This is a genomic window from Mycobacterium interjectum (assembly GCF_900078675.2).
GTDB classification, from domain to species: Bacteria; Actinomycetota; Actinomycetes; order Mycobacteriales; family Mycobacteriaceae; genus Mycobacterium; species Mycobacterium interjectum.
On the sequence record NZ_LT546237.1, the window covers coordinates 1,474,036 to 1,529,188 of the forward strand.

The following is a 55,153-nucleotide window of genomic DNA, read 5'->3' on the forward strand; positions in this document are numbered from 1 at the left end:
GGCCTCGGCGGCTACATTGGCGCCCCCGGCGCCAACGGAAAGCCGTAGCGGCACACCCGGCGGGCGGCGCGCCAATCCTTGATCCCCTCCGTCGCAACGGGGTAGCGTGGTCCCGGCAATTACGAACCTCCGAGTAGCGTAATTCGCCGCCCCCGTCTACCGGAAGGATCGGCTTGATGCGCAGCCGCTACGCCGGCCATCCCTTCACCACGCCGACCGCCGAGATCGAGGCCGCGCTCGAGGATGTCAGCATCCCGACCCTGCTGCTCTCCCTCGTCCACATCACCGGTGACCCGCGGTTCATCCGCGACTTCAAGCCCATGGGCATCTTCCTCAACGAGGTTCAGGGCTTCATGTCCGAGGAGGACAAGGCGCGGGCCCGCGCGGCGGCGCTACCGGTGCTCACCGAGTACCGGGACCGCGGTTGCCCCGAACCCGAGCCGCTGAGCCTCGAACTGATCCGGGAGATGATGGACTGGGCGGCCTGCGAGCACGTCACCGACGACTACCTGCCGCTGATCCTGGAAGAGATGGATCTCGACGGCGTCGACCCGCGGCGTCCGGCCCCCCTGCCGACGGAGTCCGCCGCCAAACTACCCGTCCTGGTGGTGGGGTGCGGGGAGTCCGGTCTGCTGGCCGGCATCCGGCTCAAACAGGCCAACATTCCCTTCACCATCGTCGAGAAAAACGCCGGACCCGGCGGAACATGGTGGGAGAACAGCTATCCCGGCGCCCGCGTCGACGTCGCAAACCATTTCTATTGCTACAGCTTCGAACCCAACAACGATTGGACGCACTTCTTCGCCGAGCAATACGAGCTGCGGGACTATTTCACGCAGGTGATGAACAAGCACGGGCTGGCCGAGCACATCCGGTGGAACACTGAGGTCGTCGAGGCCGAATGGAACGATGCCGACGGGTTGTGGAGCGTCTCGCTGCGCGGCCCGGACGGCCAGACGAGCACGATCACCACGCGGGCCGTCCTGACCGCGGTCGGTCAGCTGAACCGGCCCAATATCCCCGAATTCGACGGCGCCGACACCTTCGCGGGACCGTCATTTCACTCGGCGGCCTGGGACCACTCGGTCGATCTGACGGGCAAGCGGGTCGCGCTCATCGGCGCCGGCGCCAGCGGCTTCCAAATCGCACCAGCGATCGCCACCCAGGTCGAGAAGCTCACGGTTTTCCAGCGCACCGCCCAGTGGATGTTCCCGAACACCATGTATCACGACGAGGTCGGCGACGGGGTGCGCTGGGCGATGCGCCACCTGCCCTGCTACGGCCGGTGGTACCGGTTCCTGGTGCTCTGGCCGGGCGCCGACAAGGGACTCGACGCCGCCGAGGGCGACCCCAACTACGCGGATCAGGACTACGCCGTCAGCGAGATCAACGCCGCCGCCCGAATGATGTTCGCGCAGTGGATCACCAGCCAGGTCGGCGAAGGCTCGAACTCTCAAGAGTTGTTGGACAAGGTGTTACCCGACTATCCCGCGACCGGGAAACGGACACTGCAGGACAACGGCAGCTGGCTGCAGACGCTGCAACGCGACAACGTCGAGTTGGTGCGCACGCCGATCCAGAAGATCACGCCGCACGGCGTCGTCACGCAGGACGGTGTGACGCACCAGGCCGACGTCATCGTCTACGCGACCGGGTTTCGCCACACCGATGTGTTGTGGCCGCTGAAAGTGCTCGGCCGCAATGGGATTGACCTGCACCAGATGTGGGGGAGCCGACCCTACGCCTACCTCGGCATCACGGTGCCGGGATTCCCGAACTTCTTCATCATCTACGGGCCCGGAACTCATCTCGCCCACGGCGGCAGTTTGATCTTTCAGTCCGAACTCCAGATGCGCTATGTCGGCCAGTGCCTGCAGCGGCTGGCCCAGGAGAAGCTGCACTCGATGGAACCAACGCCGGACGCCGCCGCCGAGTGGCATCGACGGACACAGGACCAGATCACGAAGATGGTGTGGTCGCACCCCGCGGTCAAGCACTCCTACTTCAAGAACGCCGACGGCGAGATCCACACCGTCAGCCCGTGGCGCCTCAACGAGTACTGGGCCGCCGTGCGCCAGCCCGACTGGTCCCAATTCGTTCTGCGGCAAAGAAAGTGAGCACACCACCATGCGAACGGTAGTCCTCGACGGGCCACGCAATATCGAGGTCGACACGCGCCCCGATCCGGCACTCCCGGGTCCCGACGGAGCGATCGTTTCGGTCACCGCCGCCGGAATCTGCGGATCCGACCTGCACTTCTACGAGGGCGACTACCCGCTGGCCGCGCCGATGACGCTCGGGCACGAAGCGGTCGGCACCGTCGTCGAAGTCGGACCCGACGTGCGCACCGTCAAGGTCGGCGACCAGGTCATGGTGTCATCGGTGACCGGCTGCGGCGCCTGCCCCGGATGCGCCACCCGCGACCCGGTGCTGTGCTTCTCCGGGTTTCAGATCTTCGGTGGCGGCGTCCTTCCCGGCGCGCAGGCCGACCTGCTCGCCGTGCCCGCGGCCGACTTCCAGCTGCTCAAGACGCCCGACGGGATCAGCACCGAGCAAGCGCTGCTGCTCACCGACAACCTGGCCACCGGTTGGGCGGCGGCCCAGCGAGCCGACATTCCGCCCGGTGGCACGGTGGCGGTGATCGGCCTGGGGGCGGTGGGCCTGTGCGCCCTGCGGTGCGCATTTTTTCACGGCGCCGCAACGGTTTTCGCCGTCGACCGCGTCGACGGGCGGCTGGACCGCGCCGCCGCGTGGGGAGCGACGCCGGTCAAGCCGCCCGCCGTAGCGGCCATCCTGGCGGCCACCGGCGGACGCGGAGCCGACTCGGTGATCGACGCCGTGGCCACCGACGCATCCCTGACCGACGCGCTGAACGCGGTGCGGCCGGGAGGCACCGTCTCGGTTGTCGGTGTGCACGACATGAACCCGTTTCCGCTCAACGCGCTGGGCTGCCTGATTCGCAGCATCACGCTGCGGATGACCACGGCGCCGGTGCAGCGCACCTGGCCGGAATTGATCCCGCTGCTGCAAGCCGGCCGGCTCGACGTCGACGGCGTCTTCACCACGACGCTGTCATTGGACGAGGCTGCCAAGGGTTACGCGACCGCGGAGTCGCGCTCCGGCGACGAGGTGAAGGTCCTGCTGACGCCTTAACGCCGCATCCGCACTCGGCGACGGCCCGACGTGAGACACATCACCGGCCACCCGTGCGCGGCGGCCGCCGCGGCGAGCCCGGCGCGGGGATTCACCGGCCGCGGACACCCGACGACTGACATCGCCGCCGCATCCTCGTCACCGTCGGCGTAGAAGTAACTGCGCTGCGCCGCAACGCCGTTGACGGAACAGAATTGCTGTACCGCGGCGGCCTTGGTGGCCCCCCACACGATCGGTGTGACGATCCCGCCGGTCAGCCGCCCGTGCTCGTCGAGCTCGAAGTGGTTGCACTGCACGTCGGAAATGCCGAGGAAGCGCGCGACGGGCAAGGCCTGAATGGACAGCGCGGACGAGCTCAGCACGACGGCGTGCCCGCGGTCCTGATGCGCCTGCACGATGTCATGCATGTGCGAATACAGGCGCGCGGCAACGCGTTCGACGAACAGGCGATCGCCCAGCTCCTCGAGCTCGGTGAGCGATTCCCCACGCAGGTAACCGGCCGCCCGCACGATGAGTTGCTCGAACTCCAACCGACCGAAGCGGTATCGCAGCGCGGCTTCGAACACGCCGAGGAGCTCGCCGAGCCCGGCCTGGCGGCGACGGATCCGATCACCGACGTGGACGGCCGCGGTGAAGCCGTCGACCAACGTGCCGTCGAGGTCGAAGAAGGCAGCGATCCCGGGCCCCGGTGTGCTGGCGCGGATCTCCGCGATGGCGTCGGCGGGAGAGAGCCTCGTGAGCGGCACCATTTCGGCTCACCCGGACCGCGTCGCCGTGATGTATTGGGAGCGCATGAACGCGTCAATCTTGACGTCCACCTGCGGCGGGGTCATCCCGTAGCCGGCCTGCAGGTCGAGCGTGTTGCGGACGGGCTCGACGGCCCAGCCGTGCGCGGCGAGCCATTCCGCGGGGTCGCCCTTGGGCTCGTAGGTGAGGGCGGAGAAGTCCACATCGCCGGACATGTTGACCCCGGGGTGGTCCGTCTCCAGGGCGGCGAGCTGCTCGCGATCCAAGCGGGATCCCAGCGCGCCTATGGCGATTCGGCTGCCCGGCGCGCTGAGCCCGCTGATGCGGGTGAAGAGCGCGTTCTGGGCTTCGTCGGTCAGATAGGGCAACACGCCCTCCACCGACCAGGCGCTGGGGGTCTCGGTGTCGAAGCCTGCCGTTTCCAACCGCCGCGACCAGTCGGTGCGCAAATCGGCCCCGACCTCGACCCTGCGGGCTTTGGGCGTAGCGCCTTGCTCGCCGAGCACCCGTCCCTTGAATTCGAGGACCTTCGGCAGGTCAACCTCGAAAACGGTTGTGCCATCGGGCCAGTCAAGGCGGTACGCGCGAGAGTCCAATCCCGCGGCGACGATCACGGCCTGTTGGATGCCCACCTCGGCGGCGGAGACGAAGAAGTCGTCGAAGAACCGGGTCTGCACACCATAGAGGCGCGGGAATGCCGTCTCGTCCTCGGAGGTGCCCGGATTGGCAAGCACACCCGCCAGATACGGGTCCTGCGCGGCGGCGATGAAAACCTGCGCGTATTCGTCGCGGACCAGCGGCCGCGGGCTGATGGCGTGCAGCGCCCGCCATCCCGCCACCAGCAGCGCGGTGTAGCCCACGCCGCTGACGATGTCCCACTGGTCGTCGTCGGAGCGAAGCGACCCGAATTCGGGCGAAGTGCTCATGGTCGCCCCCTCACGTCAGAGTCAGCCACGGGCCGACATCAACCAAGGTACCTGCGGTGCCGTCGTCAAATCTCGAGAATCACCGTGACCGGTCCGTCGTTCACCAATTCGACCTGCATATTCGCGCCGAACACGCCCGTCTGCACGTCGGCGCCCAGCGCGTGCAGCGCCGCGGCGAACGCGTCGACCAGCGGTTCGGCCACCGCGCCGGGGGCGGCCGCGTTCCAGGACGGCCGCCGGCCCTTCGCGGTGTCGGCGTACAAAGTGAACTGGCTGACCACCAATATCGGCGCGTGGACATCGGCGGCGGACCGTTCATCGGCGAGAATGCGGAGATACCAGAGCTTTTCGGCCAGCCGTCGCGCCTTGCCGGGATCGTCGTCATGAGTGACACCGACGAAAGCCAACAAACCCTGGCCGGCCGGCCGCAGAGCGCTCACCACTTGGCCGTCGACCGACACCGATGCCGACGAGACCCGTTGCACCAGAACCCGCATGGCCCTCGATGCTGCCAGGCCGGGCTCGAAAATGGTGGGTAGGCTCGTGACGTGTCCGTGCTCGTCGCGTTTTCCGTCACCCCGCTGGGCGTGGGCGAGGGCGTCGGCGAGATCGTCGCCGAAGCGGTTCGGGTGGTCCGCGAATCCGGCCTGCCCAACAAGACGAGTTCGATGTTCACCGAGATCGAGGGCAACACCTGGGAGGAAGTGATGGCCGTCGTGCAGCGCGCAGTCGAGGCCGTGGCCGCCCGCGCGCCCCGGGTCAGCACGGTGATCAAGGTGGACTCCCGGGCAGGCGCCCAAGACGCGATGACGCAAAAGGTCGCGTCCGTCGAGCGCCGCCTGTCCGGCGGCTAAGCCTGCACCACGTCCCGGAACGCCCGCTCCGCCGCGTCACCGTGGACGGCGAATACCACCTTCTCCAGCGAGGTCGCGCGGTGTTCCCGGACGACGTCGACCATCAGCCGCGCCGCGTCGTCGAGCGGGAAACCGCCGACGCCCGTGCCGAAGGCCACCAGGGCCAGCGAGCGGCAGCCGAGTTCGTCGGCCTTGCGCAACGTGGCACCGGTCGCCCGGGCGATGATCTCGGCCGAGGTCGGGCCGCCGAGCTCCATGGTCGCCGCGTGGATGACGTAGCGCGCGGGCATGTCGCCAGCGGTGGTTTCCACCGCGTCCCCGAGCTCGATCGGCGCCTTCTCAGTCGATTCGCGCTGCACGTCGGGCCCGACGGCACGGGCAATCGCCGCGGCGACACCGCCACCGTGCCGCAGTTCGGTGTTGGCGGCGTTGGTGATCGCGTCGAGTTCGAGCTTGGTTATGTCGGCCTGCACTACCTCTAACTCGATCATTCGTTCATTGTCCGTCTGTTGCCGGGCGCCGGCGCACACCCTGCCCGGCCGCGCGGGGATTTCAACAACCCGGGCTTCTCAGCCACTCGTGCCTAGCTTCGCGCGAACTGCGAGGACTAGGCCGGCCTGGCTCCCAGCGAGGCAGGTGCGACCGGTACCACGAGCGAAACACCCCTGAGCGGCAGCGCCGGAGGAACCGGTGGCGCAGGTGGCGAGGGCGGAGCCGGGGCGCAGCGGCCAAGCCGGGCAAGCCGGGCCGCTAGCTCCTGACGGTAACGCGCGTCGGGCAGTTGCCTTCGAGGCCTCGCCGCGCCAGTAGGCTCGTGTCGGTGAGCGCACGCGCAGGCATCGTTGTCACCGGAACCGAAGTCCTCACCGGCCGAGTCCAGGACGCGAACGGCCCCTGGATCGCCGACCGCCTGCTGGAACTGGGCGTGGAACTGGCGCACATCACCATCTGCGGCGACCGGCCGGGCGACATCGAGGCGCAGCTGCGTTTCATGGCCGGGCAGGGCGTGGACCTCATCGTCACCAGCGGAGGCCTGGGGCCGACGGCCGACGACATGACCGTCGAGGTGGTGGCACGGTTCTGCGGCCGCGACCTCGTGCTCGACACCGAGGTCGAGCAGAAGATCGCGAACATCCTCAAAAAGCTGATGGCGCACTTCGATCAGGGAAATTTCGACGCGGTGCGCGCCGCCAACCGCAAGCAGGCCATGGTCCCCGCAGGTGCGCAGGTGCTCGACCCGGTGGGGACCGCGCCGGGCGTGGTGGTGCCCGGCCGACCGGCGGTGATCGTGCTTCCGGGACCGCCGCGCGAGCTGCAGCCGATGTGGCGCAGGGCCATCGAAACCCCCGCGGCGCAGGAAGCGATCGCCGGCCGGACCACGTACGAGCAAAAGACGATCCGGATGTTCGGGCTGCCCGAGTCGGGGCTCGCCGAAACTCTGCGTGACGCCGAGAAATCCGTCGCCGGCTTCGAGCGCCTGGAGATCACCACCTGCCTGCGGCGCGGCGAGGTCGAAATGGTCACGCGCTACGAGCCGGACGCCGCGGACGTCTACGCGCAACTGACCCGGTTGCTGCGCGACAAGCACGCACAGCAGATCTACTCCGAGGACGGCTCGAAGGTCGACGATGTGGTCGCCGGGTTGCTCAGCGGCCGCTGGATCGCCACGGCGGAGTCCTGCACCGCCGGCCTGTTGGCGGCGCGGCTGACCGACCAGCCGGGCTCGTCGGACTACGTGGCGGGCGGGGTGGTGTGCTATTCGAACGAGGCGAAGGAACAACTGCTCGGCGTTGACCCGGTGCTGATCGAGGCGCATGGCGCGGTGTCCGAGCCGGTGGCCGAGGCGATGGCGGCCGGTGCGCTGAAACGCTTCGGCGCCGATACCGCGGTCGCGATCACAGGGATCGCCGGCCCGGGTGGCGGCACGCCGGAAAAGCCGGTCGGCACGGTGTGTTTCACGGTGATGCTGGCGAACGGGCGCACAGACACCAGGACGCTGCGGCTACCCGGCAACCGGTCCGACGTCCGGGAACGGTCGACGACGGTGGCGATGCATCTGCTGCGGCGCATACTCCCCGACGGGGACTGAGTTCACGCCATTTCTGTTGGCAGAAAAGCGCTTTCAGCAGTGCCAAAGCGAATCCCCGTGGCATCCTTACCAATCAACGTCAAGAAAGCCACGGCGATCAGCACCGGCACGATCGTCGCCGCCAGCGCGAAGGGATAGCCGTGCGACTCGGCCAGGCGCTCCTGGATGGGCAGGTTGAACGCGGCCAGCAGGTTTCCCAGCTGATAGGTCACGCCGGGGTAGAGGCCCCGGATGGCGTCGGGTGACATCTCGGTCAGATGCGCGGGGATCACGCCCCACGCTCCCTGCACGCAGACCTGCATCAGAAACGACCCGAGACACAGCATCGCCGCGGTGTGCGAGTAGGCGAACAGGGGCACGATCGGCAGGCCTAACAACGCGCAAAAGATGATCGTGTGACGGCGGCCGAATCGCTGTGACAGCGAACCGAACACCAGCCCGCCGATGATGGCGCCGAGGTTGTAGACGATCACGATCCACTTGACGGTGACACTGGACAAACCGGCGCCGTGGTTGGCGGTCGCCCCCAAGAAGGTGGGGTAGACGTCCTGCGTTCCGTGGCTCATCCAGTTGAACGCCGTCATCAGCAGCACCAGGTAAATGAATCGACGGACGATCGCGCCGTCGCGCAGCACGTCGCGAATCCTGGTGCTGGTGAGGCGCATCCGGTCCTGTGCGGCCTCCCAGACCTCGGATTCCTCCACGCGATAGCGGATGATCAGGCTGACCAACGCCGGGATGATGCTCAGCCCGAACAGCCAGCGCCACGAGAAGCCCAGCCAATTCATCACCACCAGCGAGGCGACGCTCGCCAGCAGATAGCCGAAGGCGTAACCCTCCTGCAGCAGCCCGGAGAAGAACCCGCGCCGCTCCACGGGAACCTTCTCCATCGCGAGCGCCGCGCCCAGCCCCCACTCGCCGCCCATCCCGATGCCGTAGAGCAGACGCAGGATCACCAGCACGGTGAAGTTCGGCGCGAATGCGCACAGGAATCCGACGACGGAGTAGAAGATCACGTCGACCATCAGCGGAAGCCGCCGGCCGACGCGGTCGGCCCAGAGCCCGAATATCAGCGCGCCGACGGGGCGCATGAACAGGGTGGCGGTGGTGACGAACGCGACCTCAGCCTTGCTGATATGGAACGTCTTGGCGATGTCGGCGTAGACGAGCACGACGATGAAGTAATCGAAGGCGTCCATCGTCCAGCCCAACAACGCCGCGACGAATGAATTTCGCTGATCGGCGGTCAAGCGTTGTGAGGTCACTGGAGCATCGTGCAGTACCGGGCGGCGATGCGCGAGAGTAAGTTCCGGATACATGCGAATCATCGACGCCGATGGACACGTCGCCGAGAACTCCTCGCTGGCGATCGAGGCGATCAAGCGCTGGCCCGACCACGTCAAGCCCAGCAGCGACGGGCGGCTGCGGTTGACGCTGGAGGGCCGCAACTACCCGGAGGACCAAGGACCGGGAGCCGGCTGTCCGCCCGAGCACGGGATCAGCAAGGCGCCCGACATCAATTGCCGGTCACCCGAGGGCGTGCTGGGCGACGCCGACCGCGACCACATCGACACGATGGTGCTGTATCCGAGCATGGGGCTGTGCGCACCCAGCCTCGAGGACCCCGAATTCGCGGCGGGATTCTCGCGCCTCTACAACCAGTGGATCGCCGATTACTGCGCCTCGTCCGGTGGCCGCTTGCGCGGCGTCGCCGTGACCCCGATCGAACACGGCCAGGCGGCTGTCGACGTCATGACCGAGGCCAAGGAGCTCGGCCTCGTGGCTACCCTGGTCCCGCCGGCGCTCAAGACCCGCAACCTCGACCACCCGGACCTCGATCCGTTCTACGCCGCGGCCGTCGAGCTCGGGATGCCGCTGGGCGTTCACGGTGCCCCCGGCATTCACCTGCCGAAGATCGGCGTGGACCGGTTCACCAATTACATTCAGGTGCACTGCATCAGCTTTCCCTTCGACCAGATGACGGCGATGACCGCGATGGTCTCCGGCGGCGTCTTCGAGCGCCATCCCCAGTTGCGGGTCGCCTTCCTGGAGGCGGGCGCGGGCTGGGTCCCGTTCTTCATCGATCGCCTGCACGAGCATTACGAGAAGCGAGGCGACTGGGTCGAGCGCGGCTGGCGCCGCGATCCGCACGAATACCTGGCAGCGGGCAACATCTTTGTGACCTGCGAACCGGAGGAACCGATCCTGCCCGGCGTGATCGACGTGCTCGGCGCCGACTTCATCATGTTCGCCAGCGACTACCCGCACTGGGACGGCGAATGGCCGGAGAGCACCAAGCACCTGCGCACCCGCGCGGACATCAGCGAGGAGGCTCGCGCAAAGATCGGCGGGCTCAACGCGCAGCGCTTCTACAACCTGAACTGAATGGGCTGACTCCGGGCACACCCGGTGGCAGGATCTTGGGCCATGGGCCCTTTTCTGCTTCGTGCCGCGCTGACCGGCCTCGCCATGTGGATCGTCACCCTCTTCATGCACGGAATCAGATTCGTCGGCGGCAACACCACGCTGCAGACGGTCGCCATCATTTTCGTCGTCGCCGTGATCTTCGGCCTGGTCAACGCGTTCATCAAGCCGGTCGTCCAGATCTTGTCGATCCCGCTCTACATCCTGACGCTGGGGCTTGTTCATATCGTGATCAACGCCTTGATGTTGTGGATCACCGCATGGATCACCGCGCACACCACGCACTGGGGACTGCAGATCGACCATTTCTGGTGGACGGCGATCTGGGCCGCCATCCTGTTGTCGATCGTGAGTTGGGTCCTGTCGCTGGTGATCCGTGACGTCACTCGCGCCTGAGCGCACCTAAACCTTCAGCGGCCCCGCCAGCGCGGCGGCCGCTTCTCGGCGAAGGCGCGCGGTCCCTCCTTGGCGTCCTCGGTCTCGAAAACCCGGTCGCTGTGCCGTGTTTCGTTGTCGTAGGCCGACTTGAGGTCGAGCGCCAGGCCCTCGACGGCCGACTGTTTCGTCGCGAAGACCGCGAGTGGCGCGTTGGCCGCGATGCGCTCGGCGTAGCCATACGCGGTGTCCATCAGCCGGTCGGCGGGGACCACCCGGTTGATCAGCCCCATGGCCAGGGCCCGCTCCGCGTCCACCATGTCGGCGGTCAGCAGCAGCTCCATCGCGAGCGGGTACGGCATCTGACGGGGCAGCCGAACGGTGCTCCCACCGCCGGCGAACAGGCCGCGCTTGGGCTCCATCACCGCGAAGCGCGCCTCGGGCACGGCGACGCGGATGTCGGTGGAGGTCAGCATCTCGAAGCCGCCCGCGACGCAGGTGCCGTTGACGGCGGCAACGATCGGCTTGTACACCGGGAACCGATGCAAGACGGCGTGGATCGCGTCGTCCTTGTTCCAGCCCTCGGGCCTGGGCAGGTCCCCGGTGAGTTCCGGGATGAATTTCTTGAGGTCGGCCCCCGTGCAGAAGTCCCGGCCGGTGCCGGTGACCACGGCGACCCAGGCGCGATCGTCGTCGCGGAACGCCGCCCAGGCGTGGGCCAGATCGCGGAAGTGCTCCATGTCCAACGAGTTGCGTGTCTCGGGACGGTTGATCGTGATGTTCGCGACGTGGGCCTGCAGCGCGTAGTCGATGCTCATCGCCCCTCCGGGTGATTGACCAGGCGCACCACGTCGCGCGCGCAACCCCACGACAGCGTCACGCCGTTGCTGCCGTGCCCGTAGTTGTGAATGCACCGGGCCCGTCCGAGCGGCTCGGCCTGCACCCGCACTGCCGGCCGGTCAGGCCGCAGCCCGGTGATCGTCTCGATCACCTCGGCCTCGCGCAGTCGCGGCTCGACGCGGCGGCACCGCTGCAGGATGCGGTCGGTCACCTCGGGATCGGGGGTCGTGTCCCAGCGGCCGGGAATGCTGATGCCACCGCACACCACGCGCTGCGGGTGCGGGAAGAAGCAGGTCCATTCCCGGCCGTGGTTCAACTCGATAAACAGTTGCTGCACACCGGGATTCGCCAGGACGACGTGCTGGCCGAACAGCGGCCGCACGGAGTCGTCGCCGGTCAACGCTCCCGCGCCCAGCCCTGCGCAGTTGACGACGATGGCTGCGGCGTCGGCGGCCTCGGCCAGCGATCGGACGGGGCGCACCTCGATCTCGCAGCCGGCCGCGGCCAGCCGGCGGGTCAGGTAGTCGAGGTAGCGCGGCATGTCGATCATCGGCATGCTGGCGCGAAAGCCGGCGCCGAAGCCGTCCGGCACGTCGGCCGGATCGGCCCGCCGCAGGTCGGGGATCAGCTTGGCCGCGGGCGAGGCGGCCTCGGCCCCGATGAATTCCCCGACGGCCAGCGCCGGCGCCAGGACAACCCCGGTATCCGGGTCGTCGGCCAGTCCGCGAAACACCCGCAGGGAATGCGCGGTCCAATCCAAGGTCGCCGCGGCGCGTTCGGCAGGGCGCGGGGGCGCCCACACCGCCCCCGCCACCACCGAAGTCGTCTCTTGGGGTAGCGCGGCCGCCCACACCCGCACCGGCCGGCCCGCCTCGGCCAGGCAGATGGCCGACGTCAAGCCGCTGACGCCGGCACCGATGACGACAATCTGTTGCGGGTCGCCCGCCTCACTTGCCAATGGGCAGCGAGCTCCGTCAGGAATGGGGGGGTGGCGGGCCATTCTGGCCGCCGAGAAGCCCGTTGAGGATCCCGAGAGTGCCCTGCACACCCGCAGGTGGCGTAGTGGGCGGCGGAGTGGCGTCGGGCGTCAGCTGCCAGGGCTGGCAGCCCGATGTCTTGAACGATTTGTCCGTGGGGTCGATCTGCACCACCTGTGGCTTTTTGCTCAGGGCGTTGTCGACGAGGTTGCCGTCGGGGTTGCCCGTCCGCTTCCAGTAGCAGGTGCCGTCGCCGACGGGTCCCGCCGAGCTGTAGATGCCGGGCGCGATGTCGCTTCCGACCGCGAACGTGCCGTCGTGGTCCATCGTGGTCTTCGGCGCGGGTGGCGGCGTCGGCTCAGGATCGGCGCCGGCGACGGCCGCGGATGCCGCCCAGCCGGCAAGCAGCACTACTCCTGCGGCGGCAGCTCGTGCCGCCGCGGATGCTTTAACCTTGAACCCCACGACGCACCAGCCTACCGGTGCGAGCAACTCATTTCATATAGACGTTGACGGGCGTGAAACGGAAGGCTCGATGGGATGCTCGTTGCTAGCCACTGTGGCATCAGCGATGTCGTAGCGAGCCCAGCCGGCATTGGCTCCCAGCCCGCCTGTCCCAATTCCGGCCGCCTTCAACCCGGTAATGGGCGTGAGCGGGCCGGGAGCAAGCCATTCCCCCGGGCCCGGGGTTGGCGTTGGCGTCGGCAACGGTTGGCCATCGCTCGCTGGCAGGTTGCCGCTGTCGCCCGAGCTAAGCAGGCCGGGGGGGAGTTGTTCTGTGGGACTGTGGTCCCCGATGGCTTGAGGCACCTGTGATACCGAGCAGCCGGGACAGCGACCCCAGTAAATGACCTCCGCACCGTCGAGTTGGAAGCCGCTGGTGTCCGAAACGGTCAAGCAGGGTGACGCGCCGACGGCACAGTCGACATCGGCGATCGCCCCGCAACTCCGGCAGACCATGTGATGGTGGTTGTCGCCGACGCGAGTTTCGTAGCGCGCGACCGAGCCCGGGGGCTGTACCCGTCGCAAGAGACCGACGTCGGTCAGCGCGTGCAGGATGTCGTACACCGCCTGCCGGGACACGTCGGGCAGACAGGCGCGCACGGCTTCGATGATCGTTTCCGTGTCGGCGTGCGGGTTCAGGTGCACCGAATGGAGCACCGCGATCCGCGGGCGGGTAACGCGCAGATCGGCCGAACGAAGGCGCTCCGCATAACGCGCCACGGAGGGCACCTGAACGAGGCGGAGGTCTTTTCTGGAATTGATCAAGCTCTGACCTTTCCCTCGGACCGCGAAACCGCCCTGCCGTTGCGGCGCCTGCGTTATGAGACGGATTGTCGCGGCGCAGCCAAGGCTAGGGGCCCTTGGCACCTTATGGTGTGTTTTCGACAAATCGCACCACCTTCTTTGATCCTTCGCAATCCGAGCAGCAACCAAATCTTGGGTCCGCCCACGCGAAGCGTTTTCTTCGACGCAAACTAGCCCCCGTAAAGTACCGTCGGTTCAGTTCTTCGCGCGTTTGGACGCCCGTCGGGAGGGTTCCGCTGCGGCCGCGGGGCGCACCCAGCACCAGTTGTGTGCCTCGACCGCCGTCGAAGCTCGCCGACCACGACCAGCATCCCCGCCCGTCGGCCCACACGAGCTGAAGCCCCCGCAGCTCACGCCCGTACATTGCGATCGCGGCAGTCATGTCGTCGACGTGGGTCGGACCGGGGAGGGTGAGCCGGGCGCCGGGTTCGCGCGCATCGACGTCCCAGCCAGGCCGGTGCGTACTGGTAGGGAAGGTGCGTACTGGTAGGGAAAGCGATCGTCCTCGACGGATTACACCGTCCGGCCGCGGATCTTGCCGCGGATCACCCCGAGATAGTCGTCGACGGTGCGGCCCGGGTGGTCACACATCCGGCGCATGTTTGGCCGCACGCGATCCGCCGGGCGACGAAAAGCGTTGTCGGGGAAAAGGATTGTTACGTCAGCCGGCGCACTTTGCCGGCGTAGCCCAGCGCGTGCTCGTAGGTGTCGAGGTTGTCGCGGGAAATCCTCGCGTGCACCGGACGTTCGAGGAAGAAGCGCAGCACCGGATTGTAGGCGTGGTAGGTCTCGTGGAAGGTCAGCACGGTGGTGCCGTCGGGCTGCTCCTCGAGTTCGTGATAGCCCTCGGCGCGCGACCACAGCGGCGCGCCGACCGCGACGTATCGCGACAGCTTGTTCATCTCCGCCTCGGTCACGGTCTCCCACGACCGCGCCCTGCCGCCCGACAGCAGGTACTTGGGGACCGGGAAGACGCAGGTGCGGACCAGGCCCTCGCCGGCCTCGTTGCCTTCGTTGAGGATCTCCATGCTGCCCGTCGGCCAGGTGAGCACTCGCGGCCTCGGCGCGTTCGGCGGAACCGGCGGATGCAGCACCCGCCACACCTTCCTCGGCGGCGCGTCGACGTGGAATCGCACGGTGTAGGACTGCATCAGCGTTCTCCAACCGGATGTCCCCAGGCATCCCAATAGGTGATGGTCTCCGCGGGCGGCCGCTTGGCCGGCCGGAAGTCGGTGCCGATCGTGTAGGCGACGGGGAAAAGGGCGGCCTGGGTTGCCGTGTCCGGGATGCCGAGCAACTCGGCCACCTCGCGCTCCCTGGCCAGGTGCATCGTCGTCCACACCGAGCCCAGGCCGCGGGACCGCAGGGCGAGCAAAAAGCTCCAGCCGGCCGGGATGATCGACGCCCAGGCCGACGCGGCCGTCAACAGATTCGAGTTGTCGATGCGGTTGTCCAGGCAGGGGATGACATGCACGGGAACGCGGGCCAGCGTCTCGGTCAGGGCCTGCGCGCCGGCATACACGCGCCGGGTCTGCGGATCGGACGCCTCCTTGGCCGCGTACGCCAGATACTCGGCGCCGACGCTGTGGTAGATGTCGGCGATCGCGGCGCGCTTGCCGGCGTCGGTGATCACCAGCCAGCGCCAGTCCTGTGCGTTGCTCGCGGTGGGCGCCTGCATGGCGAGACGTATGCACTCGAGGATCACCTCGCGGCCGACGGGCCGGTCGAGGTCGAGACGGTTGCGCACGGCGCGCGTGGTGGTCAGCAACTCATCGACGGTCGCGATGTCCATCGGATCCTTACTTTTGTTGGTCGAAGGCCGCTCAAAGCTCGATGGCGCAGGACTGGTCGACACCGAGCACCGCCAGCGAGCGGCCCAGGCCGAGGAACACCGCGGCGCACAGCGTCAGATCGAGGACCTCCTCGTCGGAGAACACGGCGCGCAGCCGCTCGAAGAACCCGTCGTCCATCGATGCGTGGTTGTTGGCGAAGCGTTCGGCGAACTCGATGGCAAGGCGCTGACGCGGAGTGTAGCCGGGGTAGCTGGCGTAGGCGGCGACGTTGTCGTAGAGATCCGGGGCGACGCCGGCGTCCAGCACGGACTGGGCGCGGAAATCCGAGCAGGCGACGCAGTCGTTGATCTGGGCGATTCGCATCCGCGCCAGCTCCCGCTCCTCGACCGGCAGAATGCTTTGCTCGTACGCGCCCCGGATCATCCGCTCGACCATGCCGCCGAGCTGCGGCCGCAGCGTCCAGATCATGGCGGGTTCGCCGCCGGGACCATCCGGCACATCGAGTCGGGCCATCCGTGAACTCCTGCCCGGCGAAGGTCGTTACCGTATCGAAGCAAACCAGATTCTCGACTCGACTGTCTAGGTTGGCGAACGCGCCTCATTGTGCATATGTCGACCCGGCGCGGCGACCGAAGAGTGGCCGGGTTACCGTCCGTTAAACGTGGGCGTTTAAAGCAGAGCGCCCCGTGTTTGGAGGTCTCGGCGTGCTGTTCATGCACGAGGTACACAGGGTGCGCGGCCGCGCCGAGGACGACTTCGAGGCCGCGTTTCGGGAGGGCTGGATGCCCATGCTCGGCGCCGACGACGACGCGCGGCTGCTGTGGTATGCCGATCACGCCCAAGGCAGCGGGCCCGCCTACACCGTCGTCACCATCACCGCGGTGCGCGACGGGGCGGCGTGGGAACGGCTCGCTTTGCGGGTGCAGCAGGGCGACTTGCAGAAGTGGATCCGCGGCGTCGACGAACTCCGCCACGAGGTCGAGGCCAAGCTGTTGGTCCCGCTAACGTGGTCGCCCCTGCAGGAAGTGTCGTTCGGCCAAGTGCCGACCGACGGCCGGGAGCACGAACTGACGCTCTACATGGAAGACACCATGTGGCCCTACCAGGACAAGTTCGAGGAATACATCGACCGCTGCGGCGACGTCTACGCCCGCAGCCTGGAGCGGCCGGCCTCCATGCTGACGATCCAGGCGGCCTTCCAGCCCGCGCTGGGCAGCCACCTGCGCCGCGAGGTCATCCTGATGCAGCGCATCAAACGGCCGGAGCAACTGCTCGAGCTGCTCCGGACTCACATTCCGTCCGAATACCGCGCGCCGGGCACCTGGATGCACGACGCCCTGGATCTGCGCGACCAGTGGACCAGCCGGCTGCTGCGCAGCTCCGCGTGGTCACCGCTGTATTAGGTGTACTGACCACGGACGTTAGAGACGGCGTGGCGTGGTGACATAACGAAGACCTCCGAGTGAAGTGCGAGCTGTCGAGGAACGCACTAACTCACTCCGGAGGTCTTCGTGTCCCACCGTAATGCCCCTTTGTCTGAAACCGGGTGGCTGCGTCTTGCGCGTTGCATCGTGGAGGACGGCTGGCCGCTACGCCGGGCTGCCGAGCGGTTCCAGGTCTCGGTTGGCACCGCTGCTCGCTGGGCCGGGCGCTACCGTGAACTCGGTCCTGTCGGCATGGCCGACCGCAGTTCACGGCCTCACCACAGCCCCAACAGGACACCCGCACGCACCGAACGGCGCATCATCAAAGTCCGGGTGATCCGACGCTGGGGGCCAGCACGGATCGGTTATCTGCTGGGGTTGCATCCCTCGACCGTGCACCGGGTGCTGACTCGGTATGGCCTGGCCAAATTGCGTTGGCTCGATCGCCCCACGGGGCAGGTGATCCGCCGGATGGAATCGGCAGCGTGTGGCGATCTGGTTCACATCGATGTCAAGAAACTGGGCAAGATCCCCGCCGGGGGCGGTTGGCGGATGCTGGGCAGAACCGCCGGCAGACGCAACAGACAAGCCGACAAGAGTTCAGGGCAGATCAGCAAGTACCGCAATCCGGTGCGCGGATATCACTTTCTGCATACCGCGATCGACACCCACTCGCGACCGGCCTACAGCGAGCTGCTGGCCGACGAGCGCAAGGAAACCGCTGCGGCGTTCTGGTGTCGCGCTAACGCCTGGTTCAACGAATGCGGCTTTTCAGTGCGACATGTGTTGACCGACAACGGATCTTGCTACCGATCCCACGCCTTCGCCGACGCTCTCGGCGAGATCAAACACCGCCGGACTCGNCGCGGGGGAGCCGTACGTCGAGCGCCTCCGCGACGCGGGCGCGCCGACGGTATTGACGGTGTCCGACCTCGCCGACGAAAAGCCCGAGCCGGCACCGCCTGCCGACGACGCCGACCGGGACGCCCTGGTGCTGTTCACCAGCGGCACGACTGGGCTCCCCAAGGCCGTCGGCATCACGGGCCGGCGGCTCACCGCGCGGATCACGGGAGTGGCGGCTCCCTTCCGGGCGGGAGCCAAACCCGCGATCGGGATCATGTGCGTCCCCTTCTTTCATGTCGGCGGCGCGCTGGGCACGCTCGGCGCTTTGTACTCGGGTAACACCTCGGTGGTGCAGCCGCGGTTCGACGCCGGCGAATGGTTACGTCTGGTGTCGGAGCACCGGGTGGCGACCACCTTCCTGGTGCCGACGATGCTGCAGCGCATCCTCGACCACCCGGACTTCCCCAACACCGATCTGACGTCCTTGGTCGCCATCGCGTACGGGGCCGCCGCCGCGCCAATCACCTTGGTACGCAGGGCGATGGCCGCGCTGCCGCACGTCGCGTTCGCCAACGTGTTCGGCCAGACCGAGACGCTCGGGGCGTACACGAGCCTGCTGCCCGACGACCACCGCGACCCGTCCCGCACCGGCTCGGTCGGCCGCCCGCTACCCGGGGTCGAGGTGCGGGTGGTCGATCCCGCCACCGGCAACGACGTGGCGCCCGGAACGGTGGGGGAGCTGTGGGTGCACACCACCCAGAACGTGACCGAAGGCTGGCTTCGCACCGGTGATCTTGCCCGCCAAGATTCCGACGGCTACCTCTTCCCGTCCGGCCGGCTGAGCGACACCATCAACCGGGGTGGCGAGAAGTTCGGGCCGGTCGAGGTCGAGGAGGCGTTGCGTTCCCATCCCGCGGTGAGCGACGTCGCGGTCGCCGGGCTCGCCGACGAGGAGCTTGGCCAGCGGGTCGGGGCGGCCGTAGTGGTGTGCGCGCCAGTGACACTCGAGCAGTTGCGAGCGCATTGCCGCGAGTTGATCGCCTACTTCAAGCTGCCGGAGCGGCTGGCGATCGTCGACCAGATCCCCTACAACGCGACCGGCAAAGTCAGCCGCCGCCAGATCGCCGCGCTCATCGTGGGCGAGACCTGAGCCAACACCTGAAACCCCGGGAGTGCCAGTGCTGTTTCTTCACGAGACCCACAAGGTGGTCGGCGCGCGGCAGGACGAATTCGAAGCCGCCTACCGCGACGGCTGGATGCCCACCCTGGCCGGCGAGGACAACGCGCGGCTGCTCTGGTACGCCAACCAGGCCCACGGCAGCGGGGCGTCCTACACCGTCGTCACCATCACCGGGATCAGCGACGGCGCCGCCTGGGAAAGCCTGGCCCGCCGGGTCCGGACCGGGGACCTTCGGCACTGGATGCGCGAACTGGACAACCTGCGCCACGAGGTGACGGGCAAGCTGCTGCTGCCGGTCGCGTGGTCACCCCTGCAGACCGTCGATCTGGCCAACGTGCCCGCCACCGCCCAGACCCACCCGCTGACCATGTTCATGGAGGACACCGGCTGGCCCCACTCGCCGCTGGACGACTACATCCGCTCCTGGGACGAGATCTACTACCGGCCGCTGTCCCAGGCGCCCGCCAGGATGCGCATCCTCGACATCCAGGCGTGCTTCCAGGTGGCCCACGGCAGCTATCGCCGCCGAGAAGCCATGCTGTGGCAGAAGATTGACGACGCCAACAACTACGCCGCCCTCGTCCACCTGCTCACCAAGGAGATCCCGGCCGAGCACCGGGCGCCCGGCAGCTACATGTTCGAGGCCCTGAAGTTCCGCGATCAGTGGGAGAGCCGGCTGCTGCGGACGTCCGACTGGTCACCCCTGTACTGAGCTGGTCTCAGGATCCTGGCCGCCTCACCGACCATCTCGGCGACCACGTCGGCGGCGGGCTGGACCTGGCGGATGCGCCCGACTGCCTCGCCGATTATTATGGCCGCGGTGTCGAAATCCTGCTCAGCCGTTGCTGTTTCGAAGGCCTCCACCGCCTCGGCGACCGAACCTGACAGTTGTTCCTCGTTACCATGCCAGGTGTCGGGGAAAGAGTTGCTTAGGGCCCTCCAGCGGCACCACCAGCCCGTGGTCCTGGCCCGCGGGTGCGGGTCCGGAAACGATCGTCGAGACAACGAATTTCGACGAGTGGATCGAATTCGTTGCGGCCGATCGCGGCTTCGGCGCGATCCCCGACGTGGCGGTCAGGCGCAACATTCACCCCGGCGTGCGGCTCATCGCGCTGCGGGGAGCGCCCGAAAGCCCCGTCTCACTCGCGTTTCTGGCCCGCGCGCGCAACGCCGTGCTGCGCCGCTTCGTCAAGGCCGCCCTGCAGAGCGGTCAAGCGATCTGAGGGGCCAGCCACGGCCGGTTGCCGCGGCGTGTCGTCGCCGCGAGGGCAGCGGCTGCTGGGATCGGCCGACCTGGCCGGGATCTCGGGTTAGCAAGCGCCCGTCACGGCTTGCACGCGGGCTCCAGCGGAAGCACCGCCCCGCCGGATTGCAGGGACAGCAGGTACAGGTATGTCGCCAGCGAATGTTCGCATAGCACCGAATATTTCACCAGCACCTTCGGCGGAAGCGGCACCAGCCGAATCGGGTTCAGGTCGTAGCGGGTGAGCACGTGCTCATAGTCGACGGGAGGCGGCAACGCGGGGACGACGTCCAACCGGTTCGCGACGCGATAGGAGTTCTTGACCACCTGGTCAAAGGTGCTAGCAAACAGCGAATCCCCGGTGCGCGGACTGGCATAGGTGTAGACGGCCGGGGCGGTGAATGTCGTGTTCGCCGCCACGTCGAGGGCGAGCAGCGTCGCCAGGGCGCCGCCCAGGCTGTGCCCGCAGATGGTGACGGCGCCGACGGATTGTGAAAACGGAAGCGTCGCAAGCGCTTTGACGAGCGTCGGCGCACCCGGGTCGGTGCCGGTCCGCAGGGACTGGTACATCTCGGTGAAGCCGTCTTCGGTATGGCCCGCGCCGGCCAGGAACGGGCAGGGGACCTGCAGAAACTCGGCATCGTGAATCCATTCCAGCGTTCCCTCGGTGCCGCGGAGCGCGATCGCCACGTCGCCGGTCTTGTTCTCCTGGCAGATCACTCCGATGGACACCTCGACGTCGGCTCGGCCCGGGTTCATATCCGTTGCAAGGTCATTGGCGTAGACCGTCGTGACCACCGTGTAGTCGATGCCGCCGGCGCTCAGGGCCTGGCCGGCCTTGTTGGTCAGATCGCCCGGCGAGGTCGCATAGGTGGCGTTGACGAGTTGGCCGAATTCGATTGCCTTGGTTACGTCGAACGCCGGCAGTGTCGAAGGCATCAGCCCCCGAACGTTCCGGTGTACTGCGCGCGCCCGGACGCGGCCTGCGCTATCGCCTGCGCCGCTTGCGGCCCGGCGAGTCCCGGCGGGAGCTCGTACGTGGCGGGGAGCTGGTAGAGGGTGAACCGGTAGTGGTGCACGCCGGTGCCCGCGGGCGGGCAGGGCCCGCTGTAGCCGGCCTGGCCGGCCGAGTTCGGCAGGCCGCTCCCGCCGGCGGGCGTCCGACCATCCGCGGTGCTACCGGCGCCGGGAGGGATTCCGACGACAAGCCAGTGCACGTAGGGCCCGCGCGGGGCGTCGGGATCGTCGACAACGAGCGCCGCGCCCAACGGCGCCGACCACGTCAACGGCGGCGCGACGTCGGCCCCCTTGCAGGTGTACTGCGCGGGAATGGGCGCACCGTCGGCGAACGCCGGACTGCTGATGAGCAGCGGCCCGTCGGCGGGCGCCTGGGCGACGGTGCGACCGAGAGTGGTCACCTTAAGCGTCGACGAACCCGTCATGCGGCCGCCATCGCCGCCGCCGCACCCGGGCAGTGCCGCCAGCAGCGCCAGACCGGCGGTGACCGACGCGATGCGGTGAAATGTCGATTCCATAGAGGACAGTGTCGCTCCGGAAGCGTGGGTCCGGAAGCTACTTGTCACCCTTGACTTCGAGCACGCGCTTGCGCAGGCCCTCGGTCGCCGTCTCCATCAGTCCCTTGGCCCCCCGCCTGACCAGGAATCCCGGGACCGGCGCGGAAAGATCCACGGTGAGCTCGAAATGGACCCGCGTGGAATCGCCTTCGGGCGTCAGCGTGTAGCGGCCCTCCTGCGCGCGTTGCTGCTTGGCGCTCACCAACGACCAGCTGACCCCGTCGTCGTGGACGGAGTAGTCCAGCACCTGCTCGTCGCTGACGCCCACGAGTTTGACCGTTTGCCGGGATTTGCTCGGACGGCCCTGCTCGTCTCGCTCCAGGATTTCGACCTTTTGATGAACCGAGGACCACTGGGTCAACGACTCGAGGTCGAACAGCACGTCCATGATCTCGTCGGGCGTCGCGTCGATGACGACTTCGCGGGACTCGGTGATAGCCATGGGTGTTGGATAGCCCCCGTCGCAGTAACAAAAACTCAGGGCACCAGGACGACCTTGCCGATGTTCTCCCGGGCCGCCAGGATGCGGTGGGCTTCGGGCGCCTCGGCGAACGGCACCGCCGCGTGCACGACGGGGTCGATCCTGCCGTCGTCGAGCGCCTTTACCAGGGGAGTGATCCAGGGCTCCAGCGTGCCGCGGTCATCCCACAGCCGCAGCATGTTGAGGCCGATCACGGCCTTCGACTCCGAGAGCTGGTCCAGCAGGTTGAACCCGCGCAGCATGGCCAGCGCGTGCGGCGCGGCCGCGCGCAGCGAGCGCTTCTCCCCGTGCTGCATCGCCGAAACCCCGTAGCCCACCAGCCGTCCGCCCGGGCGCAGCAGGGCATACGACCGGCGCAGCGACGTGCCGCCCAGCGCGTCGAGCACCACGTCGTAGGGGCCGAGACCCTTCCACCAGCCGTCGCGACGGTAGTCGATGGCCCGGTTCACACCCAGTTCGGCCAGCTTCGCGTGCTTGGCGGGCGAGGCGGTGCCGTGCACTTCGGCCCCGGCGGCCTTCGCGAACTGCACCGCGGCGATGCCGACGCCGCCGGCGGCGGCGTGCACCAGGACCCGCTCGCCGGCGCGCAGCGACCCGTAGCCGTGCAGCGCGGCCCAGGCGGTCGCATAGTTGACGGGCACGGCCGCGCCCTGTTCGAAGCTCAGCGCGTCGGGGAGCCGCACGGAATCGTTCGCCGCGACGTTGACGACCTCGGCGTAGCCGCCGAATCGCGTGCCCGCCAGCACCCGTTCGCCGACGCGGCCGGCGTCGACACCGTCGCCGACCGCCTGCACCGTCCCGGCCACTTCGTAACCCACCACCGCGGGCAGTTTCGGCGCATCGGGATACATGCCGACGCGGGCGAGGTGGTCGGCGAAGTTCACCCCGGCCGCGCGCACGGCGACCCGCAGCTGCCCCGGGCCCGGTGCCGGCGGGTCGGGGCGCTGTTGAACCTGCAAGACCGAAGGGTCGCCGTGCCTGGTGATGACGATTGCGTGCATCGTGGTTCCTCCTCGAGGGCTCAGGCCTGTGCGGCGGCGTCGGAAAGGCGGGGGAGGACGACGTCGCGCCAGCCGGGGCCCATGCGCTCGAACGCCTCGGCCATCCTTTTGTCACTGAGGTCGAAACCGCTGTGTTCCAAGAACACTCGCGTTCCGGTGCCTTCCGGCTCCAGGCGCCAGGTCAGCGTCCAGGCCGCGGTGAAGGTATAGACGAACCGGTGCGGAGGATCGACCTCGAGGACCTTGCACGGTTGCCGGCCGTAGCCGGGCATGTCCAGGGTGAACTGGTGGCCGACCACGGCGGCCACGTCCCCCTCGGCCCACCAGCGTCGCATCAGCTCCGGTTCGGTCAGCAGCCGCCATACCTTCGCCGGTGGTGCGGCTACGAATTGGTCGAGCCGGATGGCGGCGGGCGCCTTGCCTGCCACGGGTGTCTCGGTCATTCCAGCTCCTCGGCTGCCTCGGCGAGCCCGGCCAGTCGGGCGCGCCAGAACTTCTCGAACGGATGCAGCCACTCACCGAGTTGCGCCAGCGGTTCTGCGGTCAGGCGGTAGATGCGCCGGCGGCCGTGCGGCTCGTCGGCCACCAGCCCGGCGTCGCGCAACACCTTGAGGTGCTCGGCGACGGCCGGGCGGCTGAGCTCGAACCGGTCGCTGAGTTCCCCCGCGGACAACGGCCGCGCCGTGAGGAGCTCCAGCAGCTCCCGGCGCACCGGGTTCGCCAGGGCAACGAAGACGCGATCGGCCGTGGCCACACCGCCAAGATATGTCGGACGTTCCCGACATGTCAACTTTTTCCGACATGTCCCGCGGCGTTCCCGCTGCGGCTACCGTCCTCCTTGTGCACTTCGCTTGGGAGCGACTGACCGACACCGTGCATCGCTGTCGGTTGGCGTTCTGCGACGTCACGGTCGGGCTGGTGCGCGGCGCCCACGGAGCGCTGATCATCGACACCGGAACCACCCTCGCCGAAGCCGCCGCGATCGAGGCCGATGCGCGACAGGTCACGGGGCGCCACGTGACCCACGTTGTGCTGACGCACAAGCACTTCGACCATGTCCTGGGTTCCTCGGCGTTCGGCGCCGCCGAGATCTATTCCGCGCCTGAAGTTGTCGAATATCTATCGTCGGGCACCGACCAACTTCGCGAGCACGCGCTCAGCTACGGCGCGCGGGCCGTCGACGTCGATCGCGCGATTTCGGCGCTGAAGCCACCTCGGCACGGGCTATACGACGCCACGATCGATCTGGGCGACCGCACCGTGACGGTGACTCACCCGGGGCGCGGCCACACGACGGCGGACCTGGTCGTGGTGGTGCCCGCCCCAGACGGGGAACGGGACCCGGTCGTGGTGTTCACCGGTGACCTCGTCGAGGAGTCGGCCGACCCTTGTATCGACGCCGATTCCGACCTGGGGGCCTGGCCGGCAACGCTGGATCGGCTGCTCGCGATCGGCGGCCCCCACGCCAGCTATGTCCCCGGGCACGGGAGGGTCGTCGACGCGGAGTTCATCCGTCGGCAACGGGATTGGTTGAGTGCCCGCGGCGGGCCGCGATGGGGGCCCGGGCGGACGGGGCCGGCTCAACGGGCACCGCGGGCCCGAACCCCCGGAGTACGGCACGGCAACGGTTTCGGCTCGGGACCATTGACCCCTGATTGAACCGCCTGCTCCGGGGATAAACTCACCTGCAGCGGAAATCGTGAAGAGGAGCGTAACCCCATGGCCATCATCGAAACGGACACACCGGTCCGCACGCCGTTCGAGCAGGACGTCGAGGCTACGCAGCGATACTTCGAGGGTTCGCGCTTCGCCGGGATCACCCGTCTGTACACGGCCCGCCAGGTCGCCGAGCAGCGCGGCACCATCGCGACCGATTACCCCGTGGCGCGCGAGGCGGCGGCGGCGTTCTACGACCGGCTGCGCGAACTCTTCGCGGCCAAGAAGAGCATCACCACATTCGGCCCCTATTCGCCCGGCCAGGCCGTGAGCATGAAGCGGATGGGCATCGAAGGCATCTACCTCGGCGGGTGGGCGACCTCGGCAAAGGGCTCCACCACCGAGGATCCCGGCCCCGACCTCGCCAGCTACCCGCTGAGCCAGGTGCCCGACGATGCCGCGGTGCTGGTGCGCGCCCTCCTCACGGCCGACCGCAATCAGCAGTACCAGCGCCTGCAGATGAGCGAACAGCAGCGCGCGACGGCCAAGGAATACGACTTCCGGCCGTTCATCATCGCCGACGCCGACACCGGCCACGGCGGTGATCCGCACGTGCGCAACCTGATCCGCCGCTTCGTCGAGGTCGGCGTGCCGGGGTACCACATCGAAGACCAGCGCCCCGGTACCAAGAAGTGCGGCCATCAGGGCGGCAAGGTCCTGGTGCCGTCGGACGAACAGATCAAGCGCCTCAACGCCGCGCGGTTCCAGCTCGACGTCATGCGGGTGCCCGGCATCATCGTCGCGCGCACCGACGCCGAGGCGGCCAACCTGCTCGACAGCCGCGCCGACGAGCGTGACCAGCCATTCCTGCTCGGCGTCACCAACCTCGACATTCCTTCGTACAAGGCGTGCTTCCTGGCCATGGTGCGCCGGTTCTACGAACTGGGAGTCAAAGACCTCAACGGTCACCTTCTCTACGCGCTTCCCGAAGGCGAGTACGCCGCGGCCACCGCCTGGCTGGAGCGCCAGGGCATCCAAAGCTTGATCTCCGACGCCGTAAATGCGTTGCGAGAGAACGGAAACCAATCGATCGACGACCTCTTCGACCAGGTCGAGTCGCGGTTCGTCGCCGCCTGGGAGGACGACGCGGGGCTGATGACCTACGGCCAGGCCGTCGCCGACGTGCTCGAATTCGACGCCAGCGAGGGCGAGCCGCGCGAGATGAGCTCCGACGAGTGGCGTGCCTTCGCCGCGCGCGCCTCGCTCTACGCCGCCCGGGCCAAGGCGAAGGAGTTGGGCGTCAACCCCGGTTGGGATTGCGAACTGGCCAAGACCCCCGAGGGCTACTACCAGATCCGCGGTGGCATCCCGTACGCCATCGCCAAGTCATTGGCCGCGGCGCCGTTCGCCGACATCCTCTGGATGGAAACGAAGACCGCGGACCTGGCCGACGCCCGGCAGTTCGCCGACGCCATCCACGCCGAGTTCCCCGACCAGATGCTGGCTTACAACCTCTCGCCGTCCTTCAACTGGGACACCACCGGCATGACCGACGAGCAGATGAAGGAGTTCCCCGAAGAGCTCGGCAAGATGGGGTTTGTCTTCAACTTCATCACCTACGGCGGACACCAGATCGACGGCGTCGCCGCCGAGGAGTTCGCCACCGCGCTGCGGCAGGACGGCATGCTGGCGCTGGCCCGCCTGCAACGAAAGATGCGCCTGGTCGAGTCCCCTTACCGCACACCGCAAACCCTGGTCGGCGGGCCGCGCAGCGATGCGGCGTTGACCGCGTCCTCGGGCCGGACCGCGACCACTAAGGCGATGGGCGAGGGTTCGACCCAGCACCAGCACCTGGTGCAAACCGAGGTGCCGAAGAAGCTGCTCGAGGAGTGGCTGGCGATGTGGAGCGAGTACTACCAGCTCGGCGAGAAGCTGCGCGTGCAGCTCCGGCCGCGCCGGGCCGGCTCGGACGTGCTCGAACTCGGCATCTACGGCAACGGCGAGGAACAGCTGGCGAATGTCGTCGTCGACCCGATCAAGGACCGGCACGGCCGCAGCATCCTGCAGGTGCGCGACCAGAACACCTTCGCCGAGAAGCTGCGGCAGAAGCGACTGATGACCTTGATCCACCTGTGGCTGGTGCACCGCTTCAAGGCCGACGCGGTGATCTACGTGACGCCGACCGAGGACAACCTCTATCAGACTTCGAAGATGAAGTCCCACGGCATTTTCAGCGAGGTCTATCAGGAGGTCGGCGAGATCATCGTCGCCGAGGTGAATCGCCCGCGCATCACCGAGCTGCTGACCCCCGACCGCGTGGCGCTGCGGAAGCTGATCACCAAGGAGGCGTAGGGCGCCGCCCTTGCCGATCAGTCCTGGAAGAACAGGCCTGCCAGCTCGGAGCCCGCGTTTTCGGCCCCCGAGACCAGGCTGGTCGCCGAGAACGGCAACGTGCCGGTGTTGAGGAACCCCGAGACACCGCCGCCCACGTTGTTGAAGCCCGAAATCAGGCTGCCGTAGTTCTGGTAACCGGAGCCGCCGAGGAGCCCGGCCACTGGGTTCGCGTTGAACCAGCCCGAAAGCGCCGGCCCGTTGTTGCCGAAGCCCGAGTCGCCGCCGGCGCCCGTGTTGAAGAAACCCGAGGACGGAGCGGTGCTCGAGTTGAAAAAGCCCGGGGCCGACGGGATGTCGATGCCCGCGACGGTGGTGCTGGGCAGGTGGATGCTCGGGATGGTGAGCGCCGGGGTGGTAAAGCCGCCGAGCCCGACCGGCGGGACGGTGAACGGCTGAGTCGTGACGGGAGGGACGCTGACCTGGGGAAGGGTGAACCCGCCCAGGCCGATCGAGGGCACCGTGTACGGCGTCGTCGTCACCGCGGGAGTGCTCACCTGCGGCAGCGTGAACCCGCCCAACCCGATCGACGGCAACGTATACGGCGTCGTCGTCACCGCGGGAGTGCTCACCTGCGGCAGCGTGAACCCACCCAACCCGATCGACGGCAACGTATACGGCGTCGTCGTCACCGCGGGAGTGCTCACCTGCGGCAGCGTGAACCCGTCCGCGCCGATTGCCGGGATCGTCAACTGCGGAGTAGTGATCGTGGGGGTCACGATCTGGGGGAGCGTAAACGCGTCGACGCTGATCGAGGGAATGTCGAACCCGCCGACGGAAAGGCTCAATCCGATCGGGGGAACGAAGAATTGGTTGATGGTGAGGCCGAGGCCGGTGATGGTGGCCGGGCCGATTTGTATGTAGGCGTCGGGGCCGCCCGAGTTCGGAGCCCCAGGGTGGCCTAAGGGAAGGCTGTTGCTGATCACCCCGCCGCCGATTTGGGGGAATACGCCGGGGGTGCCCGATTGCAAGACAAGGATGTTATTGGGGAAGAACAGAACAAAAGGCACCTTGATGGTGGGTAACGACACGTCCAGGTCGAGGGCCACTCCGGGGAAGTAGAAGCCGCCTCCCGGCCCGCCGATGCTGATCGACGTCAACTGGATTGCGGGCACATGTATCGCCGGCAGATGGAACGCGCCGATTTGCGTGCCGGCCGGTATCGTCACCGGCGGAACGACAATGGGGGGAATGGTCAGCGCGGGCAGGCTGAACGCGCCCACCCCGACGTTGGGCGGCGACGTCAACGCCGGAATCGTCAACGACGGCAACGTAATCTGCGGCAAACCAAACGCCCCGACCGCCACATCGGGCGGCGACGTCAACGCCGGAATCGTCAACGACGGCAACGTAATCTGCGGCAAACCAAACGCCCCGACCGCCACATCGGGCGGCGACTGCAACGCCGGAATCGTCAACGACGGCAACGTAATCTGCGGCAAACCAAACGCCCCGACCGCCACATCGGGCGGCGACTGCAACGCCGGAAACGTGAACGACGGCAACGTAATCTGCGGCAAACCAAACGCCCCGACCGCCACATCGGGCGGCGACTGCAACGCCGGAATGGTGATCGGCGGGAGGCTGATGGCGGGCAGAGTGAATGCGGGAACGGATATTCCGGGTATTTCGAGCGGTGGCAGCGTCAGATCGGGCGTCGTGAACGCCCAGTGGAGGCTGCCCTGGCCGACGCCCTGGTAGAGGGCGCCGGTATTCAGTTCGCCGCCGTTGTAGAGGCCGTTGTTCATGTTGCCCGTGTTGAAGGCGCCGGTGTTGATGTTGCCGGTATTGAAGAAACCGGTGTTGGCGCTACCGGTGTTGAAGCCGCCGGTGTTGGACGCGCCTGGGTTGAAGCTGCCGCTGTTGTAGTTCCCGGTATCCAGGTTGCCGGTGTTGGCCAAGCCCGCGTCGAACATGCCCGTGTTGAACGAGCCCGCGTTGAAGAAGCCCGTGTTTGCCGCGCCCGAGTTCCCGATGCCGGTGTTGTAGCTGCCGGAGTTCCCGATGCCGAAGTTTCCCGTGCCGGAGTTGAACAAGCCGATGTTTCCGGTGCCGGAGTTGAACAAGCCGAGATTGCCGCTGCCCGAATTCAGCCCGCCGATGTTGAATTGATTGATGCCCCCGGGGCCAATGCCGATGTAGGTATTGCCGACGCCGATCCGGTTGCTGCCCGTCAGGCCGATCCCGACGTTGTTGTTGCCGGTGTTCGCGATTCCGATGTTGGTATTGCCGGCGTTCCCGACACCGACGTTGCCGGTGCCCGCGTTGCCGAAGCCGATGTTGCCGGCCCCCAGGTTGCCGAAACCGGCGTTGGAGTTGCCGGAGTTTCCCAAGCCGCCGTTGGAGTTGCCCAGGTTGGCGCCACCGAGGTTTCCGAGGCCCGTGTTGGCGTTGCCGACGTTGCCGCCGCCGACGTTGGCGAGGCCCAGATTGAGGGTGGTCGTCTTGGGCGCGGCGGCGGCCGCGTTTGCGCCGGGCGGCTGAGTGAAGGGGGCCAAGGCCGCGACGGCCTCGGACGCCCCGGCGTGGTAGTTCGACATGGTCGACACCGCCTGGGCCCACATCTGCTCGTATTCGGCCTCGGCGGTCGCGATCGCGTGCGCGTTTTGCCCGAACAGGTTCGACATCACCAACGCCACCAAGTAGGAACGGTTGGCCGCCACCAGAGCGGGCTGCACCATCGCCGCCTGCGCCGACTCGAACCCGCTCGCGATAGCCCGGGCCTGCGCGGCCGCCCCCTCGGCCGCGGTCGCCACGGTGGTGAGCCAGGCGGTGTACGGGGTGGCCGCGGCCGCCATCGCCGCCGATGACGCTCCCCGCCATGCCCCGCCCACGAGGCCGGACGTGACCGTTCCAAAGGCGGCCCCCGCCTCGGCCAATTCCGCGGCAACCCCGTCCCACGCGGTCGCCGCCGCCAACATGGGAGCCGACCCCGCGCCGGCGAATATGTTGGCCGAGTTGATCTCGGGCGGCAGCACCACAAAATTCATTTTTCAACCTTTCGCGGCGATCTTCGGCGCGCATAAAACACGGCCCAATATGGCAACGGCTAAGCTTCAGACGGTCGCCGTGGCGCTTTTCGTAGCCCACAAGCTACGGGGCATTATCTGTGGCAAGCGCTATAAGTTATTGACTTTATACCGAATCGTTATAGGACTGTTATAACGAGCGGATCGATTTGTACAATTTTTTTACACGGCCGGTCTTATATGCCTCCGGCGCGATCAATGTCAACCATTACATAAGTGCGCGGAAGCAATTTTATTGGCCCGCCGACGGCATAAGGCAGCGACGGCGGGCCGCGCCCAATGGTCCGCCGCGCCGAAGCATTCTTGTAGCAATAGTTTCACAGGCGTATGCTTTGTTATTAACACCCGAAAAGTGGTTGTAACAAAGGGTGTCCACGAGGAAGGGAGTGGCTGATGAAGGCACCAATCAAGGCGGCGATCGCGATGTTCGGCGGCGCCGCTGCGCTGGCTTTGACGGTTGGATTCGGTGGCGTAGGCGTCGGCCCGGTCGGCGGCGCGTCGCCGACGACCCAGTCGTCGTCCGTGGCGCCGGCTCCGGCACCCCACGCCGGGGTCCATACGGCGACCCTGACCGGCTGCATTTCCGGCGAGAACTGCTAATCCCTCAAACCCCGGGCCGCTGGATCGCTCCCGATCCGGCGGCCCCGTTCGTCCCGTCGCCGTTCCCATCGGCGGTGTTCGACCCGTTTGCCGCCGCGCGCGGCCGGGTACGGAGAAGTGGACTGCAAACGAGTGGTGCGAGTGGAGATTGGGGAAGCTGATGAGGTCTGGAGCCAGGAATGCCGTCGCGCTTTTGGGCGGTTCGGCGATGCTCGTGTTGGCGGTCGGATGCGGCGGCGGCAGTAAGGGGCCGAGCAGCAGCAGCACGACGCCATCGACCACCACCACTCCTACTTCCAGCGTCGCGCCATCCACGGCACCGGGTGGGGGCGGCGGCGCCCCCGGCGGTCCCACCGGCGGCGGGGGCCCNCCCCGGGCGAGTTGAGTTATGGTTCTCCGCAACTCGACTGCAAGGGGACACCCATGGCCAAGCTCAGGTTTGGATACTTCATCGCCCCGTTCCACCGGGCGGGCACCAACCCGACCCTCGCCCTGCAACGCGATCTCGAGTTCGTCCAACATCTCGACGCGCTCGGCTTCGACGAAGCCTGGATCGGCGAGCATCACTCCGCCGGCAGCGAAATCATCAGCTCCCCGGAAATCTTCATCGCCGCGGCCGCCGAACGCGCCAGGCGCATTCGCTTCGGGACCGGGGTTATTTCGCTGTCCTATCACAACCCGCTCTGGGTCGCCGACCGATTGATGCTGCTGGATCACCTCACCCATGGGCGCATCATCGGCGGGGTGGGTCCCGGTTCGCTGCCCACGGATTCCTCGATGATCGGGCTGAATCCGACCGACACGCGAGAGCTACTCGAGACCAACCTCGACATCGTCGTTCGGTTGCTGGCGGGGGAGACGGTGAGCGCCAAGACCGCCACGCACCAGCTTTTTGACGCCAAGTTGCAGCTGGCCCCGTACTCCGAAGCGGGGATACCGCTGGCGGTCGCCGCGGTCGCATCGCCGACCGGGGCCCGGCTGGCCGGCAAGCACGGCATCGGGCTGCTGTCCATCGGGGCGACGCTGATCGTCGAGGGCTTCGACGCGCTGTCCTATCACTGGAACATCGTCGAGGAGCGCGCCGCGGCCTTCGGTACGCAGGTCGACCGCAAGGCCTGGAGCCTGGTCGGGCCCATGCACATCGCCGAGACCGACGAACAGGCCCGCGCCGACGTGAAATTCGGCATCGAGTCGTGGTTCAACTACTTCCAGAAGGTGGCGGCCTTCCCCCAGATGACCATGCCGGGCGAGCAGCTGGACGAGATGATCGACGTCATCAACGACAACGGGGCGGGCGTCATCGGCACGCCGGAGCGGGCCCGCGCCCAGGTGCAGCGGCTCTGGGATCAGTCCGGAGGCTTCGGCTGCTTCCTGCAGATGGGCCACGAGTGGGCGAACCCCGCGGCCACCAAGCGGTCGGCCGAACTGTTCGCCGCCGAGGTCATGCCCCACTTCCAGGGCCTGGCGCAGCCGACGCTGGACGCCGCGGCGCGGGCCGGGCAGGTGCGCGACGACCTGGCGCAGTCCCAGCTGCAGGCCGTCGAGCACATGGCCAAGAAGTATCAGGACGAGATCGGTTCTCAGTAGCGGCTCCTCGGCCAAACCACCGCAAGATCTCATACTGCAGCGACAGCGGCTACTCAGCTCGCAGCTAGTCAGGGGCGCAAGCCTCGATGCATGACCATCCAGAAATCCGGCACGCCGCGTCGGCAATGGCGGCGGCTCCAACTCATTTTCGCCGGGGCAGCGGCCCTTGCGACGCTCGCGCTTTTCGGCACGGCGCGTCCCGACGTCGCGGTGGCCGCTCCCGTCAGCGGCCCGTTCGGCGGCTTCGCCGCCGACGACAGCGACGACCAGGCCCAGTTGCAGCAACAGCTGGACCAGCAACAGCTGCAGCAGTCCATGCAACAGGCCGAGGAACAAAACGAACAGGCCCAGCAGCAATTCCAGCAGGACATGCAGCAGGCCCAGATCGACGAGCAGCAGGCCAACAACCCTTAGCCGTGAAAGCCCTGGGCCGCGGGGTAATCCCTACCGGTCGCCGGCCGACTCGCGCTCGGCCGCCTGCACCAGCCGGCCCGAGAAGAACCGGACCGCCCCGCCCAGCGCGGCCCGCATCACCGGACCCGTTCCGCGGACTCCTTCGACGAACTCGCCCGTCCAGCGGATGTCGGTGCCGCCCGACTGATTCGGGGTGAAGACCACCTCGCCGAAGTAATCCTTGGCGGGGCTGGGCGGCCCGACCAGCTTGTAGGCGTGCCGGCGGTCCTGCTCGTAGACGACGGTTTCCTCCTGCACGAGCAGCGGCCACATCCCGACCTTGCGGACGGCCCCGACGCCGCCCGGCGCCGGATCCCCCTGGCGCGCCCAACTCGACTGAAGAACGATCGGCTTGGCCCACTTCGACCAGTTGGCGCCGTCGGCGACCAGCCGAAACAACGTCGCCGCGGGCGCGCTGCTGGTGCGGTTGATTTCGAACGAAAACTTACGGCCCGACATGCCGCGTACCCTACGCGTCGGGTGTGGAGCCTACGAGTGCGGTCACGGTGCGGCCGTCCTCGAGCTCGATCCTGCAGCTGGCAAACCCGCTCCAGGCAACCCCGAATCCATTTCGGCCGGGTGAATTCGGGTGGACTCGTGGCGATGACAACCGAAGTCGCCAGAGGTCGCCCGCCGCCCCGCGATGAATTTTGGCGTCGAGCATTGTCTATATGTGTAGTTCCGTCGGACTCGATCGGCTCGATGGGTCAACACAAGCTGCCCCCGCACCTCCCGCGGGGGCTTTTCATTTGGGAAGGGGTTTGTCGTGAGTGAGATCGCCGACAAAGCAGTTCTGATCACCGGCGCCAATCGCGGCATCGGCCGGGCGCTCCTGGACGAGGCGCTGCACAGAGGGGCGCGGCGGGTTTACGCGGGTACGCGGGATCGCTTTACCGCGACCGATGAGCGCGTCGTGCCGGTGGCGCTGGACGTGACGAATAATGCGCAGATCCAAGACACCGTCGGCGCGGTCGAATCGCTTGATGTGCTGATCAACAACGCGGGCATCGCGCTCTACGACGATCTCAGCGATCCCGGGGTGCTCCAACGGCACCTGGCCGTCAACCTCTTCGGCACCTACGCGGTGACGCAGGCGTTCCTGCCGGCGCTGATTCGATCCCGGGGCGCGGTGATCAACAACCTGTCGGTCAACGCACTGGCGCCCCTGCCGCTCATTCCCGCGTACTCGGTCTCCAAGGCGGCCGCGCTCAGCCTCACCCAGTCGCTGCGCGCCGTCCTGGGGCCGCAAGGCGTCCGGGTCCACGCGATTTTCACCGGTCCGGTGGACACCGACATGACCCGCGACCTCGACATCCCGAAAGCAACCCCGCGGTCCGTCGCCGCCGCCGTCTTCGACGCACTGCAGCGCGGCGAGCACGACATCTTCCCCGATCCCGTGTCGCAATCCATCGCGCGGGGCTGGCACAGCGACCCGGCCAAGGAGCTGGAGCGCCAGTACGCCCAGCTACTCGCGACGGCCCACGCCTGACCGCACCACCAGGAGGACAAGATGAACAACCTATCGGGCAAGACCGCACTCATCGTCGGCGCAAGCCGCGGGCTGGGCCGGGGCATCGCACTGGCTACGGCCGCCGCCGGCGCCTCGGTGATAGCCGTGTCCCGCAGCGCGACAACGTTTCCCGAGCCCGGCGGCGCCGGCAGCATTCAAGCGGTCGTCGCCGACGCGACCGACTCCTCGGTGCCGGGCAGCCTTCTGGACCGATACGATCCGCAGCTTCTCGTGTTGGTGGCCGGGGCAACCCCGCTGATTCGCCCACTGCAGCACCACACCTGGGAGACGTTCTCGGCCAACTGGAATACCGACGTGCGCATCACCTTTCATTGGCTGCGCGAGACCCTGCTCAAACCGCTGCGGCCCGGCAGCACGGTGGTGGTCGTCAGCAGCGGCGCCGCGCTGGCCGGCTCGCCGCTCAGCGGCGGGTACGCCGGCGCGAAAGCCACCCAACGCTTCATCAGCGGCTACGCGCAAGAGGAGGCGGACCGCGCGGGCCTCGGCATCACCTTCACGGCCGTGCTGCCGCGGATCACTCCGCTGACCGACCTCGGCCGCCCCGCCGTGCGGGCCTACGCGGCCCGCAATGGGCAATCCGAAGAGGAATACGTCAGGCAGCTCGGCGAACCGCTCAGCCCGGAGTCGGCCGGTGCGGCCGTGCTCGAGTTGGCGCGGGCGGACAGCGCCAGCGTCGCTCCCGGCTACCTGCTGACCGGCGCGGGGCTGCAGAAGCTCCCCTGACACGCCCAAGCGTCGAAAAACACTGCACCACAACAGAAAGGCCGACGATGAACATGCAGACGCCCCCGATCGTATCGGCGCCGGACTGGGAGGCCGCGCGCCAGCAGCTGCTGGTCAGGGAAAAAGAGCTCTCCCGGGCACGGGACGCGCTGGCCGCCCGGCGCCGCCGCATGCCGTGGCTGCCGGTGGACAAGCCCTACCAATTCGACGGGCCCGACGGCAGGGTCAGCCTGCGGGACCTGTTCGGCGGCCGGCGCCAGCTGATCGTTTACCGGGCGTTCCTGAAACCCGGGGTGGACGGCTGGCCCGACCATGCCTGCCGGGGCTGCTCGATGATCGCCGATCACATCGGCAACCTCGCGCATCTGAATGCCCGCAACACCACGCTGGTGTTCGCCTCCCGCGGCGGCCAGCCTGACATCGCCCGGGTGAAGGCCCGGATGGGCTGGCACATGCCCTGGTACACGATCACCGACGACTTCGACCGCGACTTCGGCGTCGACGAGTGGCACGGCACCAACGCCTTCATCCGCAACGGCGACCGGGTGTTCCGCACGTACTTCATCAACAACCGCGGCGACGAGGCGCTGGGCACCACCTGGAGTTACCTGGACATGACCGCCCTTGGGCGGCAGGAGGATTGGGAAGACTCCCCGGACGGCTACCCGCAGAGCCCCGCGTATGCGTGGTGGAATTGGCACGACGCCTACGGCGAGGGGCAACAGCAGTGGTGGGACGAGCCCGACCCGGGCGCGCGCAACCCCGACGATCCCCGGCCGCCACGCCGCGACTCGTGAAAGGCTTTGGGCATGGCGCACGGCGGCATCGATGATTTCGCACAAGTGGCCGAACGGTACCGGCCGGAGCTGCGGGCATACTGCTACCGCATGCTCGGATCCGTCGACGAGTGCGAGGATCTCGTGCAGGACACCTACCTGCGGGCGTTGCAGGCGTACGAGGGGTTCGAGGGGCGATCCTCAGTCCGGCTGTGGCTCTACAAGATTGCCACGAACACATATTTGAACGTGTTGCAGACTCGCAAGCGGCGTCCCCTTCCCTCCGGGCTCGCCGCCCCGGCCGACAGCGCGGCAGTCGCGCCGGCCCCGGCGCAATCGGACATCCCGTGGTTGCAACCCGCACCGGACAGCCTGTTGTACGGCGCCACCGACGACCCCGCCGTCGTCGTTTCGGTGCGCAGCAGCGTCCGGTTGGCATTCGTCGCCGCCCTGCAGCATTTGTCGCCGTTGCAGCGCGCGGTCCTGGTACTGCGCGACGTATTGGGTTGGCAGGCCGGCGAAGTCGCCGAGATGCTGGAGACTTCCACCGCCGCCGTCAACAGCGCCTTGCAACGCGCCCGCGCCCGATTGGCACAGGCCGGCCCGGCGCTCGACGAGCTCAGCGAACCCACCGAACCCGAACTGCGCGACGTGATCGACCGCTACATGGCCGCCTTCGAACACGCCGACGTCGACGCACTGGCGGAACTGCTGCGCGCCGACGTCGAGCTCGAAATGCCGCCCATTCCAACCTGGTTCACCGGACGGGATGCGGTGTGCGCGTTTTTGGCCCGGGTCGTGCTGCACACCGCGGATCAGTGGCGGCTCGCGCCCACCCAGGCCAACGGCGCCCCGGCCCTGGCCATGTACGGGCGGGCACCGGATGGTTCCTTTCGAGCCCATGGGCTGGACGTGCTGGCCCTGGTCGACGGTCGCATCTCGCGTATCGTTGCGTTCAACGACGCGGCGCTGGTCGCGAAGTTCGGCCTGCCCGAGACGTTCGTCGCGCCGGGGAGCTGAAGGCACGGACCGTGTCCGACACCGATGAGCGGGCCGTGCTGACCGAGGCGGCCCGCTACCTGCTCCAGAATCTCCTTCTGGTTCGCGAGGCCGACCTCGCGGCGCCGACGCCCTGCCGGGAGTGGGACCTGCGCCGCCTGTTGCACCACATCTGCGCCTCGTTGGCGGAGGTCGCCACCCTGCTGGCCGCGCGCGACTTCGGCGAGGGGACCCGGCCGGCGGCAGGTTCCGATCCAGCGGGCGCAGTGCGGGCCGCGATCGTCGACTTGGTGCTCGCAGCCCGGGTGCACAAGTCCGCTCCCGCTTTTGCCGGCCGGTGGTGCGAGATCCAGGGCCGGACGCTAGCCGCCAAAACCGTTGTCCACGTTGGTGCCATCGAGATGGCCGTGCACGCGTGGGATATCGCCCAGGCGTGCCGAATCGATCGGCCCATTCCCTCGGGTGTCGCTTCGGCCCTGTTGTGGGTTTCGCCACCCCTGGCCCGGGCCGGGCTGGCCGGGCACGTGTTCGCCGAACCGCTGCCGGCACCGCCGACCGCCACGGCAAGCGAGCAGCTCCTTGCCCTGTTCGGCCGTCGACGCGCCCCTCGATGAGCGCGGGCCGGGCATCTACCGCCCCCGCGAACGTGGCGTGCGTCGACCCGCGCGGGGCACCGAGCCACCGCGGCGGGCACCTAGACTGCGCTCATGGATTGCGGTTCGGAGCGCAGCGCCGTGGCTCCAAAGGGCCTGCTACTGATAGAGGACTGCCTGGACGCCGAGGGCGGCGTCGAGTTGCCGCCGGGCACCACCCTGATATCGCTCATCGAGCGCAACATCGCCAATGTCGGTGACGCCGTGGCGTATCGCTTCTTGGACTACGCCCGCTCCGAGGGAAACGCGATAGAAGTGACCTGGGCCCAATTCGGGGTCCGGTTGCGGGCGATCGCCGCGCGGGTGCAGCAGTTCGCCGGCGAGGGCGACCGGGTGGCGATCCTCGCGCCCCAGGGCATCGACTACGTCGCCGGCTTCTATGCCGCGATCAAGGCCGGGACCATTGCGGTGCCGTTGTTCGCGCCCGAGCTGCCCGGCCACGCCGAACGCCTGGAGACGGCGCTGCGCGACTCCCGGCCCGCCGCGGTGCTCACAACGGCGGCCGCGAAAGAGGCCGTGCAGAACTTCCTCGGCAGTCTCCCGGACTTGCGGATACCGCAGCTGATCGTCATCGACCAGATAGCCGACTCGGCGGGGGAGCTGTTCGTGCCCGTCGACCTGGACATCGACCGCGTTTCGCACCTGCAGTACACCTCGGGTGCGACGCGGCCCCCGGTCGGGGTGGAGATCACCCACCGCGCCGTCGGCACCAACCTCGTGCAGATGATCCTCTCCATCGACCTGCTGGACCGGAACACCCACGGCGTCAGCTGGTTACCGCTCTACCACGACATGGGCCTGTCGATGATCGGCTTTCCCGCCGTGTACGGCGGGCACTCCACCCTGATGTCGCCCACCGCCTTTGTCCGCAGGCCGCTGCGCTGGATCCACGCGCTATCCGCCGGTTCGAAGCAGGGCCGGGTGGTGACCGCCGCCCCGAACTTCGCCTACGAGTGGACGGCCCAGCGCGGGCTGCCCGCGCCCGGCGACGACGTCGACCTCGGCAATGTCGTCCTGATCATCGGTTCCGAACCGGTCAGCATCGAGGCGATCCGGACCTTCAACAAGGCGTTCGCCCCGTATGGATTGCCGCGCACGGCATTCAAGCCCTCGTACGGCATCGCGGAGGCGACCCTGATGATCGCGACCATCGATGCCTCCGCGGAGGCATCCGTGGTGTATCTCGACCGCGAACAGTTGAGCGCCGGTCACGCGGTACGTGTCGCGGCGGACGCCCCGAACGCGGTGGCGCAGGTGTCCTGCGGCCGGGTCGCTCGCAGCCTATGGGCGGTGATCGTCGACCCCGAGAGCGGATCCGAACTGCCCGACGGTGATGTCGGCGAGATCTGGCTGCAGGGCAACAACGTGGGTCGCGGCTATTGGGGGCTGCCCGACGAGAGCCGGCTGGCCTTCGGCGCCACGCTGCGGTCGCGGTTGGGCGACGGCAGCCACGCCGAGGGCTCGACGGCCGAACGGCCCTGGCTGCGGACCGGGGACCTGGGCGTGTACCTCGATGGCGAGATCTACGTCACCGGTCGCATCGCGGACCTGATTACCATCGCGGGCCGCAACCACTACCCGCAGGACATCGAGGCCACCGTCGCCGAAGCCTCGCCGATGGTGCGCCGGGGCTACGTGACGGCGTTCTGCGTGCCGGAAGACGGCGACCAGCGTCTCGTCGTGATCGCCGAACGCGCCGCCGGCACCAGTCGCGAGGATCCCCAGCCGGCGATCGAGGCGATCGGGAACGCGGTGTCACGCCGGCACGGCGTGCCGGTCTCCGACGTGCGCTTCCTGCCGGCCGGTGGCATCCCGCGCACCACCAGCGGCAAACTGGCCCGCCGAGCCTGCCGCGCGCAATACCTCAGCGACACACTGGGAGTGCATTAACCGGCGGTGCCGAGCACGCCGCAAGGCGCCGCGGTGGCATCCTGGCGGAGTGGGTCTGCTCATCCGATTGGCGGAGCTCCTGATCGTGATCCTGCCGTTGACGGGCATCGTGGTCGCCGCGGTGCGGGCGTTCGCCGCCAACAATCGGCGCGCCGACGAGCCGCGGGAGGTGGATCAAGCGCGCCCGGCGGAAACTGTGGGAGCCTCGGCTGGTAACGTCAATAGCCAAGCGGCGCAATGGCTTTTGCTCCGACGCGTCATCGAGGAGCACAGCCGCACCGACGCACGATGGCTCGAGTACGAACTCGACGTCGCCAAGCTTCTCGACTTCCCGCTGATGACCGACATGCGCGATCCGCTCACGGTCGGATTTCACAAAGCCAAGCTCCGGGCGGACTTCCTGCGCCCTGTCAAGGCCGAGGACCTCCTGGATGATCGGGAGGCCGCGGCGCGGTATCAATCCGCCGTCGAGGACTACGTGACCGCGTTCAACGTTGCCGAGGCCGAGGCGACGCGCAGGCGCCGCAACGACTTCTCGGCCGAAGGCCGGCAGCGGATCGCGCGCGCCCAGAGCCTCTTGCGGGTGGCCGCGGACCCCGCCGCGGCGCCGCAGGAACGACAAAAAGCATTCGACCTGGCCCGCAAGGAGCTCGACGGCCTCATCGTGTTGCCCTCCACGACACAGGCCAGCATCGAGCGGGGGATCTCCGGCCAGCTGGAGGGATGACTTTCGGCTCTTATCTGTGCAAGCGGCTCGGTGCACCATGACGGCATGATCGATTATGAGCTGGACAGCGAGCACAACATCCTGCTGGTCCACCCGAAATCCGCGCTCGATAAGAACGACTTCACCGAACTCGCCACGGCCGTCGACCCGCACATCGAAGCCAACGGCGACCTTGCCGGGCTCATCATCAGCGCGCCGTCGTTCCCCGGCTGGGACAGTTTCGGAGCGATGGTCACCCACTTCCGCTTCGTTCGCGATCACCAGAAACACATCAAAAAGGTCGCGGTGGTCACCGACTCGCACCTCGGAGATCTGGCCGAGCATCTGGGCTCGCACTTTGTATCCGCGACGATCCAGCACTTTCCCGCCGGGCAAGTTGAACAGGCGCGGCAGTGGATCATCAACGGATCGTGAGTCGCCGGTCTACCGTTCTCGAATGGCCGTCCCGCCCGAGGTTCCCGACGCGCAACCGGGTCTCGCCGGCTACCCGGTCGCGCCGCCGCCGCTTCCCGGTCGAGTCACGTTCGAGCAGCGCTGGGCCGATCTGACCTTCATCCACTGGCCGGTGCGGCCGGACGGCGTCGACGGCCTGTACCCGCCCGGCACCCGCCCGGACGTCTTCGCCGACGGGATGACCTACGTGTCGCTGATCCCGTTCGTGCTGGCCGGCACCAGAGTCGGCACCGCGTTGCCGCTGCCGTACTTCGGCCGATTTGCGGAGACCAACGTCCGGCTCTATTCGATCGACGACGCGGGCCGGCACGGCGTGTTGTTCCGCTCGCTCGAAACCGCGCGGCTGGCCGCCGTGCCCGCGATCCGGGTGGGCGTCGGCGTGCCCTACACGTGGTCGAAGATGCGGGTGACGCGTCGTGGCGACCACCTCACCTACGACAGCGTGCGCCGCTGGCCCCACCGCGGTCTGCGCAGCCGGGTGACGGTCGCCCTTGGTGGCGTGGTCGAGCCGAATCCGCTGGAGGTCTGGCTCACCGCCCGGTGGGGCGCGCACACCCGCAGGGCCGGCCGGACCTGGTGGGTGCCGAATGAGCACGACCCGTGGCCGCTGCGCGCGGCCGCGATCGTCGAATTGAGCGACGAATTGCTCGGCGCGAGCGGGGTGCGACCCGCCGGCGAGCGCCTGCGTGCCCTGTTTTCGGCCGGGGTGCGGGCGCGCTTCGGTCGCCCGTGCCTCGTGGCTTGACCCGCGATCAGGGGCAAGAGTATCCGCCGTCGATGACGATGTCCGAGCCCGTCATGTAGCTGGACGCCTCGCTGGCCAGATACACATACAGCGCGGTGAGCTCCTCGGGTCGGCCCAGCCGGCCCATCGGTATCTTCGGCTCCCACTGGGCATGTAGGTCGGCAAAGGGCATGACGAGCTCGGTGAGGATGTAGCCCGGACTGACGCTGTTCACCCGGATTTGGTGCGGCGCGAACTCGACGGCCATGGCCTTGGTCAGGTGGATGACCGCCGCCTTGGCGGCGCAGTAGTGGCCGACCTGCTGCGGAATGTTGACGATGTGGCCGGACATCGAGGCGGTGGTGATGATGACCCCACCCCGTCCCTGCGCGACCATCGCCCGGGCGGAGGCCCGGGCGGTGAGGAACACGCCCGTCACGTTGGTGTCCTGGATGCGCTGAAACTCTTCGGGCGGCATGTCCAGCATCGGTGTGACGGTGATGATCCCGGCGTTACACACCGCGATGTCGATGCCGCCCAGCTCCGCGGTCACCCGGTCCAGCATGCTGTCGACCTGGTCTGGCCGGGTCACGTCGCAACCGATGGGCACGACCCGGCCGCCGGCCGCCGTGAGCTCCGCGGCGACCTCCTCCAACCGCTCGTAATGTCGCGCCGCGATCGCGACTGCCGCGCCCGCCTGGAGGTAGGCCAGCGCCACTTCCTTGCCGATGCCGCTGGACGCCCCGGTGACCAGAGCCTTCTTGCCGTGCAGGTCGAACAAGTTCAGCACGCTCATGCGATATCCCCATTCAGAGCAGTCACCTTGAATCGAAACACGTTCTAGTGTGTCCGCTATGGGCAAATTCAGCAGGGCCGAAATTGAGCAAGCCGTCGCCAACTACACGACCGTCGTCGAGGGGTGCAGCGCCTCGGGCGACTGGCGACCCTTCGCCGATCTCTTCACCGAGGACGTCGTCTACACCGAGCATCACTACGGCGTCTTCCACGGCCGCGAGGCGGTGCGGGACTGGATCGTCGCGGTGATGGCCCCGTTCCCGCACATGCGTTTTCCGAATGACTGGATCGCCTACGACGACGACAACGACGCCGTCGTCATCATGATCAAGAATCTCCTCGACCACCCGACCGACCCGGACGGCGAGCCGTTCTGGTTCCCCAACTGGACCCGGCTGGTCTACGCCGGCGACGGGTTGTTCCGCAGCGAGGAGGACATCTACAACCCGAACCGCGACGCGCCCAGGGTTGTCGCGGCCTGGATGCAGGCCGGCGGTCGGCTCGCGTCGGAGGAGATCCTGCAGCCCAACGCCTAAAGCCGAAGGGCGCGAACGCTTGCGGCCGAAGTGATCCTCTCGGACCCGCGCTGCGCCCCAGATTGCGCCTTCTGGCGCGAATAGCATTGTGCAATAATTGCACCCGCCTACTGTATTGGGTCAGTGCGCGCGGTGTCGGGCTGACCGTACGCCAAAGTTCCGCAGCCAGGACAGGAGCCCAATCGCCGGACCGGAGGCGAAGGAGGCGGCAGTGCACACTGAAGACGAATTGGCGAGCGTGCCGCTGCCGCAGGCATTGATCGAGCTGAACAGCTCCGCCGCCGGTTTGACCGCCGCCGAGGCGTTGCAACGGCTCCAGCGTTATGGTCCGAACGAAATCGTTGAGCGCCAACGCAATCCGGTGCTGGAGTTGTTGGGCTATTTCTGGGCGCCGATCCCATGGATGATCGAGGTCGCGCTGGCGTTGTCACTGGCTGCGCGGCATTGGACCGACGCCGTGATCATCGGGGTTCTGTTGGCGATGAACGGGCTGGTGGCCTATTTCGAGGAACATCAGGCGGCCAACGCGATCGCCGCGCTCAAGCAGCGCCTGGCCTCGTCTGCGCGGGCGTTGCGCGACGGCGCGTGGGTGACGGTGGCGGTGCGCGAGTTGGTGCCCGGCGACGTGGTGCGGGTCCGGCTCGGTGATGTGGTCCCCGCAGACCTGCGGGTGCTCGACGACGTCACGCTCGAGGTGGATCAATCGGCGCTGACCGGCGAATCGCTGGCGGTGAACCGCGGGCGGGGCGACAGCCTGTATTCGGGGGCGGTGGTGGTGCGCGGCGAGGCTGACGCGCTGGTGTGCATCACCGGGGCGTCGTCGTACATGGGCAAGACCACCGCGCTCGTCGAAAGCGCCGGCACCGTCAGCCACTTCCAGCGGGCCGTGCTGCGGATCGCCAACTACCTGATCGTCATCGCGGTCGCCCTGGTGACGTTGACGGTCGTGGTTTCACTGCTGCGGGCCAATCCCGTGCTGGAGACCCTCGAGTTCGCGCTGGTGGTCACGATCGCCTCGATCCCGGTGGCGCTGCCGGCGGTCTTATCGGTGACCATGGCGGTGGGTGCCCGCCAGCTGGCGCGCCAACAGGCCGTGGTCAGCCACCTGCCCGCGGTCGAGGAACTCGGCGGCATCGACTTATTGTGCTCGGACAAGACCGGCACCCTGACCCAGAACCGTCTCGCGGTCGCCGCCCGCTGGACCGCCCACGGCATCTCCGACGACGAGCTACTCGCCGTCGCGGCGTTGGCGTCACGCGCCGAAGACAACGACCTCATCGATCTGGCCGTGATGGCGGCCGCGGGTCAACGACCGGCGGCCTCGGTGGACCAGTTCGTTCCATTCGACCCGGTCAGCAAGCGCACCGAGGCGCTGGTACGCGAGCCCGACGGTCGGACGTTTCGGGTCAGCAAGGGCGCACCGCAGGTCATTGCCGCCCTGTGTGACGGTGACGGCGCGACCACCGAGGTCAATGACGTGGTCGGCCGCTTCGCCACCCACGGACACCGCTCTCTCGGTGTGGCCAAGACCGACGCCGACGGCTCCTGGCGGCTGATGGGCGTGCTGGCTCTTGCCGACCCGCCCCGCGACGATTCCGCGGCCACCATCACCGCCGCGAAGGAACTCGGCATCGATGTCAAGATGGTCACCGGTGACCAGGTCGCCATCGGCCGCGAGATCGCCCGCCAGGTCGGTCTGGGCGACCAGATTCTCGATGCGTCCACCCTTGACGTCGACGCCGCCGACGACGAGCTTGGCGCCCGAGTGGAGGCCACCGACGGATTCGCGCAGGTCTTTCCCGAACACAAATACCGCATCGTGCGGCTGTTGCAGGCCCGCGGGCACATCGTCGGGATGACCGGCGACGGGGTCAACGACGCCCCCGCGCTCAAACAGGCCGACGCCGGCATCGCGGTGGCCGGGGCCACCGACGCGGCCCGGGCGGCCGCCGACGTGGTCCTGCTGGCGCCCGGGCTGTCGGTGATCGTGGCCGCGATCGGGCAGGCCCGTGAAATCTTTGCCCGGCTGACCAGTTACGCCACCTACCGCATCGCCGAAACCATCCGGGTGCTGCTGCTGATCACCCTGGCGGTCGTGTTGATGAACTTCTTCCCGGTCACCGCCGCGATGATCGTGTTCCTCGCGCTGCTCAACGATGGCGCGATCCTGTCGATCGCCTACGACCACGTGCGCGGCTCACCCAAGCCCGTCAAGTGGGACATGCGCGTCGTGCTGACCATCGCCACAGTGCTCGGCGTCATCGGCGTCGTTGCCACCTTCACGCTTTTCTTCCTCGCCGACAAGGTCTTTGGCCTCAGCCACGACATGATCCGCACGCTGATCTACCTCAAATTGTCCGTTGCCGGGCAGCTCACCATTTTCCTCACCCGCACCCGGGGTCCCTTCTGGTCACGGCCCGCACCCGCACCACTGCTGCTGGGCGCCGTCATCACCGCGCAAACGATCGCCACCGTGATTTCGGTCTACGGGGTTGCGATGACACCGATCGGGTGGCGGTGGGCCGGTGCCGCGTGGGCCTACGCGGTGTTGTGGTTCCTAGTCAATGACCGGATCAAACTCGCGGCCTACCACTGGCTCGACCACCGCCGATCCCGTGCCTCCGCAACACCTGATCGCCGTTGAATTGATGGACGCCGAGTCGGAAAACCGTCAAGGCGGCGGACTTTCGCCGGAAATCGCGGCGCGCGTCTATGACAGGATCGGCCGGTTCCAAGACACCCAGAACCCATTTGAACGACCCGCGCTTGACCGGCTCATCGCCACCGCCCGTTTTGAGACTGCCACCTCAGTCTTCGAGTTGGGCCCCGGGACCGGTAGCTTTGCCCAGCGCCTGCTCAGCGACCACCTTGCGCCAACGTGCACATACCTCGGCGTGGACGTCAGCCCGCGGATGGTCGAGCTCGCCCGCCAACGCCTCGCGACCTTCGGCGATCGGGCCAGGGTCATCCACAGCGACGGGACGCTGCCGCTGCCCGCGCCGGACCGCTCGGCCGACAGGTTCATCGCCGCCTACGTCTTCGATCTTCTCCAACGCGACTACGCGTCACGGGTTCTCGTTGAGGCGCACCGCCTGCTCATCCCCGGGGGCCTGGCCTGTCTGGCCAGCCTCACGAATGGACAGTCGACTGTTTCACGACTGATATCGCGCGGCTGGCAGGGAATTTCGCGAGTCGCGCCTCGGCTCGTCGGCGGGTGCCGACCCATAGACCTGCGCCGCCTCTTCGATTCGGACAGCTGGGCTGTCGATGAGGACGTCGTCATCGAATCCTGGGGCGTTCCTTGCCAGCTCCTTGTCGCATCCGCCCGAGCGTGAGTGGACGCCCGGCCCGCTAGCCATCTGAAACTTGCCGGGCTGCAACAAATGCCAGGGCCTCGCGTAAAAGCGCGGGCCAGGCTTCCGGGCGTTCAGCGCCGATGGAGGCCCATTCGCGAAACCGGCGACCGGACGGCGCGAACGGCTCGGCCGCACCGGATTCCATCAGCTCGTTGACTCTCGCCGCCGGCAGCTTGACGACGAGCGCGGCGCTGCGCCGGTCGAAAGAGGCGAAGAATCGGCCGTCGGCGCGCAGGCAGGGGAGACCCATCATCGTCGACCGGGTGACCGTGGCGTCGGCCAACAACGGTTCGGCGACCGCCCAGAAGCGGGCTTCGGTGGTCCCGCCGGTCACCGGCGTAGCTCCGCGCGACTTGGCACCCGGCGGTCGGCCCACGGATCGGCCTCGACGTCCTCGCCTTCGGCGGTGCGGCGCAGCCGATGGAGGTAGTGAGTCCAGCCGCCGTCGTGGGCCTCCGCGGCGCCCTCGTCGAGACCGCGATGCACCAGTTTGACGAGCGTGGTGCCGTCGGTCTGCGGAATGAGGTTGACCTCGACGGTGGTTGAGCCGGGCGGGATCCCGACGTCGGCGCGCTCCCAGCCGTAGGTGAACACGATCCGCCGCGGCGGGTCGACTTCGACGTAGCGGCCGGACACGGTGTCGCCGTTGGGATGGGTCCAGCGGACGACGCCGCCCGGGGTGGCATCCAGGATTGCGCCCTCGGCCATCCACTGCCCGAATTGCGCCGGGTCGGTGAACAATTCAAAGACACGCTCTGCGGTGGCGCGTACGGATAGCTGCTGGATGACAAGCTTCACGGAGATTCGCCTTCGGCGGCGGCGCGCAGCCGTTGTAGCGGCGCGGCCCAGAAGTCGTCCAGCAGCGCCGCCACCTCTGCGACCCGCGCCAGGTCGGCGCGATATAGCCGACGTGTCGCATCGACACGGACGTCGACCAGTCCCGCGTCGCGCAAGACCTTGAGGTGCTGGCTCGCAGCCGATTTCGACAGCCCCGCGGCGTCGGCGAGCGCGGACGCGGGCCGCTCCTGATCCCACACCAACCGCAGCATCGTGCGGCGGCCCGGGTGCGCCAGCGCCCTGATGGCATCCTCGACGGCCGGCTCGGTCATGGTGCGCGGCCCATCGCCGCCAGCAGCCGATCCTGGGCCGACGCGCCCTCGCCGACCACCACCGCCGGGCCAACGATCCCGGCTTCCCTTCCGCGCCTTGGCATTTCGGGGAGAAACATTGCGGTGCAGGCCTCCACCAGGCCCGCGTCAAGCCGTTCATCCTGCTTCGTCGCCCGGGCCAGGTCCCAGGTGTGGATCAGCACGTCCATAAACGTGCCGGCAACGGCGGCCGACACGGGCCAGTCGAAGCCGAGCGGTGAGACACAGACCCGCTCCAGCGCGCCGGGGGATTCCAGGGCGGTCAGGACGCGGTTCACGCGCGCCCGGTACTCAGTGCCCGGCACACCCTCCGACGGGCCCGGCCCCATCCCCTTCGCCGCCGAGAGCAGGTAGTCCGCGCCGCCGATCAGGTGGTCAATGAGCTGGTGCACCGACCACTCCGAGCAGGGTGTCGGCCACCCGAGCTGATCGGGTCTGACCGCCTCGACGACCGCTACCGCGCGCTCCGTCGCGGCGCGGTACAGCAGCGACGGAGCGGGCTGATTGTTCAACACCCGCTAAATTTAGGACCTGCTAAACAATGCGTCAAGCCCCCGCCGCGGCGGGTGTGACCCGCCTCCGCCGGCGCGACCGGACCGCCGTCAGCGCCTGATCCCAGGCCAGCAGCGTGGTGGCCGCCAAGTTGGCCGGCTTGACGCTGTCCCTCGACAGCAGCGCGGTGGCGGCGGCCTTCGTGGTCGCCGACGCCTTGGACAGGTGACCGGAGTCGAACGGCGGCTGCGGGTCGTATTCGATCGCGAGCTGGATCGCCTTGGCGCGGCCCTCACCGCCGATCTGGCCGGCCAACCACAGCGCGAGGTCCAGCCCGGCGGACACGCCCGCGCTCGTGATGACGTTGTCCTCGTGCACGATCCGCTCGTCGGACACCGGGGTGACGCCGAACGCCTTCAGCGCGGGAAGCGCGATCCAGTGCGACGTGGCGCGGCGGTCCTTGAGCAGACCGGCGGCCGCCAGGATCACCGAACCCGAACACACCGACGCCGTCCAGTCGGCGGTCGAATGCGCCCGGCGCAGCCACTCCAGCAGCACCTCGTCCCGCGCGTGCACCGGGGTCGACGGGCCGCCCGGCACCAGAATCACGTCGGGGGAAGGGGTTTCGGCCAGCGAGTGGGTGGCGCCGATGACCAGCACGCCGGAGTCGGCGGTGATCGGCCCGGATTCGTGCCACACGAACCGCACCTCGGCGCCGGGCAGGTTGCGCAGCACCTCGTACGGACCGATCATGTCCAGCGCGGTGAAGCCCGGATAGGCCACGATGGCGATTTGGGTATGGGACATCGGGGGGATCCTTTCTCGATCAGGCGAAGGCCTTGCGGTACTGATCCGGCGAGATGCCAACGCGCCGGAGGAAGTTGCGCCGCATCGTTTCCGCGGTGCCGAAGCCGCACCGGGCGGCGATCGCGACGACGGTGTCGTCGGTCTCCTCCAACTGCCGGCGCGCGGCTTCGGTGCGGATGCGTTCGACGTAGTGGCCCGGCGCCTCACCCACCTCGTCGGTGAAAACCCGGGTGAAATGGCGCGGGCTCATCGCCGCGCGGCGGGCCAGGTCCCCGATGCTGTGCTGCCCGCCCGGTTCGGCCTCGATGGCCTCCTGCACCTGGCGGATGGAGGTGCGTTTGGCGCGCGGCATCCACACCGGCGCCGCGAATTGCGTCTGCCCGCCCGGGCGGCGCAGGTACAGCACGAGCCAGCGGGCGACCGTCTGCGCGACGTCGGTGCCGTGGTCGTCCTCGACCAGGGACAGCGCGAGATCAATTCCGGCGGTGACACCCGCGGCCGTCCACACCGTGTCCGAGCTACGGACGAAGATCGGGTCCGGATCGACGTCGACGGCGGGGAACTCGCGGGCCAACCGCCCGGCGAACGCCCAGTGGGTGGTCACGCGCCGGCCGTCCAGCAGCCCCGCCTCGGCGGCGAGGAACGCGCCGGTGCAGACGGTGACCACGCGGCGCGCGTTTCCGGTGACGCGTTTGATCCAGCCCACCAGCTCCGGATCGGATCGCGCCTCCTCGACACCGGCCCCGCCGGGCAGCACCACAGTGTCGAGGTCTTCGCCGGGGTCGGGCAGCGGCTGGGCCAGGAAGGCCAGGCCGGTGGCGGTGCTCACCGGTTGACCGCCCACCGAGGCCATCAGGACGTCGTACCCGCCGCCGGTCAGCAGCGACGCACCGGTGAACACGTCGTGGGGTCCCACCACGTCGAGCGCCTGGACGCCGGGGAAACCGACGATCACCACCCTGCGAGCCATGCACTCAGTCTCGGCCTGAACCCTCATGGCGTCTACGCCCAGTACCCCACGAATTAGGACATGCCGACCTGGCCCCAGGCCTCCGCACCGGGCTTGGCAGACTGTGCCCCATGGCACAGATAACCTTGCGTGGAAACCCGATCAACACCGTCGGCGAGCTACCTGCCGTCGGATCCCCGGCCCCGGCCTTCACCTTGGTCGGCACGGACCTGGGCGCGGTCAGCACCGACCAGTTCAGCGGTAAGCCCGTGGTGCTGAACATCTTTCCGTCCATCGACACACCGGTGTGTGCGACGAGCGTGAGGACCTTCAACGAGCGCGCGGCCGCGACCGGCGCGTCGGTGTTGTGCGTGTCGAACGACCTGCCGTTCGCGCAGGCGCGATTCTGCGGCGCGGAAGGCATCGAGAACGTCAAGACGGGGTCGGCGTTCCGCGACAGCTTCGGCCAGGACTACGGCGTCAGCATCGTCGACGGCCCGATGGCCGGCCTGCTGGCGCGTGCCGTGGTCGTGGTCGGCGCCGACGGCAAGGTCGCCTACACCGAGTTGGTGCCCGAGATCGCGCAGGAGCCCGACTACGACGCGGCGCTGGCGGTGGTGGGCTGACGCCAAGGTCGTCGGCTTCGACGTCAGGAGCCGTCCGCCGTAATCGGACCCAGCCGGTCGACCGTGGCGGCCAACACCTCGCGGCACCCGGTCCACATCCGGGTGATGATGTCGGCGGCCGGCGCAACGTCGTGGATCCGGCCGGCCACCTGGCCGGTGTTGGCGACGCTGGCGTCCATGTCGCCGTCGAAGTAGAGCCGCTGAACCCGTTGCAGCGCCTCCGCGCCTTGCGCGAAAGACGCTGACGCATCGAGCTTTTCGGCGGCGGGCGTGCGGATCACCCGCATCATTCGTTTCCCGTCGAGGGGCAGTAGCACGGTCGCCGTCTCGTCGGCGCGCACGACCGCTTGCTTGAGGTTGGCGTGCACCGGCGACTCCGCCGAGGCCATCAGCCGGGTACCCATCTGCACGCCCTCGGCGCCGAGGACCAGCGCGGCGGCCATGGATCGGGCATCGCAGATGCCGCCCGCGGCCACGATGGGCACGTCGACCTGGGCCGCGACCAACGGCAGCAGCACCATGGACGACGCGCCGAAGCGGTTCTTGAACCCGCCCCCCTCGACGCCCTCGACCACCAGGCCGTCCACGCCGGCATCGACGGCCTTCTTGGCGGCGGCCAGGGTGCCCACCACGTGGAACACGGTGATGCCCGCGTCGTGCAGGCGGTCGGTGAACAGCGAGGGGTCGCCTGCCGAGGTGGTGACGAACCGGATGTCGTTGGCGACAAGGAGATCCACCACGGCCGGATCGCGGTTGAACAGCAGCGCGATGTTGGCGCCCACCGAACGGTCGGTGAGCTCCCGGACGCGCCGGATGTCGGCGCGGCCCGCTTCGGAGGTGGTCTCGATGATCCCCAGCGCCCCCGCGCTGGACACCGCGGCGGCCAACTGGGCGCCGGCGATGTAGGTCATCGGCGCCTGGATGATCGGGACATCGATCCTCGCGAGCTCGCAGACCCGGTTGGGGGCGGGGCCACCGCCGTCGGCGGCCATCAGCCGCGGGGGTCGATCAGGTCGCGGAAGCCCGCCGCGGGGTAGACGGAGGCGCCTAACGTCGCGACCCGATCGGTCAGCCCCTTGTCCGACGTCACCACCCGGATGTCGTGCGGTCGCGCGTCGGCCCGCACCAGCCGGACGATCTGGTCGTCGGCAGAGTTCGCGGCCGGCCTGGGGGCGTACGCGACCTCGATCACCGACGAACCGATGGCGGTCGCCGGCGGCCGCTCAAACACCACGGTCACGTGCTCTGCTTGTGTTGCCGCCCACCGGTCGAGCCTTTCCACCAGCGCGACCATGGCGCGCCCGCGGTCCTTCCACCACCCGTCGGGGCGACTCCCGATCACGTTCATGCCGTCGACGATCCAGCGCACAGACACACGGTATGGCACACCGGTTGCAGGGCAGTCATTTCCAGGCCAACTGGGCAAGGCTGAACAGGACGAGGACCGTCAGCGTCAGCAACTGGGGCCACGGCCGCCACGGCGCGTCCTGGATCGCATACGACATCTCTTTCAGCGGCGATGTCGGCGGCGGGGCGGCCCGCTCCGGCGCCACCGGCCGGTGGAACCGGTGGAAGTACAGCTGGATGAGCGTCGCACCGAGCCACAGCCCGCCCAGAAAGCCCACCGGGTCCGCGCCGCGCCACAGCAGGAGGGCGGCGATCACCACGGTGAAGGCCATCAGCACCAGATCGGACGTGGTAGTGGCCGAGGCCTTGCCACCGTACTGTTTGTCCAGCAAGGCGCGCCGTCTGCGGTAGGGCAGCGCGAAGAACGCGAACTTTGTGATGATGTGCAGGCCAAGTACTACGACGGCGACGGTCGCGATGGTATTAACTACGGTCACCGGTATCAGTTTTCTCCAGCGGATGCCGGCGCACCCTAATCGATGATGGGAAACGCCGATGACGTCGTTAGCCGACACGGAAGACCGGGTGGTTTCGCTGGCCCGCGGCATGCGGGACCTCGTGCAGGCGCAAGCCGCCGAGTCCGAGCGGGCGCGCACGCTGACCCCGGCGATCGTCGACGAAATGTGGGCCAGCGGGCTGATGTCGTCGTTCAACCCCGTCCAGGCCGGGGGCGTCGAGCCGTCGTTCACCGAGATGATCGAAACCTGGATCGAAATGGCTTGGCAGGACGGATCGTTCGGGTGGATCGGCATCGCCAATCTGCCGTCATCCTTTGCCGCCGCGGCGTACCTGCCCGACGAGGGCTTCGCGGAGGTGTTCACGGCTCACGACAACCGGGTCACCCTGGGCGGGCAGTTCTTTCCCAACGGGCAGGGCGCCGCGGTCGAGGGCGGATACCAGGTGACCGGGGCGTGGAACTTCGGCTCGGGCATCGGCCACTCCGAATACGTCGCGGCCGGGTTTTTGCCGATGGACAACGGCGAAATGCGTTGGATCAGCGAGGGCTTCCCGGAGATGCGCGTCGCCGTGCTTCCGCGCGAGCAGGTCAGCTTCAACGACGGCTGGCACGTGCAGGGCCTCAAGGGAACCGGCTCCTACGACTACAGCGTCCAGGACGTGTTCGTGCCGTCGGCCCGCACCTTCGAGCTGTTCGTCCGGGAGCCACATCGCGGCGCCTCACCGGCCACGCGGATGGGGCTGATGCCGGTCACCGCGGCCGGCCACGCCTCGTGGGCGCTCGGCGTCGCCAAGAGCATGCTCGACGACGTCCAGGAACTGGCGGCGACGAAGTTCCGGATGAGCGACATGGCCTCACTGGCCAGCCGCCCGACCTTCCAGAAAGGGCTGGCGCACCACCGCGCGGCCTGGCGCGCCGCGCGCCTGCTGGTGATCGACGCGTTCACCACCGCCGAGGCCGCGGTCGCGGCGGGCGACGACCTGACGCCGGCCCTGCGTGCCGACATGCGGGTGGCCGCCGTCTTTGCGACCGACACGGCGCGGGCCTGCGCCGAGTGGGCGCACCTGGTCGCGGGCACCAGCTCCATCCGCGAGGGCAGCCGCCTGGAGCGCGCCTTCCGCGACATCTACACCGGAACCCAGCACGCCTTCATCAGCGAGAAGGTGGCCATCGACGTGGCGCAGATCTGGCTGGGCATCATCGACGATCAGCCGGGGCTATAGGAGGCGCTCGTCCGGTTGCGGCTCGCCGGGGGTCTCACCCTCGGTGTCGTCGCGCACCAATGATGCGGCGCGAGCACAACGCGCAAGACCGGGTAATCGTCGCTTATTTCCCGACGGCCCAATTCACACTAGCGCGAAGGAGATTCGCGCGCGAATGAGCGCAATGCGCGAAAGTCGGGCGGTGTCGTTGTCGCAAAGGCACTTTCGTGCCGTGCCGTCAGACGGACGGCTTGTCGCGCAGCCTCGCCGCGGCCGCCGCCGATTCCATGTATTCGGTGACGGCCTCGGGCGCCACCAGCCCGAAGCGGACCTGCAGGTCGATGGGGTTCAGCCCGAAGTACTCGGCGGCCCTGATCAGGTTGTCGGCGGTGATCAGCCTGCCCTCGCGAGCCGCCTTGTAGTAGGCGGACTTGCGGTAACCGAACGCCTCGTAGACCTCGGTGGCGGCGAGGGGCCGGCCCACCAGGTACCGCAAGACCACCGTCGGGTCCTTGTCGCGGTCGTCCATAATCCGAAAACAGTAGCCGACGATGGTGGACGGCGCCTGCTGTGCGGACACCATCGCACTTGGCGGATCGCAGCGCCTACTATCAGCGCATGCGCGGCTCAAAGATCTTGATCACCGGCCCGACCGGTCAACTCGCCACCCCCATCGCCCTGGCGCTGGCGCCCGAAAACGAAGTGTGGGGCATCGCCCGCTTCAGCAACCCCGCTGCACGAGAAGGCCTCGAAAAAGCGGGGATTCGGTGTCAGACCGTCGACCTGGCGGCCGGGGACTTCACCGGCGTCCCGGATGACTTCGACTACGTCCTCAACTTGGCGGTCGCCAAGAGCGGACATTGGGACAAGGACCTCGGCGCCAACGCGGAATCGGTCGGCCTGCTGATGGCCCACTGCCGCGGGGCGAAGGCGTTCCTGCACTGCTCCTCGGCGGCCGTCTACGACCCGCCCGACGACGAACCCCGAACCGAGCAGGCCGCCCTCGGCGACAACCACAAGTTTCTGTTCCCCACCTATTCGATCTCCAAGATCGCCGGGGAGGTCGTCGCCCGGGCGATGGCGCGCATCCTCGACGTGCCGACGACCATCGCCCGCCTCAACGTGCCCTACGGCAACAACGGCGGGTGGCCGTACTACCACATGGAGATGATGCTGGCCGGGATCCCGATCCCGGTGCCGCCCGGCGGGCCGGCCCGCTACAACCCGATCCACGAGGACGACATCATCGCGACCGTGCCCAAGCTGCTCGAGGCGGCGTCGGTCCCGGCGACCACGGTCAACTGGTGCGGCGACCAGGTCGTCAGCCTCCAGGAATGGTGCGGCTACCTCGGTTCCCTCGTCGGCAAGGAGCCGCTATTCGAGGAAAGCGCGCAGGCGTTGCGGGGCAATCCCACCGACGGGGAGCGGATGCACGAGCTCATCGGCGGCACGAAGGTCGACTGGCAGGACGGGTTGCGGCGGATGGCGGCGAAATTCCACCCGGAACTGGTCGGCGCGTAGCGGCCACGCCCGGTCACAGATGAGCTAAGAGCCGGTCGGCGAACGTCTCAGGATGCTCCCGGTGCATGAAGTGACCACCGGGGACCTCCTCGATCACGTACTCGTTCGCGAACATCCGCGCGGCGCCCCGGTAGTCCGATGGCTCGGCGACCGGGTCGTCCAGCCCGGCGAAGACGACCGTCGGCACAGTGATCTTCGCCTTCAGCGACGGGCTGGGTACGGGAGAGAGCTTTCGGTAGTAGCCGAACGCCGCGTCCAGGCTCGCCGGGTTCGAGAAGCTCGCGCGGACCGCGTCGAACTCGTCCGGCCCGGGATTCCACGTCGGGGACCATCGGCGGCAGATGGCGGGCAGCGCCGCGAAGTCGTTGCGCGCGAAGCGTTCCGCCGCCCCCGGCAACTTGTACGCCGCGAAGTGGCGAACGCCCCAGAGCTT

The 55,153-nt window shown here is 68.0% G+C and carries 60 protein-coding genes and 3 pseudogenes (1 of these 63 cut by a window edge); 31 read left to right on the forward strand and 32 right to left on the reverse strand.

Features of this window, described 5'->3' with window-relative positions; genetic code table 11:
• Nucleotides 1-176 precede the first annotated feature (176 nt).
• Both BN4348_RS41315 and BN4348_RS41320 read left to right on the forward strand, forming a co-directional pair.
• Nucleotides 177-2,117 (forward strand): flavin-containing monooxygenase, encoded by a 1,941-nt coding sequence (locus tag BN4348_RS41315; protein ID WP_066912725.1) that lies wholly within the window; start codon nt 177-179, stop codon nt 2,115-2,117.
• 10 nt (nt 2,118-2,127) lie between these two features.
• On the forward strand, nt 2,128-3,153 hold the full coding sequence (locus BN4348_RS41320) for an alcohol dehydrogenase family protein (protein ID WP_066912727.1): 1,026 nt from the start codon (nt 2,128-2,130) through the stop codon (nt 3,151-3,153).
• On the opposite strand, the gene BN4348_RS41325 is transcribed toward BN4348_RS41320, so the two are convergent.
• The 3 genes from BN4348_RS41325 to dtd form a co-directional block, all read right to left on the reverse strand.
• Nucleotides 3,150-3,902: an HAD-IB family hydrolase gene (locus tag BN4348_RS41325; RefSeq protein WP_066912729.1), complete on the reverse strand. Its 753-nt coding sequence runs from the start codon at nt 3,900-3,902 to the stop codon at nt 3,150-3,152. The genes BN4348_RS41320 and BN4348_RS41325 overlap by 4 nt on opposite strands.
• 6 nt (nt 3,903-3,908) lie before the next feature.
• Complete coding sequence (locus BN4348_RS41330) at nt 3,909-4,826, reverse strand: class I SAM-dependent methyltransferase (RefSeq protein WP_066912732.1); 918 nt, start codon at nt 4,824-4,826, stop codon at nt 3,909-3,911.
• Between the two features lie 65 nt (nt 4,827-4,891).
• Nucleotides 4,892-5,323, reverse strand: a complete 432-nt coding sequence (gene dtd / locus BN4348_RS41335; protein WP_066912734.1) for a D-aminoacyl-tRNA deacylase — start codon at nt 5,321-5,323, stop codon at nt 4,892-4,894.
• Nucleotides 5,324-5,374: 51 nt separating this feature from the next.
• Here dtd and BN4348_RS41340 point away from each other — a divergent pair, with 51 nt between their 5' ends.
• The gene (locus tag BN4348_RS41340) at nt 5,375-5,680 is read left to right on the forward strand and encodes an MTH1187 family thiamine-binding protein (protein ID WP_066912737.1); all 306 of its coding nucleotides are present in this window, start codon (nt 5,375-5,377) and stop codon (nt 5,678-5,680) included.
• Here the strand turns inward: BN4348_RS41340 and BN4348_RS41345 are convergent.
• Nucleotides 5,677-6,171 carry a macro domain-containing protein gene (locus BN4348_RS41345; protein ID WP_066912939.1) on the reverse strand — a complete coding sequence of 165 codons (495 nt, stop codon included), beginning with the start codon at nt 6,169-6,171 and terminating at the stop codon, nt 5,677-5,679. The genes BN4348_RS41340 and BN4348_RS41345 overlap by 4 nt on opposite strands.
• 329 nt (nt 6,172-6,500) lie before the next feature.
• Between BN4348_RS41345 and BN4348_RS41350 the strand changes: the two genes are divergently transcribed.
• Nucleotides 6,501-7,769 carry a competence/damage-inducible protein A gene (locus BN4348_RS41350; protein ID WP_456238197.1) on the forward strand — a complete coding sequence of 423 codons (1,269 nt, stop codon included), beginning with the start codon at nt 6,501-6,503 and terminating at the stop codon, nt 7,767-7,769.
• Between the two features lie 2 nt (nt 7,770-7,771).
• On the opposite strand, the gene BN4348_RS41355 is transcribed toward BN4348_RS41350, so the two are convergent.
• Nucleotides 7,772-9,034, reverse strand: a complete 1,263-nt coding sequence (locus BN4348_RS41355; protein ID WP_167670469.1) for a sialate:H+ symport family MFS transporter — start codon at nt 9,032-9,034, stop codon at nt 7,772-7,774.
• Nucleotides 9,035-9,086: 52 nt separating this feature from the next.
• Here BN4348_RS41355 and BN4348_RS41360 point away from each other — a divergent pair, with 52 nt between their 5' ends.
• Together BN4348_RS41360 and BN4348_RS41365 are read left to right on the forward strand one after the other, a co-directional pair.
• Nucleotides 9,087-10,154: an amidohydrolase family protein gene (locus BN4348_RS41360; protein ID WP_066912741.1), complete on the forward strand. Its 1,068-nt coding sequence runs from the start codon at nt 9,087-9,089 to the stop codon at nt 10,152-10,154.
• Between the two features lie 42 nt (nt 10,155-10,196).
• The gene (locus BN4348_RS41365; RefSeq protein ID WP_066912743.1) at nt 10,197-10,589 is read left to right on the forward strand and encodes a phage holin family protein; all 393 of its coding nucleotides are present in this window, start codon (nt 10,197-10,199) and stop codon (nt 10,587-10,589) included.
• 14 nt (nt 10,590-10,603) lie between these two features.
• Here BN4348_RS41365 and BN4348_RS41370 read toward each other — a convergent pair whose 3' ends face one another.
• The 7 genes and pseudogenes from BN4348_RS41370 to BN4348_RS41405 all read right to left on the reverse strand — a co-directional run bounded on the left by BN4348_RS41370 (nt 10,604) and on the right by BN4348_RS41405 (nt 15,999).
• Nucleotides 10,604-11,386, reverse strand: a complete 783-nt coding sequence (locus BN4348_RS41370; protein ID WP_066912745.1) for an enoyl-CoA hydratase/isomerase family protein — start codon at nt 11,384-11,386, stop codon at nt 10,604-10,606.
• The gene (locus BN4348_RS41375) at nt 11,383-12,366 is read right to left on the reverse strand and encodes an FAD-dependent oxidoreductase (RefSeq protein WP_235852715.1); all 984 of its coding nucleotides are present in this window, start codon (nt 12,364-12,366) and stop codon (nt 11,383-11,385) included. The genes BN4348_RS41370 and BN4348_RS41375 overlap by 4 nt, the downstream gene beginning before the upstream one ends.
• Before the next feature lie 16 nt (nt 12,367-12,382).
• The gene (locus tag BN4348_RS41380) at nt 12,383-12,850 is read right to left on the reverse strand and encodes a hypothetical protein (protein WP_066912747.1); all 468 of its coding nucleotides are present in this window, start codon (nt 12,848-12,850) and stop codon (nt 12,383-12,385) included.
• Nucleotides 12,851-13,168: 318 nt separating this feature from the next.
• Nucleotides 13,169-13,618: pseudogene (locus BN4348_RS61390) on the reverse strand (Fur family transcriptional regulator); the annotation flags it as partial.
• A 731-nt stretch (nt 13,619-14,349) separates the two neighbouring features.
• A complete protein-coding gene (locus BN4348_RS41395) occupies nt 14,350-14,844 on the reverse strand; it encodes an SRPBCC family protein (protein ID WP_066912751.1) in 495 nt (164 codons plus the stop codon).
• Nucleotides 14,844-15,485, reverse strand: a complete 642-nt coding sequence (locus BN4348_RS41400) for a nitroreductase family protein (RefSeq protein WP_066912753.1) — start codon at nt 15,483-15,485, stop codon at nt 14,844-14,846. Before BN4348_RS41400 ends, BN4348_RS41395 begins: the two co-directional genes overlap by 1 nt.
• Nucleotides 15,486-15,516: 31 nt before the next feature.
• On the reverse strand, nt 15,517-15,999 hold the full coding sequence (locus BN4348_RS41405) for a carboxymuconolactone decarboxylase family protein (protein WP_066912754.1): 483 nt from the start codon (nt 15,997-15,999) through the stop codon (nt 15,517-15,519).
• A gap of 173 nt (nt 16,000-16,172) precedes the next feature.
• Here BN4348_RS41405 and BN4348_RS41410 point away from each other — a divergent pair, with 173 nt between their 5' ends.
• From BN4348_RS41410 to BN4348_RS59510, 5 genes and pseudogenes are all read left to right on the forward strand, one after another.
• On the forward strand, nt 16,173-16,889 hold the full coding sequence (locus tag BN4348_RS41410) for a hypothetical protein (RefSeq protein ID WP_235852716.1): 717 nt from the start codon (nt 16,173-16,175) through the stop codon (nt 16,887-16,889).
• Nucleotides 16,890-16,997: 108 nt separating this feature from the next.
• Nucleotides 16,998-17,771, forward strand: a pseudogene (locus BN4348_RS41415) (IS481 family transposase); the annotation flags it as partial.
• A gap of 61 nt (nt 17,772-17,832) precedes the next feature.
• Nucleotides 17,833-18,903 carry a class I adenylate-forming enzyme family protein gene (locus BN4348_RS41420; RefSeq protein WP_235852717.1) on the forward strand — a complete coding sequence of 357 codons (1,071 nt, stop codon included), beginning with the start codon at nt 17,833-17,835 and terminating at the stop codon, nt 18,901-18,903.
• A 28-nt stretch (nt 18,904-18,931) separates the two neighbouring features.
• Nucleotides 18,932-19,645 (forward strand): hypothetical protein, encoded by a 714-nt coding sequence (locus BN4348_RS41425; RefSeq protein ID WP_066912946.1) that lies wholly within the window; start codon nt 18,932-18,934, stop codon nt 19,643-19,645.
• 130 nt (nt 19,646-19,775) lie between these two features.
• Nucleotides 19,776-20,156, forward strand: coding sequence for a LysR substrate-binding domain-containing protein (locus tag BN4348_RS59510; protein ID WP_235852718.1), 381 nt, complete (start codon nt 19,776-19,778; stop codon nt 20,154-20,156).
• Nucleotides 20,157-20,257: 101 nt separating this feature from the next.
• On the opposite strand, the gene BN4348_RS41435 is transcribed toward BN4348_RS59510, so the two are convergent.
• The 6 genes from BN4348_RS41435 to BN4348_RS41460 are packed head-to-tail and all read right to left on the reverse strand — an operon-like array spanning nt 20,258 to nt 23,986.
• A complete protein-coding gene (locus BN4348_RS41435; protein ID WP_066912756.1) occupies nt 20,258-21,115 on the reverse strand; it encodes a lipase family protein in 858 nt (285 codons plus the stop codon).
• A complete protein-coding gene (locus BN4348_RS41440) occupies nt 21,115-21,711 on the reverse strand; it encodes a YbhB/YbcL family Raf kinase inhibitor-like protein (RefSeq protein WP_066912757.1) in 597 nt (198 codons plus the stop codon). Before BN4348_RS41440 ends, BN4348_RS41435 begins: the two co-directional genes overlap by 1 nt.
• A 37-nt stretch (nt 21,712-21,748) precedes the next feature.
• Entirely contained in the window at nt 21,749-22,192 is a 444-nt protein-coding gene (locus BN4348_RS41445; RefSeq protein ID WP_066912759.1) for an SRPBCC family protein, read from the reverse strand.
• Nucleotides 22,193-22,227: 35 nt separating this feature from the next.
• Nucleotides 22,228-23,232, reverse strand: coding sequence for a synaptic vesicle VAT-1 family membrane protein (locus BN4348_RS41450; RefSeq protein WP_066912761.1), 1,005 nt, complete (start codon nt 23,230-23,232; stop codon nt 22,228-22,230).
• Nucleotides 23,233-23,252: 20 nt separating this feature from the next.
• Nucleotides 23,253-23,675, reverse strand: coding sequence for an SRPBCC family protein (locus tag BN4348_RS41455; protein ID WP_066912763.1), 423 nt, complete (start codon nt 23,673-23,675; stop codon nt 23,253-23,255).
• Entirely contained in the window at nt 23,672-23,986 is a 315-nt protein-coding gene (locus BN4348_RS41460; protein WP_066912765.1) for an ArsR/SmtB family transcription factor, read from the reverse strand. Before BN4348_RS41460 ends, BN4348_RS41455 begins: the two co-directional genes overlap by 4 nt.
• Nucleotides 23,987-24,072: 86 nt before the next feature.
• Between BN4348_RS41460 and BN4348_RS41465 the strand changes: the two are divergent.
• Both BN4348_RS41465 and aceA read left to right on the forward strand, forming a co-directional pair.
• A pseudogene (locus tag BN4348_RS41465) lies at nt 24,073-24,786 on the forward strand (MBL fold metallo-hydrolase); the annotation flags it as partial.
• A 165-nt stretch (nt 24,787-24,951) separates the two neighbouring features.
• A complete protein-coding gene (aceA, locus tag BN4348_RS41470; protein ID WP_066912767.1) occupies nt 24,952-27,240 on the forward strand; it encodes an isocitrate lyase ICL2 in 2,289 nt (762 codons plus the stop codon).
• A gap of 17 nt (nt 27,241-27,257) precedes the next feature.
• Here the strand turns inward: aceA and BN4348_RS41475 are convergent, their stop codons facing one another.
• A complete protein-coding gene (locus tag BN4348_RS41475) occupies nt 27,258-30,269 on the reverse strand; it encodes a PPE family protein (RefSeq protein WP_066912769.1) in 3,012 nt (1,003 codons plus the stop codon).
• A 432-nt stretch (nt 30,270-30,701) separates the two neighbouring features.
• On the opposite strand from BN4348_RS41475, the gene BN4348_RS59990 reads away from it, so the two are divergent.
• The 3 genes from BN4348_RS59990 to BN4348_RS41490 all read left to right on the forward strand — a co-directional run bounded on the left by BN4348_RS59990 (nt 30,702) and on the right by BN4348_RS41490 (nt 32,909).
• Nucleotides 30,702-30,908 (forward strand): hypothetical protein, encoded by a 207-nt coding sequence (locus BN4348_RS59990; protein WP_066912771.1) that lies wholly within the window; start codon nt 30,702-30,704, stop codon nt 30,906-30,908.
• A gap of 423 nt (nt 30,909-31,331) precedes the next feature.
• Nucleotides 31,332-32,495: an LLM class flavin-dependent oxidoreductase gene (locus BN4348_RS41485; protein WP_066912773.1), complete on the forward strand. Its 1,164-nt coding sequence runs from the start codon at nt 31,332-31,334 to the stop codon at nt 32,493-32,495.
• A 90-nt stretch (nt 32,496-32,585) separates the two neighbouring features.
• Complete coding sequence (locus BN4348_RS41490; protein WP_066912776.1) at nt 32,586-32,909, forward strand: hypothetical protein; 324 nt, start codon at nt 32,586-32,588, stop codon at nt 32,907-32,909.
• Nucleotides 32,910-32,939: 30 nt separating this feature from the next.
• Here the strand turns inward: BN4348_RS41490 and BN4348_RS41495 are convergent, their stop codons facing one another.
• Complete coding sequence (locus tag BN4348_RS41495; protein ID WP_066912778.1) at nt 32,940-33,407, reverse strand: SRPBCC family protein; 468 nt, start codon at nt 33,405-33,407, stop codon at nt 32,940-32,942.
• Nucleotides 33,408-33,714: 307 nt separating this feature from the next.
• Between BN4348_RS41495 and BN4348_RS41500 the strand changes: the two genes are divergently transcribed.
• From BN4348_RS41500 to BN4348_RS41540, 9 genes are all read left to right on the forward strand, one after another.
• Entirely contained in the window at nt 33,715-34,437 is a 723-nt protein-coding gene (locus BN4348_RS41500) for an SDR family NAD(P)-dependent oxidoreductase (protein WP_066912781.1), read from the forward strand.
• Between the two features lie 21 nt (nt 34,438-34,458).
• Nucleotides 34,459-35,202, forward strand: coding sequence for an SDR family oxidoreductase (locus tag BN4348_RS41505; protein WP_066912783.1), 744 nt, complete (start codon nt 34,459-34,461; stop codon nt 35,200-35,202).
• Between the two features lie 53 nt (nt 35,203-35,255).
• Nucleotides 35,256-35,999, forward strand: a complete 744-nt coding sequence (locus BN4348_RS41510; RefSeq protein ID WP_066912948.1) for a DUF899 domain-containing protein — start codon at nt 35,256-35,258, stop codon at nt 35,997-35,999.
• Between the two features lie 12 nt (nt 36,000-36,011).
• Nucleotides 36,012-36,998, forward strand: coding sequence for a sigma-70 family RNA polymerase sigma factor (locus BN4348_RS41515; protein WP_066912785.1), 987 nt, complete (start codon nt 36,012-36,014; stop codon nt 36,996-36,998).
• A gap of 11 nt (nt 36,999-37,009) precedes the next feature.
• Nucleotides 37,010-37,591 (forward strand): maleylpyruvate isomerase N-terminal domain-containing protein, encoded by a 582-nt coding sequence (locus tag BN4348_RS41520; protein WP_066912787.1) that lies wholly within the window; start codon nt 37,010-37,012, stop codon nt 37,589-37,591.
• Between the two features lie 93 nt (nt 37,592-37,684).
• Nucleotides 37,685-39,520, forward strand: coding sequence for a fatty acyl-AMP ligase (locus BN4348_RS41525; protein ID WP_066912789.1), 1,836 nt, complete (start codon nt 37,685-37,687; stop codon nt 39,518-39,520).
• 49 nt (nt 39,521-39,569) lie between these two features.
• Complete coding sequence (locus BN4348_RS41530) at nt 39,570-40,247, forward strand: hypothetical protein (RefSeq protein ID WP_066912791.1); 678 nt, start codon at nt 39,570-39,572, stop codon at nt 40,245-40,247.
• A 45-nt stretch (nt 40,248-40,292) separates the two neighbouring features.
• Nucleotides 40,293-40,661: a SpoIIAA family protein gene (locus BN4348_RS41535; protein ID WP_066912950.1), complete on the forward strand. Its 369-nt coding sequence runs from the start codon at nt 40,293-40,295 to the stop codon at nt 40,659-40,661.
• Between the two features lie 22 nt (nt 40,662-40,683).
• Nucleotides 40,684-41,445, forward strand: coding sequence for a YqjF family protein (locus BN4348_RS41540; RefSeq protein WP_066912793.1), 762 nt, complete (start codon nt 40,684-40,686; stop codon nt 41,443-41,445).
• A 7-nt stretch (nt 41,446-41,452) separates the two neighbouring features.
• Here BN4348_RS41540 and BN4348_RS41545 read toward each other — a convergent pair whose 3' ends face one another.
• Nucleotides 41,453-42,220 carry an SDR family oxidoreductase gene (locus tag BN4348_RS41545; protein WP_066912795.1) on the reverse strand — a complete coding sequence of 256 codons (768 nt, stop codon included), beginning with the start codon at nt 42,218-42,220 and terminating at the stop codon, nt 41,453-41,455.
• Between the two features lie 58 nt (nt 42,221-42,278).
• Between BN4348_RS41545 and BN4348_RS41550 the strand changes: the two genes are divergently transcribed.
• From BN4348_RS41550 to BN4348_RS41560, 3 genes are all read left to right on the forward strand, one after another.
• Nucleotides 42,279-42,755 (forward strand): nuclear transport factor 2 family protein, encoded by a 477-nt coding sequence (locus BN4348_RS41550; RefSeq protein WP_066912797.1) that lies wholly within the window; start codon nt 42,279-42,281, stop codon nt 42,753-42,755.
• A gap of 211 nt (nt 42,756-42,966) precedes the next feature.
• A complete protein-coding gene (locus BN4348_RS41555) occupies nt 42,967-45,399 on the forward strand; it encodes a plasma-membrane proton-efflux P-type ATPase (protein ID WP_066912799.1) in 2,433 nt (810 codons plus the stop codon).
• Nucleotides 45,371-46,090, forward strand: a complete 720-nt coding sequence (locus BN4348_RS41560; protein ID WP_160040425.1) for a class I SAM-dependent methyltransferase — start codon at nt 45,371-45,373, stop codon at nt 46,088-46,090. The genes BN4348_RS41555 and BN4348_RS41560 overlap by 29 nt, the downstream gene beginning before the upstream one ends.
• 16 nt (nt 46,091-46,106) lie before the next feature.
• On the opposite strand, the gene BN4348_RS41565 is transcribed toward BN4348_RS41560, so the two are convergent.
• From BN4348_RS41565 to BN4348_RS41590, 6 genes are read right to left on the reverse strand one after another with little or no spacing between them, the layout of a single operon-like run.
• A complete protein-coding gene (locus BN4348_RS41565) occupies nt 46,107-46,445 on the reverse strand; it encodes a hypothetical protein (protein ID WP_066912803.1) in 339 nt (112 codons plus the stop codon).
• Nucleotides 46,442-46,909, reverse strand: a complete 468-nt coding sequence (locus tag BN4348_RS41570) for an SRPBCC family protein (protein WP_066912805.1) — start codon at nt 46,907-46,909, stop codon at nt 46,442-46,444. The genes BN4348_RS41565 and BN4348_RS41570 overlap by 4 nt, the downstream gene beginning before the upstream one ends.
• Nucleotides 46,906-47,220 (reverse strand): ArsR/SmtB family transcription factor, encoded by a 315-nt coding sequence (locus BN4348_RS41575; protein WP_066912807.1) that lies wholly within the window; start codon nt 47,218-47,220, stop codon nt 46,906-46,908. The genes BN4348_RS41570 and BN4348_RS41575 overlap by 4 nt, the downstream gene beginning before the upstream one ends.
• The gene (locus BN4348_RS41580) at nt 47,217-47,774 is read right to left on the reverse strand and encodes a TIGR03086 family metal-binding protein (protein WP_235852719.1); all 558 of its coding nucleotides are present in this window, start codon (nt 47,772-47,774) and stop codon (nt 47,217-47,219) included. The genes BN4348_RS41575 and BN4348_RS41580 overlap by 4 nt, the downstream gene beginning before the upstream one ends.
• A gap of 31 nt (nt 47,775-47,805) precedes the next feature.
• Entirely contained in the window at nt 47,806-48,558 is a 753-nt protein-coding gene (locus BN4348_RS41585; protein ID WP_066912809.1) for a DJ-1/PfpI family protein, read from the reverse strand.
• A 19-nt stretch (nt 48,559-48,577) separates the two neighbouring features.
• Nucleotides 48,578-49,528 carry a GlxA family transcriptional regulator gene (locus tag BN4348_RS41590; RefSeq protein ID WP_066912811.1) on the reverse strand — a complete coding sequence of 317 codons (951 nt, stop codon included), beginning with the start codon at nt 49,526-49,528 and terminating at the stop codon, nt 48,578-48,580.
• Nucleotides 49,529-49,638: 110 nt separating this feature from the next.
• Here BN4348_RS41590 and tpx point away from each other — a divergent pair, with 110 nt between their 5' ends.
• Complete coding sequence (gene tpx, locus BN4348_RS41595; protein ID WP_066912813.1) at nt 49,639-50,133, forward strand: thiol peroxidase; 495 nt, start codon at nt 49,639-49,641, stop codon at nt 50,131-50,133.
• A gap of 23 nt (nt 50,134-50,156) precedes the next feature.
• Here the strand turns inward: tpx and BN4348_RS41600 are convergent, their stop codons facing one another.
• From BN4348_RS41600 to BN4348_RS41610, 3 genes are read right to left on the reverse strand one after another with little or no spacing between them, the layout of a single operon-like run.
• Nucleotides 50,157-51,125, reverse strand: coding sequence for an NAD(P)H-dependent flavin oxidoreductase (locus BN4348_RS41600; protein ID WP_066912815.1), 969 nt, complete (start codon nt 51,123-51,125; stop codon nt 50,157-50,159).
• The gene (locus BN4348_RS41605; RefSeq protein ID WP_066912817.1) at nt 51,125-51,502 is read right to left on the reverse strand and encodes an NYN domain-containing protein; all 378 of its coding nucleotides are present in this window, start codon (nt 51,500-51,502) and stop codon (nt 51,125-51,127) included. Before BN4348_RS41605 ends, BN4348_RS41600 begins: the two co-directional genes overlap by 1 nt.
• A gap of 34 nt (nt 51,503-51,536) precedes the next feature.
• Nucleotides 51,537-51,977, reverse strand: coding sequence for a hypothetical protein (locus tag BN4348_RS41610; RefSeq protein WP_066912819.1), 441 nt, complete (start codon nt 51,975-51,977; stop codon nt 51,537-51,539).
• A 58-nt stretch (nt 51,978-52,035) separates the two neighbouring features.
• On the opposite strand from BN4348_RS41610, the gene BN4348_RS41615 reads away from it, so the two are divergent.
• Complete coding sequence (locus BN4348_RS41615; protein WP_066912821.1) at nt 52,036-53,220, forward strand: acyl-CoA dehydrogenase family protein; 1,185 nt, start codon at nt 52,036-52,038, stop codon at nt 53,218-53,220.
• A gap of 217 nt (nt 53,221-53,437) precedes the next feature.
• On the opposite strand, the gene BN4348_RS41620 is transcribed toward BN4348_RS41615, so the two are convergent.
• The gene (locus BN4348_RS41620; protein WP_066912954.1) at nt 53,438-53,728 is read right to left on the reverse strand and encodes a hypothetical protein; all 291 of its coding nucleotides are present in this window, start codon (nt 53,726-53,728) and stop codon (nt 53,438-53,440) included.
• A gap of 89 nt (nt 53,729-53,817) precedes the next feature.
• Here BN4348_RS41620 and BN4348_RS41625 point away from each other — a divergent pair, with 89 nt between their 5' ends.
• A complete protein-coding gene (locus BN4348_RS41625; RefSeq protein WP_066912956.1) occupies nt 53,818-54,720 on the forward strand; it encodes an NAD-dependent epimerase/dehydratase family protein in 903 nt (300 codons plus the stop codon).
• 13 nt (nt 54,721-54,733) lie between these two features.
• On the opposite strand, the gene BN4348_RS41630 is transcribed toward BN4348_RS41625, so the two are convergent.
• Nucleotides 54,734-55,153, reverse strand: the 3' portion of a protein-coding gene (locus BN4348_RS41630) for an alpha/beta fold hydrolase (protein ID WP_066912823.1). 402 nt of this gene lie beyond the right edge of the window; only the last 420 of its 822 coding nucleotides appear in the window; the start codon falls outside the window, past its right edge — the gene reads right to left on this strand; it ends in the stop codon at nt 54,734-54,736.

Coding starts and splice junctions, on each gene's coding strand:
- BN4348_RS41315 (WP_066912725.1), top strand. CDS start 177: ATGCGCAGCCGCTACGCCGGCCATCCCTTCACCACGCCGACCGCCGAG.
- BN4348_RS41320 (WP_066912727.1), top strand. CDS start 2,128: ATGCGAACGGTAGTCCTCGACGGGCCACGCAATATCGAGGTCGACACG.
- BN4348_RS41325 (WP_066912729.1), bottom strand. CDS start 3,902: ATGGTGCCGCTCACGAGGCTCTCTCCCGCCGACGCCATCGCGGAGATC.
- BN4348_RS41330 (WP_066912732.1), bottom strand. CDS start 4,826: ATGAGCACTTCGCCCGAATTCGGGTCGCTTCGCTCCGACGACGACCAG.
- dtd (WP_066912734.1), bottom strand. CDS start 5,323: ATGCGGGTTCTGGTGCAACGGGTCTCGTCGGCATCGGTGTCGGTCGAC.
- BN4348_RS41345 (WP_066912939.1), bottom strand. CDS start 6,171: ATGATCGAGTTAGAGGTAGTGCAGGCCGACATAACCAAGCTCGAACTC.
- BN4348_RS41360 (WP_066912741.1), top strand. CDS start 9,087: ATGCGAATCATCGACGCCGATGGACACGTCGCCGAGAACTCCTCGCTG.
- BN4348_RS41365 (WP_066912743.1), top strand. CDS start 10,197: ATGGGCCCTTTTCTGCTTCGTGCCGCGCTGACCGGCCTCGCCATGTGG.
- BN4348_RS41370 (WP_066912745.1), bottom strand. CDS start 11,386: ATGAGCATCGACTACGCGCTGCAGGCCCACGTCGCGAACATCACGATC.
- BN4348_RS41395 (WP_066912751.1), bottom strand. CDS start 14,844: ATGCAGTCCTACACCGTGCGATTCCACGTCGACGCGCCGCCGAGGAAG.
- BN4348_RS41400 (WP_066912753.1), bottom strand. CDS start 15,485: ATGGACATCGCGACCGTCGATGAGTTGCTGACCACCACGCGCGCCGTG.
- BN4348_RS41405 (WP_066912754.1), bottom strand. CDS start 15,999: ATGGCCCGACTCGATGTGCCGGATGGTCCCGGCGGCGAACCCGCCATG.
- BN4348_RS41435 (WP_066912756.1), bottom strand. CDS start 21,115: ATGCCTTCGACACTGCCGGCGTTCGACGTAACCAAGGCAATCGAATTC.
- BN4348_RS41440 (WP_066912757.1), bottom strand. CDS start 21,711: ATGGAATCGACATTTCACCGCATCGCGTCGGTCACCGCCGGTCTGGCG.
- BN4348_RS41445 (WP_066912759.1), bottom strand. CDS start 22,192: ATGGCTATCACCGAGTCCCGCGAAGTCGTCATCGACGCGACGCCCGAC.
- BN4348_RS41450 (WP_066912761.1), bottom strand. CDS start 23,232: ATGCACGCAATCGTCATCACCAGGCACGGCGACCCTTCGGTCTTGCAG.
- BN4348_RS41455 (WP_066912763.1), bottom strand. CDS start 23,675: ATGACCGAGACACCCGTGGCAGGCAAGGCGCCCGCCGCCATCCGGCTC.
- aceA (WP_066912767.1), top strand. CDS start 24,952: ATGGCCATCATCGAAACGGACACACCGGTCCGCACGCCGTTCGAGCAG.
- BN4348_RS41475 (WP_066912769.1), bottom strand. CDS start 30,269: ATGAATTTTGTGGTGCTGCCGCCCGAGATCAACTCGGCCAACATATTC.
- BN4348_RS59990 (WP_066912771.1), top strand. CDS start 30,702: ATGAAGGCACCAATCAAGGCGGCGATCGCGATGTTCGGCGGCGCCGCT.
- BN4348_RS41485 (WP_066912773.1), top strand. CDS start 31,332: ATGGCCAAGCTCAGGTTTGGATACTTCATCGCCCCGTTCCACCGGGCG.
- BN4348_RS41490 (WP_066912776.1), top strand. CDS start 32,586: ATGACCATCCAGAAATCCGGCACGCCGCGTCGGCAATGGCGGCGGCTC.
- BN4348_RS41495 (WP_066912778.1), bottom strand. CDS start 33,407: ATGTCGGGCCGTAAGTTTTCGTTCGAAATCAACCGCACCAGCAGCGCG.
- BN4348_RS41505 (WP_066912783.1), top strand. CDS start 34,459: ATGAACAACCTATCGGGCAAGACCGCACTCATCGTCGGCGCAAGCCGC.
- BN4348_RS41510 (WP_066912948.1), top strand. CDS start 35,256: ATGCAGACGCCCCCGATCGTATCGGCGCCGGACTGGGAGGCCGCGCGC.
- BN4348_RS41515 (WP_066912785.1), top strand. CDS start 36,012: ATGGCGCACGGCGGCATCGATGATTTCGCACAAGTGGCCGAACGGTAC.
- BN4348_RS41525 (WP_066912789.1), top strand. CDS start 37,685: ATGGATTGCGGTTCGGAGCGCAGCGCCGTGGCTCCAAAGGGCCTGCTA.
- BN4348_RS41535 (WP_066912950.1), top strand. CDS start 40,293: ATGATCGATTATGAGCTGGACAGCGAGCACAACATCCTGCTGGTCCAC.
- BN4348_RS41540 (WP_066912793.1), top strand. CDS start 40,684: ATGGCCGTCCCGCCCGAGGTTCCCGACGCGCAACCGGGTCTCGCCGGC.
- BN4348_RS41545 (WP_066912795.1), bottom strand. CDS start 42,220: ATGAGCGTGCTGAACTTGTTCGACCTGCACGGCAAGAAGGCTCTGGTC.
- BN4348_RS41550 (WP_066912797.1), top strand. CDS start 42,279: ATGGGCAAATTCAGCAGGGCCGAAATTGAGCAAGCCGTCGCCAACTAC.
- BN4348_RS41575 (WP_066912807.1), bottom strand. CDS start 47,220: ATGACCGAGCCGGCCGTCGAGGATGCCATCAGGGCGCTGGCGCACCCG.
- BN4348_RS41585 (WP_066912809.1), bottom strand. CDS start 48,558: ATGTCCCATACCCAAATCGCCATCGTGGCCTATCCGGGCTTCACCGCG.
- BN4348_RS41590 (WP_066912811.1), bottom strand. CDS start 49,528: ATGGCTCGCAGGGTGGTGATCGTCGGTTTCCCCGGCGTCCAGGCGCTC.
- tpx (WP_066912813.1), top strand. CDS start 49,639: ATGGCACAGATAACCTTGCGTGGAAACCCGATCAACACCGTCGGCGAG.
- BN4348_RS41600 (WP_066912815.1), bottom strand. CDS start 51,125: ATGGCCGCCGACGGCGGTGGCCCCGCCCCCAACCGGGTCTGCGAGCTC.
- BN4348_RS41615 (WP_066912821.1), top strand. CDS start 52,036: ATGACGTCGTTAGCCGACACGGAAGACCGGGTGGTTTCGCTGGCCCGC.
- BN4348_RS41620 (WP_066912954.1), bottom strand. CDS start 53,728: ATGGACGACCGCGACAAGGACCCGACGGTGGTCTTGCGGTACCTGGTG.
- BN4348_RS41625 (WP_066912956.1), top strand. CDS start 53,818: ATGCGCGGCTCAAAGATCTTGATCACCGGCCCGACCGGTCAACTCGCC.